A 54,238-nucleotide genomic window follows, 5' to 3' on the forward strand; every position below is an offset into this window, starting at 1 on the left:
GTTGCAAAGCCACCAAACGAACCGGCTTTACATGCTGCTGTTGCCGCCGCTCGCCGTGCTGGCGACGTTCGCCTTGCCGACGCTCAAACGTGGAGCCATCAACGCGATCGACTGGTTCGCGCTGCTCAGCTTCACGATTCTCGGCACGTTCGTCTGGCTGGTCTGGCTGGCGTCGCAAACGGGTTTCCCCGCCCCGCTCGCGCGCAACCTCGCGCGGCTCGTGCCGGGCTTCGTGCCGCATTTCGATGTGCTCTCTTTCGTCTGCGCCATCGGCGTCACCGCGTGCTGGCTTGCGCTCGCGCGCTGGCGTCTGGCACGACATCCGAACGTGCTCTGGCGCAGTGTGGTGCTCTCTAGCGCCGGCACGACGTTGATGTGGGTGCTGCTGATGACGCTGTGGCTGCCGATCGTCAACTACAGCCGGACCTATCGCGATGTCGCGATGCAGATCGCCGAGCATCTGCCCGACGACTACCGCTGCATTTCGCCGGTTCGCCTCGGCGACGCACAGCTCGCATCGTTCGCTTACTTTGGCGACATGCAATTCTCGTTCAGCGGGGACTGCGACGTGTTGCTGCGCCAGGATGCGCAAGACTTCATCGCGCCGAGCCCTATGCCGAGCTACGTTTGGAAGCTCGTATGGGAAGGCCGCCGCGCAGCGGACCGTGACGAACGCTTCCGCCTCTATGTGCGCGTCGATCGTCCGACGCCGCCCGCACCGCGGCGCAAGCATCCGATTCACCGGCGGTAGCCATGTTCGCGGACATCCGCAATATCGCGGGGCTCGCATGGCCCGTGCTCGTCGGGCAACTCGCCATCATCGCATTCGGAGTCATCGATACCGCCATGGTGGGCCGCTTCTCCGCGGTCGATCTTGCCGCGCTCGGACTCGGCTCGTCCATCTATGTGTCGGTCTACGTCGGTCTGACGGGCGTCGTGCTCGCGCTGCAGCCGATCGCCGGTCAGCTTTTCGGCGCGCGCCGTCACGCTGAAATCGGCGAGGAGGTTCGCCAGGCACTCTGGCTTGCGGCGGGGCTTGCCGTGCTCGGCTTCGCGGTCATGTACTTCCCCGCGCCGTTGCTCGCCATTGCGCGCGTTCCCGCGGCGCTCTACGAACGAACCGAGCTTTACCTGCGCATCGCCGCGTTCGGTCTGCCAGCCAGCCTCGCCTTTCGCGTCTATTCGGCACTCGCCAACGCGGTGGGCAAGCCACGGCTCGTCATGATGCTGCAAGTCGCAGCGCTCCTGGCGAAAGTCGCGTTGAACCTCTGGTTCATCTTCGGCGGCTTGGGGCTCCCGCCGTTGGGCGGCCCGGGCTGCGCACTCGCCAGCACACTGATCAACTTCGCGCTCGCGGGCATTGCTCTGACCTTGCTCGCCAGGCTGGAGCTTTTCACACCGTTCGGAATCTTCGCGCGCTTTTGCTGGCCCAGCGTCGAGCGGCTCGCGGCGCTCCTCAAGCTGGGGCTGCCCATGGGGCTCTCGTATCTGATCGAGGTCACCTCATACACGTTCATGGCGCTTTTTATCGCGCGCTTCGGCACGACAACCCTCGCCGGGCATCAGATCGTCGGCAACTTCGGCGCAGTGCTCTACATGACACCGATGTCGATCGGCATCGCCACCTCCACGCTCGTGGCCCATGCCCTCGGCGGCGGGCGCCACGATGCCGCGCGGGCGCTCGCACGGCACGGCATCGCCCTGGCCTGCGCGATCGGATGCGGCTACGCCGCTGTGTCCTGGCTGCTCCGCCCGCTGATTCTCGCGGGCTACACGCCCGACGCGGCCGTCATCGCTGCGGCCATGCCGCTTTTGCCGATCATGCTCGTCTACCACATCTTCGATACCTTTCAGACGGCCACGGCGTTCGTGCTGCGAGCCTATAAGGTTGCCGTCGTACCGACCGTGATCTACGCCGTGGCGCTTTGGGGCGTTGGACTCGGCGGCGGTTATCTGCTCGGCTTCGATATCGGCGGCGCCGTACCCGAATGGCTGAGAGGCGCGCGCGGATTCTGGGCGGCCAATGCCGCGAGTCTCGCGGCGGCCGGCGCGGGCCTCTTCGTCCATTGGCGCTCGGTCAGCGGGCGCCTCGCGCGTCACGCTCAGGCCACCTCAGGCGCATCGACCGGGTCCTGACGACGGCTCTCGAACACCTCACGGGCCGCGAAGAGCGCGTTGAGCGCCGCTGGAAAACCGGCATAGACGGCCATCTGCATGAAGACTTCGACGATCTCGGTCTGGGTCACGCCGACATTGAGCGCGCCTTCGATGTGTACTTTCAATTGCGCCGTCGCATTGCCGAGCGCCGCAAGCGCCGCGATGGTCGCGATCTCCCGCGACTTCAGATCGAGCCCCGGGCGGCTATAGATATCGCCGAACGGGAATTCGATCAAGACACGCGCGAAGTCAGGCGCGATCGGCGCCAGCGCGGCAATCACGCGCTCACCGGCTTCCCCGTCGATTTCCCTCAGCTTGTTCCATCCCCTCGCGTAGCGTTGTTCGGCGGCCGAGGCGTTCGTTTCGGTGTTTTGCATGGCAAGTCCTTTCGTAGTTGAGTCGTCATGGCCCGGCTGGCATCGTCGGCCGACCGGATCCGCGTCATGTCGTGCGCGAGTACCTCGTAGTGGCGAATCTTCTCGTCGATCGCCGTGAGGTTCGTCTGCAACTGTGCAAGCTGATCGAGCACGCTCTGGCGATGCTCGATCAGCAGCGCGAGCCGCTCTTGCGCCGTTTCGTCGCCGCGAGCACGCAATGCCGCAAAAGCCTGCATGCCGGCAATCGACATGCCGGTCGCCTTCAGTCGCATCACGAATCGCAGCCAGTCGATATCGGTGCGCGCATAAAGCCTGTGACCCGCGTCGGTACGCGAGACCGGCAACAGCAGGCCGGCCTGCTCGTAGTAGCGCAGCGTATGCGTCGATACGCCGAGCTCGGCGGCCATGCGTCCGATCGTGAGCGCTTCTGACATGACATCCTCAACGTTAAGACTTCGAGTGCACACGAAGTCAAGCACCCGATGCACCGAAACACAATAAAAAAAACGGCCGAGCATGATGAGCTCGGCCGCCGCTGCGCCGCATGATCTGCGGCGAATCAGTGAACGACACGCTCGAACACGAACTTGCCGTCATGCACATCCACAGGAATCACGTCCTTCGGTCCGAACCTGCCCGCGAGAATCAGCTTGGCGACCGGATTCTCGATCTCCTGCTGGATCGCGCGCTTCAATGGCCGCGCCCCGAAGAGCGGGTCGTATCCAACCTTCCCGATCTGCTCCAGCGCTTCATCGGAAACGACGAGCTGCATTTCGAGCTTCGCGAGCCGGTCGTGCAACCGCTCCAGCTGGATCTTCGCGATCGATTCGATGTTCTTGCGATCGAGCGCATGGAACACGACGACCTCGTCGATCCGATTCAGGAACTCGGGACGGAAGTGCTGCTTGACCTCGGTCCACACCGCATCCTTGATCGCTTCCTGCGGCTCGCCCGACATCGCTTGAATCATTTGCGAGCCGAGATTCGACGTCATGACGATCACCGTATTCTTGAAGTCCACGGTACGTCCCTGACCGTCGGTCATGCGGCCGTCGTCGAGCACCTGCAACAGTACATTGAAGACGTCGGGGTGCGCCTTTTCGATTTCATCGAGCAAAATGACACTGTACGGCTTGCGACGCACGGCCTCGGTCAGATAGCCGCCCTCTTCATAGCCGATATAGCCGGGCGGCGCGCCGATGAGACGGGCGACGCTGTGCTTTTCCATGAACTCGCTCATATCGATGCGAATGAGGTGCTCCTCCGAATCGAACAAGAACGACGCGAGCGCCTTGCACAGTTCGGTCTTGCCGACCCCCGTCGGGCCCAGGAACAGGAACGAGCCGTATGGCCGGTTCGGATCCGCGAGCCCCGCGCGCGAGCGGCGAATCGCGTCCGCCACGGCGCTGATCGCCTCGTCCTGACCCACGACACGCTCGTGCAGCTTGCCCTCGATCTGCAACAGTTTTTCCCGCTCGCCTTGCATCATGCGCGACACCGGAATGCCCGTTGCACGCGATACCACTTCGGCGATTTCCTCGGCGCCCACTTGCGTGCGCAACAGACGCGGGCGCTCGGGATTGTGCTGCTCCTTCGCCTCGGCCTGCGTGACTTGCTTCAAGCGCGCCTCGAGCTCCGGCAGCTTGCCGTATTGCAGCTCCGCGACCTTTTCGAGCTTGCCCTCGCGCTGCAGGCGCGTGATTTCGGCGCGCGTTTTCTCGATCTCTTCCTTCAACTGCGCGCTACCTTGAACGGCCGCCTTTTCGGCCGTCCAGATCTGCTCGAGGTCCGAGTACTCGCGGTTGAGCCGCTCGATCTCCTCCTCGATCAATTGCAGCCGCTTTTGCGATGCCTCGTCCTTTTCCTTTTTCACTGCCTCACGCTCGATCTTGAGCTGGATGAGCCGCCGATCGAGACGGTCCATTGCTTCGGGCTTCGAATCGATTTCCATCTTGATCTTCGAAGCGGCTTCGTCGATGAGGTCGATGGCCTTGTCAGGCAGGAAGCGATCGGTGATATAGCGGTGCGACAACTCGGCCGCGGCCACGATCGCGGGATCCGTGATCTCCACGCCGTGGTGGAGCTCGTAGCGTTCCTGCAGACCCCGCAATATCGCGATCGTCGCCTCGACGGAGGGTTCCTCGATGAGCACTTTCTGAAAGCGCCGCTCGAGCGCGGCATCTTTTTCGATGTACTTGCGATACTCGTCGAGCGTCGTCGCGCCGATGCAGTGCAACTCGCCTCGCGAGAGCGCCGGCTTGAGCATGTTGCCCGCGTCGATCGCACCTTCCGCCTTGCCGGCGCCCACCATCGTATGGATTTCGTCGATGAAGACGATCGTCTGCCCTTCATCGCGCGCGATATCGTGCAACACCGCCTTGAGGCGCTCCTCGAACTCGCCCCGGTATTTGGCACCGGCAAGCAGGCCGGCCATGTCGAGCGACAGAACGCGCTTGTTCTTGAGCGATTCCGGCACCTCGCCGTTGACGATGCGCTGCGCAAGGCCTTCCACGATCGCGGTCTTCCCGACGCCGGGCTCGCCGATCAGTACCGGGTTGTTCTTGGTGCGGCGCTGAAGAATCTGGATGGAACGGCGAATTTCGTCGTCGCGCCCGATCACCGGGTCGAGCTTGCCGGCGCGCGCGCGCTCGGTCAGGTCGATCGTGTACTTTTTGAGCGCCTCGCGCTGGCTCTCGGCCTCGGCGCTATGCACCTGGGCTCCACCGCGCACAGCGGCGATCGCCGTCTCGAGCGCGCGGCGCGTCAGACCATGCTCGCGCAGCAGCTTGCCGGCCTCGCCCTTGTCGTCGGCCACGGCAAGCAGGAACATCTCGCTCGCGATGAACGTATCGCTCAGTTGCTGCGCTTCCTTGTCGGCCTGGTTCAAAAGACCGTTGAGCTCGCGGCTCAGTTGAATGTTGCCATCGGTTCCCTGCACCTGCGGCAGGCGCGCAATCGCTTCGTTGACAGCCGTTTGCAAAGCCTGGATATGCACGCCGGCGCGGGAGAGCAGCGAGCGCGAGGAGCCATCTTCCTGCGCGATTAGGGCCGCCAGGACGTGTACGGGCTCCAGATACTGGTTACCCCGGCCGACGGCAATGCTTTGCGCGTCGGCCAGCGCTTCCTGAAATTTGGTGGTGAACTTGTCGATTCTCATGAAGAGACCTCCAATTTTGACTACCACCAACATGAGGGGCGAGCCGCCCGTTTCAAGCGTGCCCGATCAAATCAGGTGTCGCCGCCATCGGCGACAGCGATCGGTACGATCGTCCGTGCGCCGACATCGGGCGCCGCGACGAGCGGCACGCCGAGCAGCGCGGCAAGCGGCGCCGCCTGTCCGACGAGATCGGCGAGCGTGTGCCGGTCCAGCTCCGCAAGGAATGCGCCACGCGCGGCCTCGAAAATGTGTCTGAGCCGGCATTGCGGCTCGATGACGCACTGCCGGGCCTCGCCGCCGCCGCGTTCGAAACAACCGACGAGCGCAAAATCGGTCTCGGTCGCCCGGACCACCTCGCCGATCGTCAGCGCAAGCGAACGGTCATTGAGCCGCAGGCCGCCATGGCGGCCCCTTATCGTGTCGATCCACCCGCGCTCGCCGAGCTGCTGCACGACCTTCATCAAATGGTTCTTCGAGATTCCATAGGCATCCGAGATGTCCTGAATCGTCGACAGGCCGTCGCGGCGGACGGCCAGATACAGCATCACGCGCAACGCGTAGTCGGTGTAGTCGGTCAATCTCATGGCTTGGTTCGCATCGGCATTTGGGGGTACGAGCGCCCGGACGGGCAAAAACCGTGTCCGGCGAAGGGTTGTCTACACGGCGTGTTGACCATAACATGCGTTGCCGGGATGGGTTCACGCAGTGCGGCATCGGAATTGCCCATCTCGATAAGGAATGAAGTATGGCGCGCCGTTTCGCCGCATGCCAGCGCGCTCCCTCGGAAATTGCGATGACTACCCCACCCCGTCCCGGCGGACAGACGCCCGGCGCCTGCCCCGCAGCCCCGGCTCGCGAGAGCGCGCCGACAGAAGCGAACATCCGCGAGCTCGTCTACGCGTTTTACGACCGCGTCCGGGCCGACGCGCTGCTCGGGCCGGTTTTCGATGCCGTACTGCACGGCCGCTGGGACGAGCACCTGCCGAAGATGTGCCTCTTCTGGGGCGCGCTGGTGCTTGGCGACAAGCGCTACCGCGGCAACGTCCAGTCGGCGCACCAACCGATCGAGGGGCTCGAACCCCGGCATTTCAGCCGCTGGCTGCACCTTTTTCTCGATACCGTCTGCGATCGCTATGAGCCCGCGGCGGCCGTCCGATTCATGGAGCCCGCGCTGCGCATTGCGCAAAGCTTGCAGCTCTCGCGCTTCGGTTGGGACTACAAGGTCCCGCCAGAGCAGCAGGCGCTGCTCGAGCGCATATCGCCCAGGCGGCCCACCGACGATATATCGGCGGTTTCGCCCAGCGGCAGACCGCGCGCGCCGGCGGAGCCATTTCCAGCCAAAATCATCGGCCGCGGCAACGACGAGGTTTCTTAGCGGCCTCCCGGCTCCGTGCCTGCGTCGCTCGGCGCATTGGCTGGGTTCGTGGCATGGGTGGCATTGGTGGCCTCGATACCCCAGCGCGCCAGTGCGGCGTCGTCGGTCACGCGCGCATCCACCCAACGTGAACCGGCCGGCGTCGTCTCCTTCTTCCAGAATGGCGCCTGAGTCTTGAGGTAGTCCATCACGAACTCGCACGCCGAGAACGCGTCGCCGCGGTGAGCCGCCGTGGCGGCCGCCAGTACGATCTGGTCGAGCGGATACAGCTTGCCCACGCGGTGCACGATGAGCACGTCCGAGCCGGGCCAACGCCGCCGGGCTTCCTCGACGATCGACTCCAGCGCTTTTTCGGTCATGCCCGGGTAATGCTCGAGCTCCATGGCGACGACGTCGTCGCCGTCGTTCATATCGCGTACCGTTCCGACGAAGCACGCCACCGCGCCCACTTTGGGGTTATGCGCACGCAGCGCAGCCACCTCGGTGCTCAAATCGAAGTCGGCGGTCTGAACACGCACAGTCATAAGCCCCTCCTCGTTCGCGGCTCGCGCTCACCCGCCCGTCACAGGCGGAAAAAACGCGACTTCGCAGCCTTCGGTCAGCCGCGCGGCCACATCGGTCATCGTCTGATTGCAGGCCATGCGCAAGGCGCGCCCCTCGGCGAGCGCCTCGCTCCAGGCGCCGCCGCGCGCGCGCAGCCACGCTCGCAGGTCGCCGATGGTGCTGATGCCCTCGGGCAATTCGACCGACTCGTGCGCGAGGCCCAGCGATTCCCGCACGCTTGCGAAATACCTCAGTTCGATTTTCATTCGATGCCAATTCGCCGTTCAGTACCGCCCGTCAGCCGAGCAGCTCCGAAAAAGGAAGAAAACGTACGGTCTCCCCCGCGCTGATCGCGTGATTGGGCGGATTGTCGATGAGGCCATCCCCCCATACGGTCGAGGTCAGCACGGCCGAACTCTGATTCGGGAAGAGCTCGAGCCCGCCTGCCGCATTGATGCGCGCGCGCAGGAACTCGTTGCGACGATCGGCCTTTGCTTGCGTAAAGTCCGCGCGCAGCGATATGGCGCGCGGCGCCACGTCGTGAGCGCCCCCGAGCCGCAGCAGGAACGGACGGACGAACAGCAAAAAGGTCACGAAGCTGGAAACCGGGTTGCCGGGCAGGCCGACGAAAAAGGTCTCAGCCTCCATCGCGGACGAACCTTCGCTCGGAGCGGCCGCCTGAGCGCCGCTCGCCGCCTGCCTGCGCACCGCACCGAACGCGAGCGGCTTGCCGGGCTTCATCGCGATCTGCCAGAGCGAAAGGCGGCCCAGCGCTTCGAGCGCAGGTCTGATGTGATCTTCTTCGCCGACGGATACGCCGCCGGACGTCAGAATCAAATCATGCTCCCGCGCGGCCGTGGCCAGCGCCTCGCGGGTGGCGTCGAGCCGATCCGGTACGATGCCGTAGTCGGTGACGGTGCAACCGAGCCGCTCCAGCAGCCCGCGCAACGTGAACCGGTTCGAGTTGTAGATTCGCCCGGGCGCGAGCGGCTCGCCCGGCATCGTCAACTCGTCGCCCGTGAAAAACACCGCGACCTTCACCCGGCGCGTCACCGTCAGCGCGGCGCACCCGATGGAGGCGGCGAGGCCCAGCGCCTGCGGTGTCAAGCGGGTGCCGGCCGGCAATATCACCGCACCGCGCCGGAGATCGGCGCCCTGCATCGTGATCCACTCGCCCGGCCGCGGGGTATGCAGAATTTGCACGGTTTCGCCCGACGCCTCGGTCTGCTCCTGCATAACCACCGCATCGGCGCCCGGCGGCACCGGGGCGCCCGTGAAAATGCGCGCCGCGGTCCCGGCCGCAAGCGGAGCGGCCTGTTGACCGGCGGCAATCCGCTGCGAAACCGGCAGCGCCCGTTCTCCATGGAGCAACTCCGCGCTGCGAACGGCGTAGCCGTCCATTGCGCTCGTGTTCATGGGCGGAACGTCGATGGCGGACATCACATCGGCGGCCAGGACGCGCCCGAGCGCCTCGACGGTCGACACTGTTTCGGTGCCGGAGACGGGCCGTGCGGCCGCGAGCAGCGCGGCGAGCGCGTCGGCCGTCGACATGAGCGGTGGGCGGGTTGATGTTGCGCTTGGCGTGGACATCGGTCTGACGGGCGAGTCTGAAGGCGAGACTCTCATTGTAGCGACGTGCGCTGCGGACGGTGCGCTGCCGTTGCCGACAGCTCGCCGGGACGCCGGCCTCAAAGCCCGGTATGGGTCGCGATGAACTCCTTCACGCGGCCCGCATCGGCCGGCAGCACCTCGAAGCGCTGCGGCAGCGACTCGAGCCCCTCGAACCCGGCCGGCCGTTCGGGGTCGCGTCCGAGCGCCTCGCGAATCGTTTCGCCGAACTTGATGGGCTGCGCCGTCTCCAGCACGACCATCGGCACGCCGGGCTCGAGATGCTCCCGGGCCACCTTGACGCCGTCGGCGGTATGCGTGTCGATCATCGTGCCGTAGCGGGAGAAGACATCGCGGATCGTCGCGACACGGTCCGCATGCGTGCTGCGTCCCGAAACGAAGCCGAATTCGCGCACGCGGGCAAAATCGCCGCTCGCGGCCAGATCGAAGCCGCCCTTTTCCTCGACGTCGCGAAAGAGCTGCAGTACACGCGACGGATCGCGGCCCAGCAGATCGAAGACGAAACGCTCGAAATTCGACGCCTTCGAGATGTCCATGCTCGGGCTGCTCGTATGGAACGTCTGAGCCGCGCCGCGCACGCGATAGACGCCGGTGCGGAAGAATTCGTCGAGTACGTCGTTTTCGTTGGTGGCGACGACGAGTTTGGCGATCGGCAACCCCATCATGCGTGCGATGTGCCCCGCGCAGACATTGCCGAAGTTGCCGGAGGGCACCGTGAACGACACGCGCTCGTCGTTCGAGCGTGTCGCCGCGAAATAACCCTTGAAGTAATAGACGACCTGAGCCACCACGCGCGCCCAGTTGATCGAATTGACCGTGCCGATATGCTGCCGCGATTTGAACGCGTGATCGTTCGACACCGCCTTCACGATGTCCTGACAGTCGTCGAAGACGCCTTCGACGGCAATGTTGAAGATGTTCGGCTCTTGCAGGCTGTACATCTGCGCCGTCTGGAACGCACTCATCTTGCGATGAGGCGAAAGCATGAAAACGCGCACGCCGGCCTTGCCACGCATCGCGTACTCAGCCGCGCTGCCCGTGTCGCCCGATGTGGCGCCGAGGATGTTCAGCGTCTGCCCATGCTTCGCGAGCGCATACTCGAACAGATTGCCGAGCAGTTGCATCGCCATGTCCTTGAACGCAAGCGTCGGACCGTTCGACAGCTCGACGAGTGCGAGCGGCGCGCCGTTCTCCACCCCGAGCTGCCTCACTGGCGTGATCGCCTGGGCATCGTCGCCCGAGCGCGCGTTGCAATAGACGTCGGCGCGGTAGGTGCGCCGCGTCAGCGCGCGCAGATCGTCGGCCGGGATGTCGTCGGTGAACTTCGACAGGACTTCGAAGGCGAGGTCGGCATAAGGCAGAGCGCGCCAGCGCGCGAGTTCCTCGGTCGAGACACGAGGGTATTCAGCCGGCAGGTACAGACCGCCGTCCTTCGCGAGACCACCCAGCAAGATGTCGGAGAACGTATGGCGCTCGCCGATGCCGGCGCCACGCGTCGAAATGTAGTTCATAAGGAATCTCTCTTCGGCTCAGGCAAGCGCTTCGATACGCAGTTTCGTGACGTTCGAGACGACGGTCGCGAGCGCCTCGATCCGAGCGATGGCCGCATTGACGTTTTTCTCGAGCGTCTCGTGCGTGATGATGACGACGTCCGTCTGCCCGTCCCCGGCGACCTGCTCCGCTTCGCGTTGCAGCATGGCATCGATGGAAATGCCCGCGTCGGCAAGCAGGCGCGTGACATCGGCGAGCACGCCTGTCACATCCGCCACGCGCAGGCGCAGGTAATAGCCGCTCGTGACCTCTTCGATCGGCAGCACCGGCGTGTCCGACAGGCTTTGCGGCTGGAACGCGAGGTGCGGCACGCGATGCTCGGGATCCGCCGTATGCAGGCGGGTCACATCGACGAGATCGGCGACGACGGCCGATGCCGTCGGTTCCGCGCCCGCGCCCTTGCCGTAGTAAAGCGTCGCGCCGACAGCATCGCCATGCACTTCGACCGCGTTCATGGCGCCTTCGACGCTCGCGATGAGGCGCTTGGCCGGAATGAGCGTAGGGTGCACGCGCAACTCGATGCCGCGCGCCGTGCGCCGCGTGATGCCAAGCAGCTTGATGCGATAACCGAGGTCTTCGGCGTACTTGAGATCGGTGGCATCGAGCTTCGAGATGCCTTCGACGTAGGCGCGATCGAATTGCATCGGCACGCCGAACGCGATGGCGCTCATGATCGTGAGTTTATGCGCGGCGTCGATGCCTTCCACATCGAAGGTCGGGTCCGCTTCGGCATAACCGAGTGCCTGCGCGCCCGCAAGCGCTGTCGCGAAGTCGACCCCGCGTTCGCGCATCTCCGAAAGAATGTAATTCGTCGTTCCGTTGATGATGCCCGCGATGTACTGAATGCGATTGGCCGTCAGGCCTTCGCGCAGTGCCTTGATGATCGGAATGCCGCCCGCCACGGCCGCCTCGAACGCCACCATCACGCCTTTCTCGCGCGCCGCCGCGAAAATCTCGGTGCCATGCACGGCCAGGAGCGCCTTGTTCGCGGTGACGACATGCTTGCCGTTGGCGATGGCGCGCAGCACGAGTTCGCGCGCGATACCGCTGCCGCCGATCATCTCGGCCACGATGCCGATCGCCGGATCGTCCACGACGGCGTTGAAATCGGCACCGACTTGCACATCGCTCGCGGCCTCGCCCAGGGCGGCAAGCGCCTTGGCCGGGTTGCGCACGGCGATGCGAGCGATTTCGATGCCGCGTCCGGCGCGGCGTTTGATTTCTTCCTGATTGCGCCGCAGCACCGTGAAGGTGCCGCTTCCTACCGTGCCGAAGCCCAACAGGCCAACTTTGATCGGTTCCATGCAGCGTCTGAGTCGATTGGATAATGCGTTGATGAGTGTGTCCTGCGCCCGCGCCTCGCGTAGCGTCACATGCTGTGACGTTTGCGGTAGCCCTCGAGAAACCGCGCGATGCGGTTGATCGAATCGGTCAGATCGTCGGCGTTCGGCAGGAATACGACCCGGAAGTGATCGGGACTCGGCCAGTTGAAACCCGTGCCTTGCACGAGCAACACACGCTCTTCGAGCAGCAGATCGAGCACGAACTGCTGATCGTCCTGGATCGGATAGACCTTCGGGTCGAGCCGCGGAAACATGTACAGCGCGGCCTCGGGCTTCACGCAGCTGACGCCCGGGATCGCATTGAGCATCTCGTAGGCAATCTGGCGCTGCTTGTGCAGCCGCCCGCCCGGCATGATGAGATCGTCGATGCTCTGATAGCCGCCCAGCGCGGTCTGAATGGCGTACTGTCCCGGCACATTGGGGCAAAGGCGCATCGAGGCGAGGATGCCGAGCCCCTCGAAGTAGTCTTTTGCACGCCGGCGGTTCTCGCCTGTCAACCCCGAGACGTACATCCAGCCGGCGCGGTAGCCGCACGAACGGTAGCTCTTCGAGAGGCTGTTGAAGGTGACCGTCAGCACGTCCTCGGACAATGCGGCGACCGACGTGTGCTTCTTGCCGTCGTAGACGATCTTGTCGTAGACCTCGTCGGCGAAAATGACAAGGCCGTGCTGGCGCGCGATCTCGAGCAAACCGAGCAGCAATTCGTCCGAGTAGAGCGCACCCGTCGGATTGTTCGGGTTGATGATGATGAGCGCACGCGTGTTCGGCGTGATTTTCGCGCGCACATCGTCGAGATCGGGCATCCAGCCATTCGATTCGTCGCACAGATAGTGCACGGGCGTGCCGCCGGACAGACTCACAGCGGCCGTCCACAGCGGATAATCGGGCGCCGGCAGCAGGACTTCATCGCCGTCGTTGAGCAAGCCCTGCATGGCCATCACGATCAGTTCGGACGCGCCGTTGCCGATGTAAATGTCGTCGAGCTCGACCCCTGCCACGCCCTTTTGCTGCGTGTAGTGCATGATCGCCTTGCGCGCCGCGAACACGCCCTTCGAATCCGAATAACCCGACGAAGCGGGCAGATTGCGGATCATGTCCTGGACGATTTCCTCGGGCGCATCGAAGCCGAACGGGGCGAGGTTGCCGATGTTGAGCTTGATGATCTTGTGACCTTCGTCCTCGAGGCGCTTGGCATGCTCGAGCACGGGCCCGCGGATGTCGTAGCAGACATTCAACAGCTTGTTCGATTTGAGAATCGGTTTCACGGCGACACTGTTCCTCGGGAAAGGCCTGAAGGGGCGAAAGCGCTGGCAGCCGAGGCGCCGGACGCGCCAGGACGGTGCCGGGCGCGGCGGCGAATTCACCGGGTGGGGGAGCACGCGAGGCGGGCCAACGCGTCAGCGCTTTTGGCGCTCGTTGCCAGACTCCCCGCACGGCAATCGCGATGCAAAGGGCGCCGCCAGGCGGCTAAAAAGTTATAATTTAGCGGATTTCGGCCAACTTTCGCAATGCACAATCGCTAGGAGCCGAAAGCCAGCCGGGAAACTACGGAAAAAACGGATTTGAAATTACACCAGGATTCGAGCGGCGCCCTGAACACGGTCACCGGTTACGGCGCCCACTATGTGGAGATCAATCTCCAGCGCCACGAAAGCAGCGTCGTCGTGGTGCCGGACGCGCCCGTCGTCGACTGGCCCGTCTCGTCGTTCGACATGCTGAGCGTGGAACACTTCGAGATCGTGCTGGCCACCGAGCCCGAGGTGGTCGTCTTCGGCACGGGCGCACGCCTGCGGTTTGCGCATCCGCGTCTGACGGCCGCGCTCACGGCGCGACGCATTGGCGTCGAATCGATGGATTTCATGGCCGCCTGCAGGACTTACAACATTCTGATGGCCGAAGGCCGCCGGGTCGCCGCGGCGCTGCTCATCGAGCGATGACGGTTCGCCGCGCGTGCCGTGCCGCGTCCGGGGGTGCAGTCGTAGCAGCGGCGCTCTCAGCGGTGCGAGGAGCCGGCCGTGCGCCGGCGGCGCGCCGTACCGTCCATACCCATTGGCCGCTGCCGCGGCTTCGCTAAACGGATTCCGACTCATGCCGCTTCAACGTTACTCCCGCGCCGCCGGCGCCAGTCCGGCAGACGGCCACGCCCCGTACGGCGCGGGCCTCGCGCAGCAGTTGCCGGCGGGCCGCGTCGCCATCGCCTTGCTCGTCCTCGCGCTGGCCATCATCTGGTTCGTGCCGCTCGGCTTGCGGCACCTCGTGCCGAGCGACGAAGGCCGCTACGCAGAGATGGCCCGCGAGATGCTGGTCACGGGCGACTGGATCACGCCGCGCTACAACGGCTACAAATACTTCGAAAAGCCGCCGCTGCAGACCTGGGCCAACGCCCTGACGTTCGCCTGGTTCGGCATCGGCGAGTGGCAAGCCCGGCTCTACACGGCATTGACAGGCTTCGCCGGCGTATTGCTCGCGGGCTTCACGGCCCGGCGGCTCGTGAGCCCCGCCGCGGGTTTCGCCACGGCGCTGGTGCTGGCGAGCGCGCCCTACTGGAACCTGATGGGGCACTTCGACACGCTCGACATGGGCCTCTCGTTCTGGATGGAATGCGCGCTGTGCACGTTGCTGCTCGCCCAGCGCGCCGACGCCGCCACGCGCGAGCGCCGCGCCTGGATGTGGGCATGCTGGGCGGCCATGGCGCTGGCGGTACTCTCGAAAGGGCTCGTCGGGCTCATCCTGCCCGGTGCCACGCTCGTCTTTTACACGCTGATCGAGCGCGACTGGGCCATCTGGAAGCGCCTTCATCTCGCGAGCGGGCTCGTCGTCTTTTTCGCCATCGCGGCGCCCTGGTTCGTGCTCGTTCAGCTGCGCAACCCGGAATTCTTCAATTTTTTCTTCGTCGTCCAGCAATTCGAGCGCTACCTCACGCCCGACCAGCACCGCCCTGGGCCAATCCATTATTTCGTCTGGGTCGTCCTCGTCGGTTTCCTGCCGTGGCTGTCGATCGCGGCGCAAAGCCTGCGTCACGCGGCACGCGCGCCGCGCGAGGCCAACGGCTTCAGGCCCGCGATGCTGCTGTTCGTCTGGACGGCCTTCATCTTCGTCTTTTTCAGCGTATCGCATTCGAAGCTCGTTTCGTACGTGCTGCCGATCGCCCCTGCGCTGGCCCTCGTCATCGGCGCCTATTTGCCGCATGTTTCGCGCGATGCGTGGCGCCGCCATCTGCTCGGCTATCTCGCCCTGCTGGCGATCGTCGCCGTCGGGGCCATCTTCATCGGCCGCTTCGGCGATGCCCGCACGCCGAACGCGCTTTATCTGGAATTTCGCAACTGGGTGTTCGCGGCGGTGGGCGTCGCCGCCGCGCTCACGCTGGTGGCGCTCTGGATCAACCGGCGCGCGCAGGCTTCGGTGCTGCCTTCGGCAACCGCATTCGCCGCGGCGTGGCTGATGCTGGCGACCATCGCGGGCACGGGCCACGAAGCATTCGGCCGGTATAGTTCCGGTGCGCTCCTCGCACCGGCCGTCAAAGCGGCACTTGCGCGGCTGCCGGCCGACGCACCGTTCTATTCCGTCGGCCTGCTCGATCACACGTTGCCGTTTTACGTCGGCCATACGACGATCATGGTCCAGGACGCGAACGAACTGACGTTCGGCGTCCACCAGGAACCGCAAAAATGGGTCCCGACCATCGCCGAATGGATCGAGCGCTGGAAGGCCGCGCCGTACGGGCTGGCGGTCATGACCCTCTCGCGCTACGACGAACTGGCGGCCGCCCATGTGCCGATGCGCGTGATTGCACGCGACACGCGCCGCGTGGTCGTTGAGAAACCCGGCGCCCCATGAAGCTGCATCTGAATCCGAATCCGAACCTGTCGGCGCCGCGCGTGCGGCGCCTCCGCGATTTCCAATGAACCCAATTTCGCTATTTTGCATTCTGGCGGGCGTGACACTGAACGCCGGCGCGCAGTTGCTGCTCAAGGCCGGCGTGAACGTCGTTGGACACTTCGAATTCACCCGTGCGAACATTGTGCCCATTGGCCTGAAACTCGCCACCCAGGTGCCGATCGTCGGCGGTCTGGCCTGCTACGTCGTCAGCGTGGCTGTCTGGGTCGTCGGGCTGTCGCGCGTCGACGTGTCGGTTGCCTATCCGATGCTTTCGCTCGGCTACGTCGTCAACGCATTTGCAGCCTGGTATTTGTTCGGCGAAGCGCTGTCGGTACACCGGCTGGCAGGCATTGCCATTATTCTGGTCGGCGTCGTGGTCCTCGCGCGCAGCTAAGCCTCACCGGCTGCCCCGTTCTTTTTATCCATGCACAGCATTCATCATTCATGACCCAGCAAGCCCTCCCCTTTTTGCCGTTCGTGCGGCCCGAGATCGACGAGGACACGATTCAGGGCGTAGCCGACGTGCTGCGCTCCGGCTGGATCACCACCGGCCCTCGGAACACGGCTTTCGAGAAACAATTGTCCGAGTTCTGTGGGGGCCGTCCCGTGCGCACGTTCAATTCGGGCACGGCCACGCTCGAAATCGGCTTGCGCATCGCGGGGATCGGCCCCGGCGACGAGGTCATCACGTCGCCCATTTCATGGGTCGCGACAGCGAACGTCATCCTCGAGGTCGGGGCAACACCGGTTTTCGTCGATATCGATCCGCTCACCCGCAATCTCGATCTGAATCTCATCGAACAGGCCATCACGCCGCGCACGAAGGCGATCATTCCGGTCTATCTTGCAGGGCTGCCCGTCGATATGGACCGGCTCTACGAGATTGCGCGCGCCTACAAGCTGCGTGTCGTCGAAGACGCAGCGCAGGCGATCGGCGCCACCTGGGGCGGCGAGCGCATCGGCAAGCTCGGTGACCTCGTCTCGTTCAGCTTTCACGCGAACAAGAATCTGACCTCCATCGAAGGGGGTGCGCTCGTGCTCAACGACGAACACGAAGCCGAACTCGCGCGCAAGTACCGGTTGCAAGGCGTTACCCGCACGGGCTACGACGGCATGGACTGCGATCTGCTTGGCGGCAAGTACAACCTGACCGACGTGGCGGCGCGCGTGGGGCTCGGGCAATTGGCGCGGCTCGAGCGCTTCGTCGCGCAACGCAAGACGCTGGCGCGGGCGTATTTCGAGGGGTTCGAAAACGGCGCCGCGAGCGCGCTCGGTATCGGGCTGCCCGTGCGCGACTTCGAAAACGGCAACTGGCACATGTTCCAGATCGCCCTACCGCTCGCGCGGCTCACGATCGATCGCGCCGGCTTCATGCAGAAGATGCATGACACATATGGCATTGGCACAGGCGTGCATTACCCCGCCATCCATCTGTTCACGCTTTATCGCGCGCGCGGCTTCGCACCGGGCATGTTCCCGCACGCCGAGCGCTACGGCGCATCTACGCTCACGCTGCCGCTTTTCACGCAAATGACCGAAGCCGATGTGGCTCGCGTCACCGCCGCCGTCAATGAAATCTGCGAACATCACGGGAAATAAGCGGACATGACTCATACGGAATATCGTTCGACGCATCCTGAAGTGTCGGTGATCATCCCGGTCTACAACGAAGAAGCCGGCCTCAAAGCGCTTTTCGCGCGTCTGTATCCCGCGCTCGACGCGCTGCGCACGACCTATGAAATCATCTTCGTCAATGACGGCAGCCGCGACAAATCGGCGGCAATGCTCGCCGAGCAGTTTCGCGCGCGCCCCGATACCACGCGCGTCGTTCTGTTGAACGGCAATTACGGGCAGCACATGGCGATTCTCGCGGGTTTCGAGCAATCGCGCGGGGCGATCGTGCTGACGCTCGATGCCGATTTGCAAAACCCGCCCGAGGAGATCGGCAAGCTCGTGGAGAAGATGCGCGAGGGCTATGACTACGTCGGCTCGATCCGGCGCGAGCGGCAAGATACGCTCTGGCGGCGCAAGGCTTCTCGTGCGATGAACCGCCTGCGCGAACGGATCACGCACATCCGCATGACCGACCAAGGCTGCATGCTGCGCGCCTACAGCCGGCAGATCATCGATACGATCAACCGCTGCGGCGAGGTCAACACGTTCATTCCCGCGCTTGCCTATACATTCGCGCAAAACCCGATCGAAATCGAAGTCGCTCACGAGGAACGCTTTGCGGGCGAATCGAAGTATTCGTTTTACAGCCTCATCCGGCTGAATTTCGATCTTGTAACGGGCTTTTCGGTCGTCCCGCTGCAGTGGCTGTCGTTCATCGGTGTGATCCTTTCGATGGGTTCGGCCGGGCTGTTCCTGCTGCTCGTCATTCGCCGCTTCGTCATCGGTGCGGAAGTCCAGGGCGTGTTCACGCTGTTCGCCATCACGTTCTTCATGCTCGGCGTCATCATCTTCGCGCTCGGACTGCTCGGCGAGTATATCGGCCGGATCTACCAGCAGGTGCGCGACCGCCCACGCTATCTGATCCAGACCGTGCTCGAGGCACGAGAGGCACTGCCTACGCCCTTCGCAGCGGTCACGACGCCCGCTCCCTCGGGCGAACACATCGCGCAGGGAGACTCGCATCGATGAAACCGCGCGCCGTCGTTTTCGCCTACCACAACGTCGGTGCCCGCTGCCTGCGGGTGCTGCTGGCGCGCGGGGTCGATGTCGCACTCGTCGTGACGCACGAGGACAACCCGCTCGAGAACATCTGGTTCGAAAGCGTGGCGGCCGTGGCCGCCGAGTATGGAATCGAGACGATCACGCCGCGCGAGCCGGCCGGCGACATCTTGCGCGACGCGGTACGCCGCGCTCAGCCTGAGTTCATTTTCTCGTTCTACTACCGGCACATGCTGCCGATCGATGTGCTCGCGCTCGCGCCGCGCGGCGCCTACAACATGCACGGATCGCTGCTGCCCAAATATCGCGGGCGCGTGCCGACGAACTGGGCGGTGCTGAACGGGGAGACGGAAACCGGCGCAACGCTGCACGAAATGAGCGTCAAGCCCGATGCAGGCGCCATCGTCGGCCAGACGAGCGTGCCGATCTTGCCCGACGACACGGCGCAGCAGGTGTTCGACAAGGTGACGGTCGCAGCCGAGCAGACGCTTTGGCGCGTGCTTCCCGCGCTGCTTGCGGGCGAGGCCCCGCATCTGCCGAACGACATCGCAAACGGCAGCTACTACGGCGGGCGCAAGCCCGAAGACGGCCGCATCGATTGGTCGTGGCCGGCCGAGCGTGTCTACAACCTCGTGCGCGCCGTCGCGCCGCCCTACCCGGGCGCATTCACCGATATCGGTGACGAACGCTTCATCGTGGCCCGGGCCCGGCTCGCGCCGATCGGGGACGCACGTGTTGCCGCCCTCGCGAATTTGCCCCCGGGTCTGCACGTAAGCGATAATGCGCTTTTCGGCCTGTGCGGCAATGCACGCGCCATCGCCATCTCGGAGTTGTGGCACGCGCACGACGGGAAAACGGTCGTGGTCACCCCTGCCCAATTCACCCAGCTCACCGAGCTCACTCACCGCATCCGTCATTCATGAAAACCGAAGGTTCCGCTAAAAAAGTCCTGATTCTCGGCGTCAATGGCTTCATCGGCCATCACCTGTCCAAGCGAATCCTCGAAACGACCGACTGGGAAGTCTTCGGCATGGATATGCAGACGGACCGGCTCGGCGAGCTCGCGAACCATGAGAGGATGCACTTCTTCGAAGGCGACATCACGATCAACAAGGAGTGGGTCGAGTATCACGTCAAAAAGTGCGACGTGATCCTGCCGCTCGTTGCGATCGCCACGCCGGCCACCTACGTGCAGCAGCCGCTGCGCGTGTTCGAGCTCGACTTCGAAGCGAATCTTCCGATCGTCCGCTCGGCGGTGAAGTACCGCAAGCACCTCGTTTTCCCGTCGACGTCCGAGGTCTACGGCATGTGCGCCGATGAAGAGTTCGATCCGGCAGCCTCGCCGCTCACCTATGGCCCGATCAACAAGCCGCGCTGGATCTACGCCTGCTCGAAGCAGTTGATGGATCGCGTGATCTGGGGTTACGGCATGCAGGAGGGGCTCGATTTCACGCTCTTCAGGCCGTTCAACTGGATCGGGCCGGGCCTCGATTCGATCTACACGCCGAAGGAAGGCAGCTCGCGCGTGGTCACTCAGTTCCTCGGGCACATCGTGCGTGGCGAGAATATCAGCCTCGTCGATGGAGGCTCGCAAAAGCGGGCCTTCACCGATATCGACGACGGCATCAGCGCCCTCATGAAAATCATCGATAATCCGGCCGGCATCGCATCGGGCAAGATCTACAACATCGGCAACCCGAAGAACAACTTCTCGGTGCGCGAATTGGCGCACAAGATGCTCGCACTGGCGGCGGAGTACCCGGAGTACGCCGAATCGGCAAAAGCGGTGAAGCTCGTCGAGACTTCGTCGGGCGCCTACTACGGCGAGGGCTACCAGGACGTTCAGAACCGTGTGCCCAAGATCGAGAACACGATGGCCGATCTCGGCTGGGCACCGCTGGCCACGTTCGACGACGCCTTGCGCAAGATCTTCGAAGCCTATCGCGGCCATGTCGAGCTGGCACGCGCGCTCGTCGAACAGCAATAACGCGCGGGCGCCCCGTTGGCTCGCATCGTCCTCAAGATCGACGTCGATACGCTGCGCGGCACGCGTGAGGGCGTGCCGAATCTCGCGCGCCTGTTCGATCGCTACAAGGCCCGCGCGACCTTTCTCTTCAGCCTCGGTCCCGATCACACGGGCTGGGCATTGCGGCGCGTCTTCCGCCCCGGGTTTCTGAAAAAGGTGTCGCGCACCTCGGTGGTCGAGCACTACGGCGTGCGGCAACTCATGTATGGCGTGCTGCTGCCCGGGCCGGACATCGGCTTGCGGGCGGCGGCCGAGATGCGGGCCATTCATGAGTCCGGCTTCGAATGCGGCATCCATACCTGGGACCACGTGTACTGGCAGGACAACGTCCGCAACCAGTCGCGCGAGTGGACGCTGCGGGAAATGAACAAGTGCCACGAACGATTCGTGACGATCTTCGGCGCGGCGCCCGCCACGCACGGCGCCGCAGGCTGGCAGATGAACGAGCATGCGTTCGAACAGATCGATGCCTGGGGCATGCCGTATGCATCCGACGGGCGTGGCCACGGGCCGTATCGCCCGGTCGTTGGCGGGCGCGCCCTCGCCCATGTCCAGCTGCCGACGACGCTTTCGACGCTCGACGAATTGATCGGCGTCGATGGGCTCGACGAAACCAGCGTCGCCGCGCGGCTGCTCGCTTCGACCGAGCATAATCCCCACGATCAGGTCTTTACGCTGCATGCGGAACTGGAAGGGCAAAAGCTCGCGCCGGTATTCGAGCAACTGCTCGCGGGGTGGCGCGCACAGGGTCACACGTTTGCGACAATGGGCGACTACCATGCGACGCTGGACCGCGAATCGCTGCCATCGTACCCTGTCACGTGGGGTGAAATTCCGGGGCGCTCGGGCGAGTTGATCGTCCAGCCCGACTGAGGCGCGCGTGCGGTGCAGCGCGCCTTCAGGCAAGCGCGCCTCGTTGTCGATGCCCGATAGAAGAATGAGAATGCCTTGCGCAGTAAGAAAGGAGAACCAGGTGCCCATTGCAGTCGACCAACCCGTCCCTGATTTCACGGCCGCCGCGACCGGCGGCGACTTCGCGCTGTCCGCGCTGAGGGGCAAGAAGCTGGTCTTGTATTTCTATCCCAAGGACAACACCCCGGGTTGCACGACCGAGGGTCTGCAGTTCCGCGATCTGTATCCCAAATTCAAGAAAGCCGGCGCGGAGATCGTCGGCGTTTCGCGCGATAGCCTGCGCTCGCATGACAACTTCAAGGCGAAGCTGGAATTGCCGTTTCCGCTGATCTCGGACGCTGACGAAACGCTTTGCAAGCTCTTTGACGTCATCAAGATGAAAAAGATGTACGGCAAAGAGGTGCGCGGCATCGAACGCTCGACCTTTCTCATCGATGCCGAGGGCGTGCTACGGCGCGAATGGCGTGGCGTCAAGGTACCGGGGCATGTCGACGAAATCCTCGAAGCTGTACAAGGACTTTGACGCGCGTTATATTGCGTTGCAATGAGTCCGCATTCACCCAGTTTCCGCCGTTGCCGCGCTGGCGTTGTCGAACGCCGCAGAGGTTTCACTCGCAAGGCGCCGCACGACGCTCGAAGTCGAGCCGCTTGCTCCGTTTCAGCCGGGGCGGCGGCTTTTTTATTTTGCTCTGAAGGAGTCGATCGAAATCTAGGCGAACCGGCGTTTCGAAACTGACAGCGCGCTACCCCGCCGCGGCTCGAATGGCCCCCATTTGCAGCCCGATCGAGCCGCGGCGGGGCAGCGTACGATATGCGACCCGATTCATTGAGGGAAACCATGCCTTTGCCTACCCCGCCCAGCAAACTCGGCAATCTGTTGCCGCCGGATGAATTCAAGGCCAAAGCCCGGCCTGCAAAAAACGCGAAGAAACAGGGCATTGCAGGGGAGCAAGCAGAAGCGGCCGAATTCGACACGATCAGTGGCTCGACGGACGTCGCCGAGCCGCTGGCGCGCGCGGCCAACTCGGCCACCACGCTGCGACCCGTACAAACGCCCGTGGCCGCTTCGTCCAACGACGATGCCGGCGCACCGGCTGGGCGTACCCGAAAATCGAAGCAGACGGCAGCTTTACTGCAGCCCGTGCCCCAGCCGCAACCTGTCGCCCGGCAAGAGGAACCCGCCAGCGATGCGCGCTCGGCCGCCAATATTGCGCGCGGCGCCAACGCCAAGCCTAGCCCGACACGTTCTCGCAAGAGCGATGCGGAAACGGAAGTGCGAAAGCTCTTCGTGCTCGACACGAACGTGCTGATGCACGACCCGACCTGCCTCTTCCGGTTCGAGGAACACGACGTCTATCTGCCGATGATGACGCTCGAGGAGCTCGACAACCACAAGAAGGGGATGTCGGAGGTCGCGCGCAACGCACGCCAGGTCAGCCGTACGCTCGACGCGCTCGTCGCGAATGCCGGGCCGATCGCGGAAGGACTGCCGCTCGCAAGGCTAGGCAGCCGCGAGGCGCTGGGCCAACTCTACTTCCAGACGACGCTCAACGATATCGCGCCCGTGGAAGGGCTCCCGCAGGGCAAGGCCGACAACCAGATTCTCGGCGTGGTTCGCGCGCTTCAGCGCGATCGCCCGGATCGGCAAGTCGTCCTGGTGTCGAAAGACATCAACATGCGGATCAAGGCGCACGCCCTGGGTTTGCCCGCCGAAGATTACTTCAACGATCAAGTCCTCGAAGACAAGGACCTGCTCTTCTCCGGCATTCGTTCGCTCCCGCAGGATTTCTGGACGAAGCATGCCAAGGGCATGGAAAGCTGGCAGGACAACAAGACCGGCACGACCTACTACCGCGTGACCGGCCCGGCCTGTTCCTCGTTGCTCGTCAACGAATTCGTCTATCTGGAACCCACCAACGGGGAGCCGACATTCCACGCCATCGTGCGCGAGATCAACGGCAAGACGGCGCTTTTGCAGACCTTGCGCGACTACAGCCACCACAAGAACAACGTGTGGGGCATCACGGCGCGCAACCGCGAGCAGAACTTCGCGCTCAATCTGCTGATGAATCCCGATATCGACTTCGTGACGCTGCTTGGCCAGGCCGGTACCGGCAAGACGCTCGTCGCGCTGGCAGCGGGGCTCGCACAGGTGCTGGACGAGAAGCGCTACAACGAGATCATCGTCACGCGCGCCACGGTGCCCGTCGGCGAGGACATCGGCTTTCTGCCCGGTACCGAGGAAGAGAAGATGCAGCCGTGGATGGGCGCTTTCGACGATAACCTCGAAGTCCTGCAAAAAACGGACGACAACGCGGGAGAATGGGGACGCGCCGCGACGCAAGAGCTGATCCGCTCGCGGCTGAAAGTGAAAAGTATGAATTTCATGCGTGGGCGCACCTTCGTCGACAAGTACCTGATCATCGACGAAGCGCAGAACCTGACGCCGAAACAGATGAAGACGCTGGTCACGCGCGCGGGCCCCGGCACGAAGATCGTCTGCCTCGGTAACATCGCGCAGATCGATACGCCCTATCTGACCGAAGGCAGCTCAGGCCTCACCTATGTGGTCGACCGCTTCAAGGGCTGGGCTCACAGCGGCCACGTCACGCTCGCGCGCGGCGAACGTTCGCGGCTCGCCGACTACGCGTCCGACATTCTCTGACAGGCGCGCGACACGCGAGCGCTCGCGGCAGACATCGCGTCAAAGCCCGGCCCCGGCCGGGCTTTTTTTTCGGGCTGCCCCGACCGGGCCGTCACTGGCTGCACCGCCTACGAAAATCCGTGGATCGAAGCGAAAACGTCCATCGATTGCAACGCTTCTCATCCAAACTTCAAGTGATTTCTCAGGAAATCTTGCCGCACGCCCGTCCAACGGGCTACTATCGGTCGCACCAGTCCATTCCTCTGCCTTGCGTCCGAGAAATCGACGCCGCTTAGCCGCTGCGCCATGCGACGACTTGCCCTTCTCGCTTCCGTCTCACTGCTTCTGGCCGCGTGTTCGAGCGTCCCGACGAATACCGCGCGCTCCAACGCGCCTGGAGAGGCGTGGCGCACGAAGCCGCGCGGCTTGCCGAATTTCGTCGATCATTCGATCGGCCGCGAGGAAATTTCCGTCCAGGCGATGAGCCTCGTAGGCGTGCCCTATCGCTGGGCCGGCAATACGCCGGCGAGCGGGTTCGACTGCAGCGGGCTCGTGCAATATGTGTTCGGCCGTGCCGCGGACATCAAACTGCCGCGCACGACAGCGGCGATGAGCGAGCGCGGCCAGCCGATCGACCCCGACGAAATCGCAGCCGGCGATCTGGTTTTTTTCAATACGTCGGGCAGGCCCCACTCGCACGTGGGCATCTATGTCGGCAAGCTGCGTTTCGTCAATGCCCCTTCGACGGGCGGCACGGTGCGGATCGATTATTTGACGAATCCCTACTGGGCGAAGCGCTTCGACGGCATCCGGCGCATGGCGCCGCCGGTTGGTCAGCCGGCTCCCTTCGACGCGCCGACTTATCTTGCCGCGCCCCGGCAGCCGACGGCTCCCGTTTCCACCGCCCGAACCGAAGCCGGACCCGCGGAGGACGTCGAGACGCCGGCGCAGGCACTGGCAAGGATGCAGCATTACAAGCCGCTTTCCGAACGCGACGATCCATGGGCCGATACTGGCGCGCCCGCCGCCGCAGATGCGGACGCGGCCTCGGCCTCGGCCTCGGCGAACGACGACCCTATCGCCCGTTTCGCGACCAGCAAGTAACCTGCGCCGACGCGCCGCAGTCTAGAGCAGACGCTGCCCGACCCACCAGGCCGCCGCAGCCAGGACCGCTGAGGCCGGAATCGTCAGCACCCATGCCCACACGATATTGCCCGCCACGCCCCATCGCACGGCCGAAAGCTTTTGCGTCGCGCCCACACCGACGATTGCGCCCGTGATCGTATGCGTCGTCGAAACGGGCACGCCGAGCGCCGAGGCGGTGAACAGCGTAATCGCACCGCCTGCTTCGGCACAGAAGCCTCCGACCGGCTTGAGCTTGGTGATCTTTTGTCCCATCGTGCGCACGATCCGCCAGCCTCCGAAAAGCGTACCGAGGCCCATCGACAGGTAGCACAGGCCGATCACCCAGACCGGTGGCGCATCGGCTGTGGCCGAGGCAAAGCCGGTCGCGATCAGCAGCATCCAGATGATGCCGATCGTTTTCTGCGCGTCGTTGCCGCCGTGGCCCAGGCTGTAGAGTCCCGCGGAAATGAATTGCAGGCGCCGGAAACGACGGTCCACCTTGCTCGGCGGGGTGCGAAAGTAGATCCACGAAACCGCGAGCATGAAAAACGAGCCGAGCACGAAGCCGAGCAGCGGCGAAATGAAAATGAAGGCGACCGTCTTGATGAGCCCGTTGAGGTTCAGCGCCCACCACCCCGACTTCGCCAGCGCCGCACCGACGAGGCCGCCGATCAATGCATGCGACGAACTCGAAGGAATGCCGAAACGCCAGGTCAAAATGTTCCAGATGATGGCGCCGACGAGAGCGCCGAAGACGACGTAATGGTCGACGATCTGTGGATCGATCGTTCCTTTACCGACTGTTTGGGCGACCTTCAGGTGGAAGATGAAATAGGCGATGACATTGCAGGCCGCCGCGAATGCCACCGCTTGTTGAGGCTTCAGCACCCCGGTCGACACGACGGTGGCGATCGAGTTCGCCGCATCGTGAAAGCCGTTCATGAAATCGAAAACAAGGGCAACGGCGATCAGCATCGCAAGCGCCCACAGCGCAATCTGTATCGAATGCATCGGTCAGGTCCGGTCGGCTCGTTCAGGCGTTTTCCAGCACGATGCCTTCGATGATGTTCGCGACGTCCTCGCACTTGTCGGTGACCGCTTCGAGCAGTTCGTAGACCGCCTTCACCTTGATCAGCGTCTTGACGTCGTCCTCCTCGCGAAAGAGCTTCGACATAGCCGAGCGCAGAACCCTGTCAGCCTCCGACTCCAGACGATCGATCTCTTCGCAAGCCGTCAGAATGGCACGCGCCTGACTCATGTCCGACAGCATGTTGACAGCCTGCTGTACATGTTTGGACGTGCCCGTGCAGATGTGCGCGAGTTCACGCGCCTCGGAGCTCAACGCCTGGACATCGTAGAGCGAGATGGCCGTGGCGACGTCCTCCATGAGATCGAGGATGTCATCCATCGTCGTGATCAACTTATGGATTTCGTCGCGATCGAGCGGCGTAATGAAGGTCTTGTGCAGCAGGTCGATGGTTTCGTGCGTGAGCTTGTCCGCCGCTTTTTCGTTGACCTGTACGCGCTGCTTGTGCACTTCGGCTTCGCCGAGGTTGTCGATCAGGCGTTCGAGCTCTTCGCTCGCAGCAACGATGCACTTCGCGTGCTCATTGAAGATTTCAAAGAATTTGCCCTCGGTGGGCATGAAACGACCGAACATGGCTATCCCGGGAGAGAGACGTCTGTGACTGACACAAAATCGCAACATTGTACCGGGTAGCGCCGCTTCCCCCAATGGTTGCAACCGTTTATGACAGGCAATTCGTCGTCGGGCCGCACTTTGCTGCGCTCACTCGCCGCCGTGGAAAGTCTGTGCGCCGGCGAAGTTGTCGAACTTCGTGTATTGGCCCAGGAATGTCAGTCTGACGGGCCCGATCGGGCCGTTACGCTGCTTGCCGATGATGACCTCGGCCGTGCCTTTGTCGGGACTGTCGGGGTTGTAAACTTCGTCCCGGTAAATGAACAGAATGACGTCCGCGTCTTGTTCGATTGCACCGGATTCGCGCAGATCGGACATCACGGGCCGTTTGTTCGGCCGCTGTTCGAGGCTTCGGTTCAACTGCGACAGCGCAATCACCGGTACATCGAGTTCCTTCGCCAGGCCCTTGAGCGAACGCGATATTTCGGAGATTTCGGTCGCACGGTTTTCGCCGGGCGAACTGCCCGACATCAGTTGCAGATAATCGACGATGATGAGCCCGAGCTTGCCGCATTGACGCGCGAGCCGCCGCGCGCGCGAGCGCAGCTCCATCGGATTGAGGCCGCCCGTCTCATCGATGAACAGTTGCGCCTCGCTCATCTTTTGCACGGCATGCGTGAGCTTGGGCCAATCTTCGTCGGTAAGCCGCCCCGTGCGCATGCGGTGCTGATCGAGCCGCCCGACCGACCCCAGCATCCGCATGACGAGCTGCGTGCCCGGCATTTCCATCGAAAAGACCGCTACCGGCAAACCATATTCCACCGCCACGTACTCGCCGATGTTCATCGAGAGCGCGGTCTTACCCATCGACGGTCTGCCTGCGACGATGATCAACTCGCCGCCATGCATGCCCGATGTCATGCGATCGAGATCGACGAAGCCCGTCGGTGTGCCCGTGACGTCGCTCGGATTGGCCGTGTGATAGAGCGTGTCGATACGCTCGACGACCTGCGTCAGCAGCGGCCCGATTTCGAGGAAGCCCTGTGTGCCGCGCGCGCCGTCTTCCGCAATCGAAAAAACTTTCGATTCGGCTTCGTCGAGCAGCTGCCGAACTTCCTTGCCCTGTGGATTGAAGGCGTCCGCCGAAATTTCATCCGCCACCGAGACGAGGCGGCGCAGCACGGCGCGGTCTCGCACGATCTCGGCGTAGCGGCGAATATTCGCCGCGCTCGGCGTGTTCTGCGCCAGTGCGTTCAGATAGGACAGCCCGCCAACCTCGTCCGCTTTGCCCGCACTCGTCAGCGCTTCGTAGACGGTCACGACGTCGGCGGGACGCGTGGACGCGATGAGCCGGCCGATGTGCTCGTAAATGAGGCGGTGGTCGTAGCGGTAAAAATCGCTCTGGGACAGGAAATCCGCGATGCGGTCCCACGCCGCGTTGTCGAGCAGCAACCCGCCCAATACGGACTGCTCGGCCTCGATCGAATGCGGCGGGACTTTGAGCGACTCGAGCTGGGGGTCTTTGGACGGTGCGTTCATGGGGAGGAATTATCGCGAAATGGCGAGCCGTCCGCCACAGAAACGAAAAAGGGCAGTAGCCGAAAACCGGCTCCTGCCCTCGTTCGCTTGGCGCCGCAGCATGTGCGGCGTTCAAGCATGCGTCAGGCGTGCTCGCCGAGCACCGAGACGTTGACGTCGACTACGACGTCCGTATGCAGCGAAACCTGCACCGGGTGGTCGCCCACCATCTTCAGCGGCCCCGTCGGCATGCGCACTTGCGCCTTCTCGACAGCGAAGCCTTGCTTCGTCAGCGTTGCGGCGATGTCCGCGTTCGTGACCGAACCGAACAGGCGACCGTCTACGCCGGCCTTCTGTGCGATCTGGACCGTCAGGCCCGACATCTTTTCACCGAGCGTTTGCGCGGCGGCAAGCTTTTCACCGGCGATTTTTTCGAGTTCGGCGCGACGGACTTCGAACTCGGCGATCGCGTCCTTCGTGGCACGGCGGGCCAGTTTCTGCGGGATCAGGAAGTTACGGGCGTAACCGTCCTTCACCTTGACGATGTCGCCGAGGTTGCCCACGTTGACGACTTTTTCCAAAAGAATGATTTGCATTCGAATTCTCCTTGTGCCGTCGTCCGCTTAGGCCTTGTGCAGATCGGTGTACGGCAGCAGCGCGAGAAAGCGCGCGCGCTTGATTGCCGTATCGAGCTGGCGTTGATAGTGGGCCTTCGTACCCGTCAGACGAGCCGGCGTGATCTTGCCGTTTTCGCCGATGAAGTCCTTCAGCGTTTCGATGTCTTTGTAGTCGATGTACTCGACGCCAGCAGCCGTGAAGCGGCAGAACTTCTTGCGCTTGAAGAGCGGGTTTTGTTGCTGACGGCGCTTGTCGAACTTCTTACCAGTAGGGCGGGGCATGTTCAGTCCTTTCCAATGTCCTGCAATTCTGTGATGTGAAACACCAAGGTTCTCGCGTTACGGCTTTTCTTGGCCAGAAAGCCCGTGAAGAGCGCTTCTACGCCCATCTCGCAGCTTTCGAGCTGTCCGCTCGCGGCGCCTGCGGCCACCGCGGGCATCGTCAATTCGACTTGCCGGGCGATACCGGCTTCGACGACTTCCGCGCGGTGCTGCAATGTGCAGCTTGCGATCGGCACGCCAGCCGGCGTGTAGCGCAGCGGTTCGCGCTCGATCACACTGGCCGTGAGTTGCAGCCTGTTCACGAAAGCGGTAAAGAGCCTGAAAAACCTTGGCGGCTTCTAACGTGAATCCGTTAAGCCTGCGCTTCGGACGGCTGCGACGAGACGGCCGCCTTCTTGGCTTCTTCGCGCTGCACTTCCTTCATCATCGGCGACGGGCCGGTTTCGGCCTTCTTCATCTTGACGATGAGGTGGCGCAGCACGGCGTCGTTGAACTTGAATGCGTGCTCGAGCTCTTCGAGCGTTGCCTGATCGCATTCGATGTTCATGCAGACGTAGTGAGCCTTCGCGAGTTTCTCGATCATGTAGGCCAGTTGGCGACGGCCCCAGTCTTCGATGCGGTGGATCTGACCGCCACGCGTGGTGATCGTGGACTTGTACCGCTCGATCATGGCGGGCACCTGCTCGCTCTGATCGGGGTGCACGACGAATACGATTTCGTAATGACGCATACACACTCCTTGTGGATTGAAGCCACCCGGGCGTCGATGGTAAAAAACCCAACCGGTGTGGCAAGTGAGAAGCCAGAAAGTGTAACTCAATTGTGTGGGAGACGCAATTGCATTCGCCCTTCGGCCGGAGATTGCCGTGATATTTCAATGACTTGGCGCTCGGCCTATCCGGTCATCACCTGCGCGGTCATCACCTGCGCCGCCCATCCAGTAGCCGGGCCGTGCGTAGACGGCCTTCAGGTAATCGATGAAGTACCGGACCTTCGCCGGCACGTATCGCTGCTGCGGGTAGACCGCCAGGATGTCGTAATCCGGTAGCGCAAACTCGTCGAGGACGGTTTCGAGCTCGCCGCGTTCGAGGTCTTCCGCGATCTCCCACGTCGAACGCCAGCCGAGCCCGAGCCCCTCGCGCGCCCAACGGTGCAGCAGTTCGCCGTCGTTGCAGTCGAGCGTGCCGGTGACGCGCATCGTCACGAGCTTGCCGGCGCGCCGAAAGTTCCAGCCGCGGTTTTGCCCCCCTTGAAGGTTGAACGCCAGGCAATTGTGCTGAAGCAGGTCCTCGAGCGTCTTCGGCCGGCCATGTTTCTCGAAATAGGCGGGCGTGCCGCAGACCACGCGGCGATTCGAGGCGAGCTTGACGGCCACGAAAGACGGATCGACCGCCCCGCCGATCCGGATCGACAAGTCGTAGCCCTCGCGCACGAGATCGACGACTCTGTCGGTCAGGTTGAAGGAAATTCTCAGCTCGGGCTTGTCCGCGAGGAACGCCGGCGCGAGCGGCGCGACATGCTTGCGCCCGAAAGCCGCCGGCGCGGAGACGATCAGATGGCCGCCGACGGCGCGCAGCCCCGCGGCCAGCTCGTTCTCGGCCTGCTCCCATTCCGTCAGGAGCCCTCTGCACCGTTCGAGGAACGATGCCCCCTCCTCGCTCACGACGAGCCGGCGCGTGGAACGGTACATCAGCTTCACGCCGAGCCGTTTTTCGAGCGCATCGATGCGTCGGCCGAGAATGACGGGCGATACGCCCTCTTCCAGCGCCGCCGCCGCGAGGCTGCCCGCGTCGGCCACGCGCACGAACGTCTCGATCTGCTTGAAGCGATCCATTTTCAGTCTCCCTGTCACGCCGGGCAGGCCGAGCAGCCAGCCAGCGATCCCCCACCTTGATTCAATACTTTTTGTATCGGATCAATCGACACGAAGCGATCTTATCAAACCTTTCTCGGCCACTTACAGTGATCGCAACGAAGTACTCAACTATCAGGAACAGGAACCAGGAGACACTCATGCCGAAAATGAGAGCTATCGATGCCGCCGTGCTCGTGCTGGAGAAAGAAGGCATCGATACCGCCTTCGGGGTGCCCGGCGCCGCGATCAATCCGCTTTATTCGGCACTGAAAAAGGCCGGCGGCATCAGTCATGTGCTGGCGCGTCACGTCGAAGGCGCTTCGCACATGGCCGAGGGGTATACGCGCGCCGCGCCGGGCAACATCGGCGTGTGCATCGGCACCTCGGGGCCGGCCGGCACGGACATGATCACTGGGCTCTACTCCGCGTCGGCCGATTCGATTCCGATTCTCGCCATCACGGGCCAGGCGCCGCGTTCGCGGCTTTACAAGGAAGACTTCCAGGCCGTCGATATCGAATCGATCGCCAAGCCCGTCACGAAGTGGGCCGTGACCGTTCGCGAGCCGGCGCTCGTGCCGCGCGTGTTTCAGCAGGCGTTTCACCTCATGCGCTCGGGCCGCCCGGGCCCCGTGCTCGTCGATTTGCCGATCGACGTGCAACTGGCCGAAATCGAATTCGACATCGCGACCTACGAGCCGCTGCCGATCTACAAGCCGCGGGCCACACGCGGCCAGATCGAGGCCGCGCTCACCATGCTCAATGACGCCGAGCGACCGCTCATCGTGTCCGGCGGCGGCGTCATCAACGCGGCAGCCGAGGCCTTGCTCGTCGAATTCGCCGAGACGCTCGGCGTGCCGGTCATCCCGACGCTGATGTCGTGGGGCGCGATCGCCGACGACCATCCGCTCATGGCCGGCATGGTGGGTCTGCAAACGTCGCACCGCTATGGCAATGCCACCCTGCTCGCCTCGGATTTCGTGCTCGGGATCGGCAACCGGTGGGCCAATCGGCATACCGGCAGTGTGGAGGTCTATACGAAGGGCCGCAAGTTCGTGCACGTGGACATCGAGCCCACGCAAATCGGGCGCGTGTTCGGCCCGGATCTGGGCATCGTGTCGGACGCCAAAGCCGCGCTCGAACTGTTCGTGGAAGTGGCGCGCGAGTGGCGTGCCGAAGGCCGCCTGAAGGATCGCGCCGAATGGGCCGAGGCCTGCCGCGAACGCAAGCGCACGCTGCACCGCAAGACGCATTTCGATAACGTGCCGATCAAGCCGCAGCGCGTCTACGAGGAGATGAACAAGGCGTTCGGCCGCGACACCTGCTACGTCAGCACGATCGGACTCTCGCAGATCGCCGCCGCGCAATTCCTCCATGTCTACCAGGCTCGCAACTGGATCAACTGCGGCCAGGCCGGACCGCTCGGCTGGACGATTCCCGCGGCGCTCGGCGTGCGCGCGGCGGACCCGCAGCGTCCGATCGTCGCGCTCTCGGGCGACTACGACTTCCAGTTCATGATCGAGGAGCTCGCCGTCGGCGCGCAGTTCAACCTGCCCTATGTGCACGTGGTGGTCAACAACTCGTATCTGGGCCTGATCCGGCAAGCGCAGCGCGCTTTCGACATGGACTACTGCGTGCAGCTCGCTTTCGAGAACATCAATGCTCCGGAGCTCAACGGATATGGCGTCGATCATGTCGCCGTGGCTGAAGGCCTCGGCTGCAAGGCACTGCGCGTATTCAAACCCGAGGACATCCAGCCCGCGCTGAAAAAGGCGCAGGCGATGCTCTCGGAGTTCAAGGTGCCGGTCGTCGTGGAAGTGATTCTCGAGCGGGTGACGAATATCGCCATGGGCGCGGAGATCGATGCGGTCAACGAATTCGAACCGCTCGCCGAAACGCTCGAAGACGCGCCGACGGCCATCGCCGCGTTCGAATGACACCGGTTTTCGCATCCTGACCTGAGTTACCTGACTGACTGACTGACCGACCGACGAGTCACCACCATGCCGAAATTCGCAGCCAACCTGACCATGCTGTTCAACGAAGTGCCCTTTCTCGAGCGCTTCGCGGCAGCCGCGAAGGCGGGTTTCACCGCCGTCGAATTCCTGTTCCCGTATCCGTATCCCGCCGCCGAACTGGCTGAGCGGCTGGCCTCCAACCAGCTACGGCTGGTGCTGCATAACCTGCCGGCCGGCAACTGGGATGCGGGCGAGCGCGGCATCGCCTGCCTGCCCGAGCGCGTCTCAGAGTTCCAGGACGGTGTCCGGCGTGCGATCGACTACGCCAAAGCGCTCGGCGTGCCGCAGTTGAACTGCCTCGTCGGCATCCGGCCGCAGCAGGTGGACGCCCGGCGCAGCTTCGACACCCTCGTCGAAAACCTACGATTCGCCGCAGCGGCGCTCAAGCGCGAAGGCATCCGGCTGCTCGTCGAGCCCTGCAACGCGTTCGACATCCCCGGGTTCGCGCTCAACCGCTCGAAGGAAGCGCTCGATGTCATTGCGGCGGTCGATTCCGACAACCTCTACCTGCAGTACGACATCTATCATATGCAGCGGATGGAGGGCGAGCTCGCGGCCACCATCGAACGCAATTTGCCGCGCATCGCGCACATCCAGCTTGCCGACAACCCGGGCCGGCATGAACCGGGCACGGGCGAGATCAACTACCCGTTCCTGTTCGCGTGGCTCGACAAACTGGGCTACGACGGCTACATCGGCTGCGAGTACAAGCCGCTCACGACGACGCAAGCCGGGCTCGGCTGGCTCGACCGCGCGATACGCGAGTAGGCCGGCTGCAGGCCGGCACGCACTGCCAATCGACGGCAACGGCTCGGGAAACGGCATACCCCATCCGCCCCGCAACATCAGATCAACGGAACTACGGAAATGGCAAAGATCGGTTTCATCGGACTCGGCATCATGGGCGCGCACATGGCGCGCAACCTGCTCAAGGGCGGGCATACGCTCGTCGTCAACGGCAAGTACCCGGTACCTGAGGATCTACGCGGCAACACGACCGTGGTCGAGGATTCCACCGCGGTCGCCCGCGCATCGGACATCGTCATCTCGATGGTCCCGGACACGCCCGACGTCGACAATGTGCTCTTCGCCGATGACGGCGTCGCAGCCGGCCTGGCCCCCGGCAAGCTCGTCATCGACATGAGCTCCATTTCGCCGCTCGACACGCAAGCCTTCGCCAAACGCATCAACGCACTCGGCTGCGACTATCTCGACGCGCCCGTCTCGGGCGGCGAGGTCGGAGCCCGCGACGCCACGCTGACGATCATGGTCGGCGGCCCCGACGCCGCTTTCGAGCGCGCCAAGCCGTTGTTCGAGCTGATGGGCAAGAACATTTCGCTCATCGGGGACAACGGTGCCGGGCAGACTTGCAAGGTCGCGAACCAGATCATCGTGGCGCTCAATATCGAAGCGGTGGCCGAAGCGCTGCTGTTCGCCGCACGCTCGGGTGCCGATCCCGAGCGCGTGCGCCGTGCACTGATGGGCGGCTTCGCCTCGTCGCGCATTCTCGAAGTGCATGGCGAGCGGATGACGAAACGCACGTTCAAGCCGGGTTTTCGCATCGAACTCCATCGCAAGGATCTGAACCTCGCGCTCGACGGCGCGCGCAAGCTCGGCATTTCGCTGCCGCATACGGCCAGCGCGCAACAGCTGTTCAGCGTGTGCGCGGCGCACGGCGGCAATGCCTGGGACCACTCCGCGCTGCTGCGCGCGCTCGAGATCATGGCGGGCTTCGAGATCGCCCAGGCCGACGACGGCACCGCGCGCGCGGCCTGAAAACGGGAGACGCACGCCAAGACACGCCGCGTGCGGCCTTCGCGCCGCCCGGACGCTGCGCAAGTCACGGCAAAGCGGGATATCGGCCGCGCCTCGCGTGCGGGGGCGGCCGGCTTGTGGGGCGCTACGCCCGGCGTTTGCGTTCGTCGTGCCGTTTGCGGCCGGCGTCGCGCGCCGTGGCGGGCAAAACGCCGCTTTCGGGCTGAGAGCGGCGAGCGGGGTCCGTCAGCGGCACCCGGCGACGTCGGGGAAGCCTTGGTCGGTCAGACGTCGTCGTCGGGTGTCCGCCTGCCGGATGTCGAGCGTACGGCGCAACGCCGGCGTCCGACCGGCGCGTGGCCCCCGATTCAGTAAGTATCGAAGGCGAGCTGCAGCACTGTGCGCTCCTTCATACCCGCTGCCAGCGCGAGCATCAGCAGCACGCGCGCCTTGTACGGGTTGAGCGACCCGGCGCTCACGAATCCCAGCGCATCGTCGGGTGCCGCGCCGTTGCGCATGACATGGCCGGAGCCGACCCGCGACGCGCGCACGACCGCGACGCCCTGCTCCGCGGCTTGCGCGAGCGCCGCTTGCAACGTGGCGTGGATCGAACCGTTGCCGGTCCCGGCCACGACGATGCCGCGCACCCCGGCGGCAACCAACGCGTCGACGGCCGTACGCGACGCGCCGGCGTAGCTTGCGACGATCTCGACGGCGGGCCACCCGTTCGCTGCGTCGAACGGTGTCGCCGCCGTATGCGGCCGCACGACGGTGCGCTGAAACTCGACGCGCGCATCCTGTACCCATCCGAGCACGCCAACTTCATGCGATTGGAACGCATCGACGGCGTAAGTGCTCGTCTTGACGATATCGCGCGCGCTGTGAATCCGGTTGTTGAATGCGACGAGCACCCCTTGGCCATGGGCGGCACGCGCGGCCGCCACCGTCACCGCACCCAGCAGATTCAGCGGCCCATCGGCGGAAAGCGACGAGGACGGCCGCATCGCGGCCGTGAGCACGACGGGCTTGGCCGTTTTGACGGTCAGATGCAGCAGATAGGCGGTTTCTTCGAGCGTATCCGTGCCGTGCGTAATGACGATACCGTCGATGTCTTCGCGTGCGGCGAGCGTGTGAATGCGCTCGAGCAGCGTATTCCAGAGCGGAAAATCGAGATCCTTGCTGTCGATGCTGGCGACCTGTTCGGCCTGGACGGCTGCGACGCCGGCGAGCGCGGGCACGGCGGCCAGCAGCTTGTCGACGCCGACGACGCCGGCCTGATAGCCGGCCGTTTGCGCCGCGTCGGGCGCGGAGCCGGCAATCGTGCCGCCCGTCGCCAGCACGGCGACACGGGGCAACGGCAAGGAGGATGCGGAGGTAGCGGTCGTGTTCATGGCCGCCATTCTATACGCGCGAAAGCCGCTCGCCGAGCCCGTTGCCGCTGCGGCGGGCGGGTGCTTCGCAATCCGTGAGCGCGGGGCGCCGCGACTTGCGGCTCAGGCCGCTTCACGCAGCTTGCCGGTGATGTCCGTGCCGGCGAGCTCAGGGGCGAACATTTCGATGAGCCGATACGCATAGGCCCGCAAAATGGCGCCCTTGCGGACCCCGACGCGCGTCGTGCTCGCCGCGAACAGATGCTGCGAATCGAGTGCAACGAGGCCGGTGTCGCGCTTGGCGTCGTACGCCATCGCCGCCACGATGCCGACGCCCATGCCAAGCTCGACGTAGGTCTTGATCACGTCCGCGTCGATGGCCGTCAGCACGACATCGGGCAATTGGCCCGTTTTCTCGAATGCTTCATCGATATGCGAGCGGCCGGTGATATCGCGCTCATACGTAATGATCGGGAAATCGGCAACCTCCTCGAGCGTCACGTTGGTCCGCGTGGCCAGCGGATGGTCTTTCGGCACCACGATCACGTGATGCCACGTGTAGCACGGGAACGTGAGGATGTCGGCATAGCTGTCGAGGCCTTCCGTCGCAATCGCGATATCGGCCTCGCCGTCGACGAGCATCTGCCCGATCTGACGCGGACTGCCCTGGCGCAAGGCGAGATGGACCTTCGGAAACGCCTCTTTGAACTGGCGAATGACGGGCGGCAGCGCATAGCGCGCCTGCGTATGCGTCGTGGCCACGACGAGATGGCCCGTGTCCTCGTCCGCGTACTGGCGCGCGACGCGGCGCAGGTTCTCGGCATCGAGCAGCATTCGCTCGATCAGGCGATGCACCGCCTTGCCCGGCTCCGTCAGGCCGGTGAGGCGTTTGCCGCGCCGCACGAAGATGTCGACGCCGAGCTCGTCCTCGAGATCCTTGATCTGCTTGGAGACGCCCGATTGCGAGGCGAACAGCACATTCGCGACCTCGGTGAGGTTCAGATTGCGGCGCACCGCTTCGCGTACGTATCGCAGTTGTTGGAAGTTCATGCAAGTCTCGCTGGTTCGGGAGTACGGCGGTCGATTCGGTAAGGCGCGATGCACTCAGGATGCGGCGACATCGAGAAACTCCCTGACGAACGGTGTGCCCGGACGCTCATAGACTTCCTCCGGGGTGCCCTGCTGCTCGATGCGCCCATGATTGAGCACGACGATACGATCCGCCACATCGCGCGCCTCCTCCTGATCATGCGTGACGAAGAGCGTCGTGATCGCAAGCTCGTCATGCAGCCGCCGCAGCCAATTGCGTAGCTCTTTACGCACCTTGGCGTCGAGCGCGCCGAACGGCTCGTCGAGCAACAGCACGGACGGGTCGACCGCCAACGCGCGCGCCAGTGCCACGCGCTGCCGCTGGCCGCCCGAGAGTTCGGCGGGATAGCGCTGGCCGAGCTGCGGGAGCTGCACGCGTTCGAGCAGCTCCCGCACTTTGGCGTCGATCGCCGCGGCCGCGGATCGCTCGCGACGCGGCTTGACGCGCAGTCCGAACGCAACGTTCTCGAAGACCGTCATATGACGAAAGAGCGCGTAATGCTGGAACACGAACCCGACACGCCGATCGCGCGCGTCGAGGGCGGTGACGTCGCGGCCATTCAACACGATTTCGCCGGCATCGGCCGACTCGAGCCCGGCCACCACGCGCAAAAGAGTCGTCTTGCCGCAGCCCGACGGTCCGATCAAGGCCGCCAGCTCGCCGCGGCCGAACTCGAGCGATACGTCGTCGAGCGCCTTGAAGTCGCCGAAATGTTTTTCCAGATTGCGAACGGTGATGCTCATGACGATCCTTTCATCGATGATGCGTGCGGCCCATGCCGGCGGCGGCCATCCGGCGCTCCGCGACGAGCTTCGCCACCAGCGTCGCGAGCGCGATCAACGCGAGCAGCGACGCGACTGCGAAGGCGGCCGCGAAGTTGTAGTCGTTGTAGAGAATCTCGACATGCAGCGGCATGGTGTCGGTCAGGCCGCGGATATGGCCCGAGACCACCGATACCGCACCGAACTCGCCCATTGCCCGCGCGTTGCAGAGAATCACGCCGTAGAGCAAGCCCCACTTCACGTTCGGCAGCGTGACCCGGCGCCAGATTTGCCAGCCCGACGCGCCGAGCACCCGCGCCGCTTCCTCCTGCTCCTTACCCTGCGCCTGCATGAGCGGAATCAGCTCGCGCGCGACGAACGGAAACGTCACGAATAGCGTCGCGAGCACGATGCCCGGCACCGCGAACACGATCTGAAGTCCGTGCCGCTCGAGCCACGGACCGAGCCAGCCTTGGGCGCCGAACAGCAGCACGTATATGACGCCCGAAATCACGGGGGACACCGAGAACGGCAGATCGATCAGCGTCGTGAGCAGTGCGCGGCCTCGAAACTCGAACTTCGCGATCGCCCACGAAGCGGCGAGCCCGAACACGAGATTGAGCGGCACGGCAATCGCGGCGACACCGAGCGTCAGCGCGATCGCCGCGCGTGCATCGGGCTCGACGAGCGACTCGAAATAAAAGCGCACACCTTTGCTGAACGCCTCGGTGAAGACGGCGGCCAACGGCACGACGAGAAACAGCGAGAGAAAAACGAGCGCGATGCCGATGAGCGTCCAGCGCGGCACCCACTGGGCCGCAGGCGCGAACCGGCGCGCCGATGCGGCCGGTCGGCGGATGCCGGCGGTCTGAGCACGCTCCCGATTTTCATGCGTATCGGCTCGTGCCCGCACGCCATCCGCTGCCGGCGAGCGAGCCGAACGGGCGGTCGCAGCAAGTTGGTTCATGTGAGCGCTCCCGAGATCGTCGTACCGCTCGTCAGAGCCGACCGGCGGCGCCCACGCGGACTCGTGCGCCGCTGCCAATGCCATTGCAGCGCGTTGATCGCGAAAAGCATCAGGAACGAAGCGACGAGCATCGCGGTGGCGAGCGCAGTGGCGCCGGCATAGTCGTACTGTTCCAGTTTGGTGATGATGATGAGCGAGGTGACTTCGGACTTCATCGGAATGTTGCCGGCGATGAAGATGACCGAACCGTATTCGCCGAGTGCGCGCGCGAACGCGAGCGCGACCCCCGTGGACCAGGCGGGCACGAGCGCGGGCAGCACGACGCGCATGAACGTCTGGGCGCGCGAGGCGCCAAGGCAGGCGGCGGCTTCTTCCTGCGCGCGCTCGAAATCGGCAAGGACCGGCTCCACTGTTCGCACGACGAACGGCAGGCCGATGAACGTCAACGCGACCAGCACGCCAAGCGGCGTAAATGCCACTTTGAGGCCGAGCGGCGCGAGCCACCGGCCGATCCATCCGTGCTCGGAGTAGACCGTCGCGAGTGCGATACCGGCCACCGCGGTCGGCAGCGCGAACGGCAGATCGACGATGGCATCGACGAACCGTTTGCCGGGAAACCGATAGCGCACGAGCACCCACGCGACGAGCAGGCCGAACGCGCCGTTGATGAGTGCCCCAACCGCCGCGGCGCCGATCGTCAAACGATACGAGGCAACAACGCGCGGCGAAGCGACAGCCGCGAAGAACGGCGCGGGTCCGAGCGTCGCCGCCTTCAAAAAGGCCATGGCGAGCGGTATGAGCACGACGAGACCCAGGTAGGTCAGCGTGAGACCGAGTGTCAGACCGAAGCCGGGCAAGGCGCCGGGTTTGCGAAAAGCGAATTTCGTCATGCTGTCGACCGATAGGCGGGCACCGCTCAATGCGGCTGATAAATCGAATCGAACACTCCACCGTCGGCAAAGTGCGTCTTTTGCGCGTTGGTCCAGCCGCCGAATGTGGCATCGACCGTGTAGAGCTTGAGCTTGGGGAACTGCGCGGTCAGATCGGCCGGCAAATTGGTGGCGCGCGGCCGATAGTAGTTGCGCGCCGCGATCCGCTGTCCTTCGTCGGTATAGAGAAACCGCAGATACGCTTCGGCGAGCTTGCGCGTGCCTCGCCGCTCGACGACGCGGTCCACGACCGCCACCGGGGGCTCCGCCAGGATGCTGGCCGACGGCACCACGATCTCGAACTTGTCCGCGCCGAATTCCTTGCGTGCGAGAAACGCCTCGTTCTCCCACGCGATCAGCACATCGCCGAGACTGCGTTGCACGAAGCTCGTCGTCGCGCCGCGCGCTCCCGAATCGAGCACGCCCGCATTGCGATAGAGCGCAGTGACGAACGCGCGGGCCTTGACGGCGTCGCCGCCCGGCCGGTTGAGCGCATAGGCCCAGGCCGCCAGGTAATTCCAGCGCGCCCCGCCCGAAGTCTTGGGGTTCGGGGTCACGATCGAAACCCCCGGTTTCACCAGATCGTCCCAATCCTTGATGTGCTTGGGGTTGCCGCTGCGCACGAGGAACACGATCGTCGACGTATAGGGCGAGGCGTTGTCCGGCAACCGCTTTTGCCAGTCCTGCGCCACGAGGCCACGGTCGGCCAGCGCCTGGATGTCGTAGGCCAGCGCGAGTGTCACGACGTCGGCCTGCAGGCCGTCGAGCACCGAGCGCGCCTGCGCACCGGAGCCGCCGTGCGACTGACGGATCGAAAGCGTCTCGCCCGTTTGGGCTTTCCATTGCGCGGCGAAAGCCTTGTCGACGTCTTGATAGAGCTCGCGCGTCGGGTCGTAGGAAACATTGAGCAGCGTCGTTTGCGCAAATGCGCTCGGCGACCCCAGGATCAGCGCCGCCGTGCCGGCGGCCATCCCCGCCAACCAGCGTCTGCGCGCGCCGGAACGCGCCGTTCCCCGTGTGCTCATGCGTTTCCCCTCTGCCTGCCGGCGTTTGTATGAAGTCGGGCCAGTCTAGACGGTCGCCCTTATGAGCGGAACGAATGGATTTTCATTTTTTTATACGAAAAGCTGCTAAAGGCGGCCCTGCGAGTTTTCGCAGCGGGGTCGCAACGTTTTGCTTGAAATCCGCTCGATACTGTATAAAAATACAGCAACCTGTTCATACATACAGTGGCCCTATGACCAAACTCACCGCACGGCAGCAGCAGGTATTCGATCTGATCCGGCAATCGATCGAGCACAGTGGTTTTCCGCCCACCCGCGCCGAAATCGCCGCGGCGCTGGGTTTCAGCTCGGCAAACTCCGCTGAAGAGCACTTGCGCGCGCTGGCGCGAAAGGGTGTCATCGAACTGGCCGCGGGTGCATCGCGCGGCATCCGGCTGCTCGGTCTGGACGATGCGCCGCGTCAGCTTTCGCTGCCGCATGCGGCGCTCATGCAATTGTCGCTGCCGCTGGTCGGACGAGTCGCAGCGGGCAGCCCCATCCTGGCGCAGGAGCATATCTCGCAGCATTACGCCTGTGACCCGGCGCTCTTTTCGAGCAAACCGGATTACCTGCTCAAGGTGCGGGGCCTGTCGATGCGCGACGCCGGCATTCTCGATGGCGACCTGCTGGCGGTGCAAAAGCGCACTGAAGCGAATGACGGTCAAATCATCGTCGCGCGTCTTGGGGACGACGTCACGGTCAAGCGCTTGAAGCGCCGCCCCGACGGTCTCGAACTGATCGCCGAGAACCCCGATTACGAAAACATCTTCGTGCACGCCGGCAGCGCGGAGTTCGCGCTCGAGGGGATTGCCGTCGGCTTGATTCGTCCCACCGAATTCTGAATTACGAACATCACGGAGACGCCATGGACCGCCTTGCCCGCCTTATTCCGTTTCGCGCCTTCGGCCGCCTGCGTCGTTTGCGCGGCCTCATTCCCTGCCCGCCGCTCGAGGCAACTCCGTTGCGCACCGCGGGGCGCGAATCGACGTTTGCGTCGTCGTCTTCCGGCCTCCAGCCGTCGACACAGCCCGCGTTTGCCCGTGTGTCACTCAACAGCGGCCTGCACGCGGAGCCGGCACGCCGCGCTCCTGTCCGGGTTTATCACGGCGCGTCGCGCGTAATCCTTGTCGGCACGATCGACGCGGTGTGCCGCATGATCGATCGGTGCATCGACGAGGAGCGCGCCGGGCTGCGCTCAGCCAGTTTGGGTTGAATGCGAGGGGACAACGCCGGGGCGCATGGGTCCCATTGCCCGCTGAAACAGGTTGTTACCGCTAGTGATGACGGCCGGGATCGTTTCGCGTCGGAAGCAGTCCATCTGAATTCCATCCGAATGAGCTGACTATCGAATGATGAACGATCAAAGGAGTCTCGGCCGCCGGCATCGGCTCGTCACCGCTGTCGCCGTCCTCATTGCCGTTATCGTCCTCGGGGTGGCCGCCTTGGCGTACGCCTCGCCGTATCTTGTGCTGGATCGGCTCAAGCGCGCGGCGGACGCTCGGAATGCCGAAATCGTCAATCGCTACGTCGACTATCCGGCGCTGCGCACGAGCCTGAAGCAGCAGGTGACCGAGATGCTGGCTCGCCGCATCGATGAGCAAAAACGGGAGCATCCGTTCGCGGCACTCGGTGCGCTGGTCGGTATGGCGCTGATTGGCCCGCTCGTTGACGCTTATGCCACGCCGGACGGCGTCGCGGCGCTATTGAACGGCTTGCCCCCCGCGGCGAACCGGGCGAAACGCCGCCGCAGCCGGGCGCACAACCCGACGAGGACTCTGCCGCGTCGGGCCAGGGGCAATCCAACGCGCCCGCGCCTGCGCCTGCTCCTACTGAACCGCCGCGAGCGAGCGCGGGATATGACGGCATCGATCAATTCGTCGTCACCTATCGGCGCGATGCGCAAAGCCGGCCCTACAGCGTGCTGCTGCGGCGCGACGGCTGGTTCTCGTGGAAGCTCTTCGCGGTCAACCTGAATCAGTAGCGTGCGCGCGCTGCCTGTCGGCGCTCAGGTTTCCGTTCCCGCGCCAGCCTTGGCGGGCGCTGCAGTCACGGGCTCTTGCTCATGCGCCGTCGACACGGCCACGAGAATGCTGCACGACACGCGATCGAGCAATAGCGTGTTACCGGCCCCCATCCACCAGCGGGACAAACCGCTCCGTGCGCGATGCCCGACCACGACGAGGTCCACTTTCAGATCGGCGGCGAGCCGGGCGATTTCATCGATCGGATGACCGAACGCGAAATGCCCCTGTGATTTGACACCCCGCTCTGTGAGCCAATCGACGCCTTCCTGCAGGATTTCCCGGGCGGCGTCCTCGAAGCGGCCGCACGCGACGTCGGTCAATAGCCCAGCGCTTTGGGCGATGCTCGTGCGCATGTCGACAACCGACAATAGATGCGTTTCCGCCTTCAGGTCGAGCGCGAGATCGGCGCCGCAGCGCAATGCTTTGCGGCCTTCGCGCGTGCCGTCGTAACAGAGCAGAATTTTGTTGTAGCTTGCCATCGTGGCCTCCCTTCCTGCGTTAACCGCAGACGTTTGGTTCAATCATGGTGCGGGGCACCCGCGCTTGCAAGAGATGGAAAACGCCTAGTTCGCTGCCGCCCACGCGTCCTTTTGTGCTCCCTTGCACGACGCTTTCAGACGATGCAATAGAATGGAGCGCCGACGGACCTATTTTCGTACCAGCCCCATTCGACTCCCGATGCCGCAAAACGCGATCGAATTTTCTGACGTGCAAAAACACTACGGCGATAAGACGGTCGTCGACGGACTGAGTTTTCATGTCCGCACTGGTGAATGCTTTGGACTGCTAGGGCCGAACGGGGCCGGCAAGACCACGACATTGAAGATGCTGCTCGGCATTGCGAACCCCGACGCGGGGACGATCATGCTTGCCGGCGAATCCATCCCAGCACGCTCGCGCATCGCCCGGCAGCGCGTCGGCGTAGTCCCCCAATTCGACAATCTCGATCCCGATTTCACCGTGCGCGAAAACCTGCTCATATTCGGGCGTTACTTCGGCCTGTCTGCGAGCAAGACCCGGGCCATGGTGGATCCGCTATTGGAATTCGCGCGCCTTGAAAACAAGGCCGATGCACGCGTGGCCGAGCTCTCGGGCGGCATGAAGCGACGTTTGACGCTTGCACGGGCACTGATCAACGACCCGGACGTGCTGGTCATGGACGAGCCCACAACCGGGCTCGATCCGCAAGCGAGGCACCTGATTTGGGAACGGTTGCGCTCGTTGTTGTCTCGCGGCAAGACCATCATGCTCACGACACACTTCATGGAGGAAGCGGAGCGGCTCTGCGATAGGCTCTGCATCATCGAGGAAGGCCGCAAGATCGCGGAAGGCGCGCCGCGCGCATTGATCGCCAAGGAGATCGGCTGCGATGTCATTGAAGTCTATGGCGCGGCGCCCGAAGCCCTGCGCGAGGAATTGTCGCCTTTTGCGGTGCGCACCGAAATCAGCGGCGAAACGCTTTTTTGCTATGTCGACGATCCGGGGCCCGTCAATGCTCGTCTCGCAGGCCGTCAGGGATTGCGCTACCTTCACCGACCGGCGAACCTCGAGGACGTCTTCCTGCGCCTGACCGGGCGAGAAATGCAGGAATGAGCCACGGGCAACGTCAACCGGAAAAGCTTTGATGGATACGTCTTCTTCCCATCGCACCGAAACTGGGCAGCGCCGCACGCGCGAGCGGCATGCCGTGCGCGTGCGATTCGCGTGGCCGTCCAACGCAACGCACTGGATTGCCGTATGGCGGCGCAATTACCTGGTCTGGCGCAAGCTGGCGTTGGCGTCGATGTTCGGCAATCTGGCCGACCCGATGATCTATCTCTTCGGACTGGGCTTCGGGCTCGGGCTGATGGTGGGACACGTCGCCGGTGTCCCGTATATCGACTTTCTGGCGGCGGGTACGGTTGCGTCGAGCGTCATGATGTCCGCCACATTCGAAGCGATGTACTCTGGATTTTCCCGGATGCACGTGCAGCGTACGTGGGAGGCGATCATGCACACGCCGCTCACGCTCGGCGACATTGTCGTAGGCGAAATCGCGTGGGCGGCCAGCAAGGCAGTGTTGTCGGGCGCCGCGATCATGCTCGTGGCCGGCGCGCTGGGCTATGCGCACTTCCCATCGATGCTGCTCGCCCTGCCCGTCGTTGCGCTGGCCGGGCTCGCTTTCGCGAGCCTCGCGATGATCGTGACGGCGATGGCGCCGTCATACGACTTCTTCATGTTCTACCAGACGCTGGTGATCACGCCGATGCTGCTGCTTTCCGGTGTGTTCTTTCCGCTCGGTCAGCTTCCGCCTGCCGTGCAGCACGCCGCGCTCGCGCTGCCGCTTGCGCACGCGGTGGAGCTGATCCGGCCCGCCATGCTCGGGCGCCCGATGGCCGATGCGCCGCTGCACGTGGCCGTGCTCGCGGCGTATGCCGTTACATCGTTTCTGGTCTGCTCGGCGCTATTTTCCCGCCGCATGATGCGTTAGGGCGACCCAAACAGCCATCACTGTTCATCATCGTCCCAGGGGATTTCGACATCAGTGATGAACGCGACCATCGAAAACGGTTGCGCCTCGTGCCGCCCCATCTTGCCATCGGCTCGATGCCATTCGACGCGGAATCTGACCTCAGGCGTGTCCGCGAGCAGCCGTACGGTGCGCAGTTCTTCGGGATCCGACGTCTCGACGGGGCCGTCGAGCGAAACGAGCAGCTTTTGAGGCCACACGCCGTTGACGGGATCGTAGACGCGGTCGCCGTCGGGAATGGAGGTATGCGCCTCGACGCCGATCGTCGCGCAGGCGTCCACCACCATCTTCGCCAGGGCTCGAAGTACGGCCGTTGCGCGCGCCGAGTTCGCTTGACGAATAGCGAGGTCGCCGCGAGTCAATGCTTGTTCGAGTTTCGGATCGGTCTTCTTTTGCTTGCTCATTTCGTCTTCCAATGAATTCGATACACGACGACCGCCACCGCCGTGCGGGGCATGCGTGGCCGTCGAACGCATCGTACCACCGGTGGGCATGCATCCGGCCCCAACGCATATTCGCCGTGCACCTCGATGTCGCGCAAGCGGCATTCCCGTTTCAAACGCGCTCATCGAGGCCGCGCGACGATCCCGTAAATTCTGATTCGTCTGCAATACGGGACCTACAGGTTTCGGATGACGGCCGATAAAGCCGTGCTTCTATACTGGCCTTGTGGCCGCGTAACCAGACGTAACCGAAAAACGGAAAGCGGCTCGCGTGCTCCCTGTAAAAAAAACGACTCAATATATTGGCCAATAAACGGGACGCTTTCATCGAGGGATAAATTGAAACTGCTCGCCCGCCTTGCATTCGTTTCGGTTCGCGCAATGCTACGTCCCAACCTTGCGGCGCTCGATGCCTCGGAATGTCATTTCCGCGTGCTGCCGACCGACCTGGACGTCCAGCTGCATATGAACAACGGCCGTTTCCTGCAGATCATGGACCTGGGCCGCATCGATCTGCTGCTTCGCAATGGGGTACTGCAGAACGCCATGTCGAAAGGTTGGCGAATGTTGCTGAGCGGCGTCATGATTCGGTATGTTCACGAGCTTCGTCCATTCGAGCGCTATGCGTTGCGCACCCGCATACTAGGATGGGACCGGCGCTTTTTCTATATCGAACATCGCTTTGAAAACAGCAAGGGCCGGCTCGTTGCGCTCGGAACCGCAAGAGCGGCGATTGCCGACCGGGCGAGCAGATCGCTCGTTCCGGCGGACCACGTCGCGGCGGATCATGGCCACGCCAAGTCGCCGGCCCTGCCATTTTTCGTGCGGACGTGGAATGAATCGGACAGCCAGATGCGCAAGGAGGCGAGCGCGATTGAACGACAGCAGGATGCGGCTCAGCGTTCCGACGAACTCGACTGGCGGCGCTGGGGTATGCACCCGGCGATGAACGAACGGGTGCCGATGCCGGAAGAGGCGCCGTCGCTGCATGAGGAAATTGGGAATGTGCCGGTGCCGCTCAATTCATTCGAAGGCACCGCATCGACATAGACGCAAGCGCGCCACGACTCGATGGGCCGGTTCCGGCGTCAGCTCGAGCGCTGCGGCTCATCGACTGCAAAAAAGGGAGACTCGACAATCTGGATGGGGTGGCTGATGGGACTCGAACCCACGACGACAGGAATCACAATCCTGGACTCTACCAACTGAGCTACAGAATGATGTGCGTCAGCGCGCCGTAATCACCGCCTGCTCGCTTGCGCACCGAATAGACAGTCGGACGCTCGCGCGGAAAATCTTGCGCGCCCGGCATCCGAATGCCCATGCGCTTGCGCATCAGCGCCTCGAGTGCGTCAGCCGTGATGACCACGGTACCGTCAGCGCGACGCACGACCTCGACGCCGAAATTAGCTTTGAACTAATTGGCCTGTGCAGACGATCGCTTTTTGCCCGTGATCTCTTCGAGATCTTGTGCTAATAGCAGTTTGAAGGGCGTGCATTGACACTTTGTTATTTGCGCATGTGGCGTTCGGGCAGCGCGGGCCAGAACTTTTTTCCGTCCTTTGCCATCGTCCACGGATTCGAATGCTCGCGATGGCTGCGCGCGACGTACTCGGTACCCGAGGTGCGTAAGCGCGTACGTTCTTCGCGACGGTGCCGTCGATGCCACCTTGCCTTTTCCGTAGCCTCCGATATAGCCGTCGTGATGGCCGTAATCGGCGTCTTTCTCTTGCTCCGACTCATTTCGCACCTCGTTTCGTACCCCGAACGTGCGAAAGCCCGCTCGCGGCGGGCTCGTGTGCAACAGCGGCAGTGGGAGACGCGATTCTACTGCATCAGCCGCCCGGAGGGAACCCGCAAGCAGATGTGAAAACGCCCGAGCGGAGCTGGCCTTTCCTTATTCTTTCTGGCCTTTCTTGAGGAACTCATCGAGAGGAACCGCTAGCGTCGAAAAGATGTTTGCAACGTCTAGATAATCCAGCCGCCCTTTTGCAACGTCTACCATAATTTCTTCGAGAGCGGGACTTCGGGCCACCATGAAGTTTTCCAGCAGCAGATAGGTCAGCGCCGAAACGAGTGCCGTTCGTTTATTCGCATCAGAGAACGCGTGTCCACGCGCTATCGCCTCTGCGTACATCCCGGCGATCTCGAAAACATCCTCCAGGTTGTCGTAGTGAACCTTATGTTCAATGCGACCAAGGGCGCCTTCTAAAGCGCCCCTGTTCGTGCCCTGTACGCCGGGCTCATTTTCAAGAATGAAATTGTGGACGATCTCGACCAGATCGGCACTTAGCATCATCGCTTAGCTAGCGCCTGGATCACGGCATGATGCTGCTCGTACACACGTTTCGCTGCATTGACGATCTGCTTACGACCATCCAGGGAGCTTGCATTGACCTTTGTTGTGGGGAGCTGTACGCCTGCCCTGGCCTTGACTTCGACTCCGTGGATGTTCCCAGTCTTACCCTTCATGACCATGGGAGCTCCTTCGGGGTTGGGGTTGAGAGGGTTCTACAACCACTGTTAACGGCGATTCTACACAAAAAGTTTACTAGCAACGTGTTGCCATATGACTCCGACTGTCACAGCACACAGCCGCCAGTACTTCGAGCCGTTTGGCATGATCTCAAAGTACATGCCCTGGCTATCAGCCAGCTTGTAGGAGCGCTCCCGAGGTTTGGCAGAGCGAATAGCAACATCGGTAAGCGGCATGGGGGCATCGAGGGGGCAGAAACGCCCTCAGATGTGTGAAATATGCCACCTACGATGCCCCCGGGATTGACCGGTGCAATGGTAAAGCTTGGGCAACGTTGGCAATGAGAATCTCCGCAAGTGCTTGACTGGCGGGGGTTTTCCGTGGGCGATGGGAAACGTTGGGACGTTCTTTGGGGTGGCTGATGGGACTCGAACCCACGACGACAGGAATCACAATCCTGGACTCTACCAACTGAGCTACAGCCACCACTGGGATCTGCAGTTCGGTGCGTCAAGACCAGCCGCACCGACGAAGAAGCGAGATTATACAAATACCATCGCGACTTGCCTAGCCCCTCAATCGACAATTTCTACCGCGGATTCGAGGGGCTCACGCAATTGCGCGCGCGCTTCGTTGAATATCGACAGATCGGCGGCGGCGAGCCGCTTGTTGTCAGACAGCACCCGCCGCCAGCCGCGCGCGCCCGCCATACCGCGATACAAGCCCAACGCGTGACGCGTGATTGCGCCGAGGAACGTCCCGCGCGCCAGCTCGGTACGGCAGTATTCGATGAGACCCGCCTCGATCTGCTCGCGACTCCGCACCGGTGCCTCCGCACCGTAGAATCGCGTGTCGACTTCCACGAGCAGGTAGGGGTTGTGATAGGCCTCGCGCCCCAGCATCACCCCGTCCACATGAGCGAGATGCGACTCGACTTCGTCCAGCGTCTTGACACCGCCGTTGAGGATGATTTCCAGCGCCGGAAAATCGCGCTTGAGGCGATAGGCGTAGTCGTATTTGAGCGGCGGTATCTCGCGATTCTCCTTCGGCGACAAGCCCTTGAGGACGGCATTGCGCGCATGGACGATGAAGACTTCGCAGCCGGCATCGGCCACCGTGCCAACGAAATCGCGCACGAAGGAATAATCCTCGACGGCGTCGACGCCGATCCGATGCTTGACCGTCACCGGTATGCCCACCGCGTCGCGCATCGCCTTCACGCACTCGGCCACGAGTGCCGGCTCGTTCATCAGGCACGCGCCGAACGCGCCGCGCTGCACGCGCTCGGAAGGACAGCCGCAGTTGAGGTTGATTTCGTCGTAGCCCCACTGCTCGCCCAGTTTGGCCGCTCGTGCCAGATCGCCGGGCTCGCTGCCGCCCAGTTGCAACGCGACCGGCGCCTCTTGCGCCGTGAATGCAAGATGTCGAGCGACATCGCCGAACAGCAACGCGCCCGTCGTCACCATTTCCGTGTACAGCCACGTATCGCGCGAAATGAGCCGATGGAAGTACCGGCAGTGACGATCGGTCCAATCCATCATGGGAGCGACACTGACACGGCGCGGGCGGGAAAGGGAAACAGCAGAAGACGACATAGAAAGGCCAACGACAGAATAGACCGCGATTTTACCGCAGCGGGCAGGCGAAAGCCCCGTCGAAGCGCCCGCAAAGCAGCAATCGGTCTCGCCCGAGGCAGCCGACCCGCTAGAATGTAGCCCGCGCGTCGCGGCACGGCCGGCTTTCGCGCGCCCAACCCGATTCGAAGGAGCGTTGATCGATGAGCGGCGGATTCTACCGTCATGGCGTGAGCCGGTGCATCCTGGTCTGGGTGCTGCTGACGATGCTCGCTGGATGCAGCGCGCTGTTCGGCCCCAAACCGCCGCCCGTTACTGAACAGCCGGCGCCCGAGCCGCAACCCGAACCGGAGCCTCCGGCGCCGCCGGAACCGGAAGCCTCGGCGCCCGCGCCGGCGTCCGCCCCCGCAGTTCCCGAGGTCAAACGGGCACCGCCAAAACCGGTCCATCGGCACCCCCCGCCGCATCGCGCCGCGCCGCCCGAAACGCCGCCAGCGCCGGCGCCCGTCGTGCCGGCGCCGATCATCAGCACGCGGCTGCTGTCGTCCAACGATACCCGCGGCCTGCTGGATGCCCGCGTACAGCGGCCCGACGGCAAGGCGCTGGGACGTGCCATCGACATGTTCGTGGACAAGGACGGCAGGCCGCAGGAAATGCTCGTCAATCTGTCGGGCTTCCTCGGCATCGGCGACCGCAAGGTCCGCTTCCCCTGGAATGCGTTCACTTTCAATATGAACGCGAAAAAAGCCGCTATCACGCTGGCGGTCAAGGAAGGTCAGCCGCCTGCCGCGCAGGCGTTGCAGAAAAAGGGGGCTCGTCCCGCCGGCATCGCATCCAAACCCGAACTCACGCGCATGATCGATGCGACGGTCGAGCGCGGCGATGGCGCGCGAGTGGGGCGCGTCGTCGATGTACTCATCGATAATCATGCCGCGCCCCAAGCCGCGGTGGTCGACGTCAGCCGACTCATGCAGGATCGGCGCAGCATCGCGGTCGACTGGTCGGCGCTGCGCTTCGTCCACAAAGACGATGCCCTCCGGGTCGAGTCGGATCTGACCGATGCGCAAGTCGACGCTGCGCCGAATTACGAGCCCGATCGCCCGGTGCGCGCCGTGTCGCCCGCACCCAAGCCCCCCGTCGCCGCTCAGCCGGCCCCAGCGGGGGCCAAGCCTGCGGCCTCCGGCAACAACGCTTCACGGTGACGAACGCGCAGATGGCAAACCTACGCAGTCTCCGCGCGCTCGATTGGCTCAACTTCTTCCTCGCCAACGTCCAGACGGGTTTTGGCCCGTTCATCGCGTCGTACCTGACGTCGCATAAGTGGACACAGGGCGAGATCGGCATTGCGCTCAGCGTCGGCACGGCAACCGCCATGCTGAGCCAGGTGCCCGCCGGCGCGTTGATCGACGCGCTGCGCAACAAGAAAGGCGCCGCCGCGCTCGCGATCGTCGCCATCGCGGCATGTGCGCTCTTGCTCGCCGCCAGTCCGACGACCGTCCCGGTGCTCGCCGCCGAGGTGTTTCACGGTTTCGCGAGCTGCATGCTGACGCCTGCCATCGCGGCCATTTCGTTCGCGCTGGTCGGCCGCCATGCCCTCGGCGACCGGCTCGGGCGCAACGCACGCTTCGCATCGATCGGTAGTGCCGTCGCCGCCGCGCTCATGGGTGCGTTCGGCGAGTATTCGTCGGCGCGGGCTGTCTTCTGGTTGACCGCGGCACTGAACGTTCCCGCGCTCATCGCCCTTTCGATGATCGAGCATACGGGGCGCGCCGCGGCGAAGGCCGCGGGCGCGGCCACGGTTGCTCCGCCCGCCCCGCCGGTCGCCACGCATCGCCGCGCGGGCATGAGCGAGTTGCTGCGCGATCGGCGGGTACTCGTATTCGCCGCGTGCATCGCGCTTTTCCATTTGTCGAACGCGGCCATGCTCAATCTGGCCGCCGGCGAAGTCACCACGCATATGAGCGATAACGTGCAGCTCGTGATCGCGGCGTGCATCATCGTGCCGCAAATGGTGGTCGCGGCGCTCTCGCCATGGGTGGGACGATCGGCCGAACGTTGGGGCCGGCGTCCGCTCCTCTTGTTCGGCTTTGCCGCGCTGCCCGTGCGCGCGCTGCTCTTCGCGGGCGTGTCGAGCCCTTATCTGCTCGTCCCTGTGCAATTGTTCGACGGCATCAGCGCGGCAGTCTTCGGCGTGATGTTGCCGCTCATCGCGGCGGACGTGGCCGGAGACAAAGGACATTACAACCTCTGTATCGGCCTGTTCGGACTCACGGCAGGTATCGGCGCAACGCTATCGACGCTGCTCGCGGGGTTTATCGCCGATCATTTCGGCAATACGGTCAGCTTTTTCGGTCTCGCCGCGGCGGGCGTGCTGGCCGTGCTGCTCGTTTGGATGGCGCTGCCCGAGACACGCGATGCGGTCGATGCACCGGCCGAAGACGGGCAAGGCCCCACACCGGCTGCGCATTGAAACCGGCAGCCCCGCGCCCGCGGGGCGAACGATCAACCGTCAAGCCGGTCATCGACGATCGCTCGCGCCGCGTCGAGCGCGGCGCGAGCCGCCTGCCGTTCGGTCGGCCACAGCTTGTCGACATGAACGAGCTGCCAGTCCTGCACCACCATGCCGTCCTTCAACACGCGAAAGTGCGATTTCACGCCCGTCATCACCTGTTCCACGGCGACTTCCAGTGCAAAGCCGCGGTAAGGCTCCTCGTAATCGCCCATGTCGATGCCAGTCGGTTTCATCGCACTCCCCCAACGATCATTGCAGGTAGGCCTACAACCGGGACCGCAGCGCTCGACTAATCGCAATCGCCCGACAAATACTTCCGGCCCTCACAGGTGATCTCGATCGCGCCATCGGTATTCTCGTCGACAAGCCCGGCGCCAAGCAGCTCGGCGGCGACCGACATCGAGACGAGCGGCGGCGCCTGGCCGATTCCCACGTCGTTCAGGCGCCTCAGCGCCTCTATCGCCTCGGGGCTCAAGGGTTTGGACATGGCCGGCTCCTTGTCTGTGATAGCGCTTGCGCGCCGATGTCGACTCCGATCGACTCCGGTGCCATGCAACGCTCGCGTGAGCATCGTCAATCCATCCTAGCACTTCCTCCGCGCGAAGCAGATGCGCAAATACGCGTGCGCCGGGAGACGGCCTCGCCTCTATAATGACGCTCGTTCCGTTAGACGAACGGGCGCATCGCGTCATGCCCGCGCCGCCCGCGCACTACATGCAAAAAATCATCCTGCCTCTGGTGTCGGGCTTTCTCGCCGCGCTCTTTTTCCATGAAGCGACGCTCGCGCTCCTCCATACCGCGGGGCTCATCGACATGACGGGCTTTTCCACGACCCCGTTCGCGCCGCTCGACATCCCCGAGTTCGTCGCCAACGCGCTCTGGGGCGCCGTGTGGGCCGTACTGATGGCCTGGCTGCTGCGCGTTTCGCCCGAGCGCGTAGCGCCGTGGGTTCAGGCGTTGGTATTCGGAGGTATCGTTCTCACGGCGGCACGAATCTTCGTCGTCGATCCCATACGCGGCATTTGGCCGAGCGGCAACATGCTGCCGCGCCTTGCCATCGGTTTCGCTGCCAACGCCATGTGGGGCTGGGGCGCTCTCGTCTTCATGCGCGCTTTCATGGCTGAAAGCGCCGAAGAATCGGCCTGAAGTCTCTCCCGAAGCAGCGCCGGATAATGCGCGATGCGGCGCCGACTCAGCCGTGAAGCGCGCGCAGCGGGTGCTCGTCCGGGCGCCACGGGCTCATGAACATGCGCTCGACATCTTGCGCCGTCACGTCCCCGATGCGCCCGATTCGCCAGACAGGGTGATTGTCCTTGTCGATGATCCGCGCACGCACCCCTTCGAGGACATCGCCAAACGCGAACATCGTATGAGTGAGATCGAGGTCACGGCGCAGGCATTCTGCCATCGTGCTGTCGCCGCGCGCCACGACCTCCAGCGAGACGGCCATCGATAGCGGCGAACGTTC

At 63.7% G+C, this 54,238-nt stretch carries 56 protein-coding genes, 1 tRNA gene and 4 pseudogenes (2 of these 61 only partly in view); 26 read left to right on the forward strand and 35 right to left on the reverse strand.

Going from position 1 to position 54,238, the window contains the following annotated elements; all coding sequences use genetic code 11:
• Positions 1-751, forward strand: the 3' portion of a protein-coding gene (locus ACR9ZC_RS17730) for an ArnT family glycosyltransferase (RefSeq protein WP_481581289.1). It extends 1,004 nt beyond the left edge of the window; the window shows 751 of its 1,755 coding nt (coding positions 1,005-1,755); its start codon lies off the left edge, out of view; its stop codon occupies positions 749-751.
• Between the two features lie 2 nt (positions 752-753).
• Positions 754-2,136 carry an MATE family efflux transporter gene (locus ACR9ZC_RS17735; protein ID WP_481581290.1) on the forward strand — a complete coding sequence of 461 codons (1,383 nt, stop codon included), beginning with the start codon at positions 754-756 and terminating at the stop codon, positions 2,134-2,136.
• Here ACR9ZC_RS17735 and ACR9ZC_RS17740 read toward each other — a convergent pair.
• The 4 genes from ACR9ZC_RS17740 to ACR9ZC_RS17755 all read right to left on the reverse strand — a co-directional run bounded on the left by ACR9ZC_RS17740 (position 2,103) and on the right by ACR9ZC_RS17755 (position 6,275).
• Positions 2,103-2,534: a carboxymuconolactone decarboxylase family protein gene (locus ACR9ZC_RS17740; RefSeq protein ID WP_481581291.1), complete on the reverse strand. Its 432-nt coding sequence runs from the start codon at positions 2,532-2,534 to the stop codon at positions 2,103-2,105. The two genes, ACR9ZC_RS17735 and ACR9ZC_RS17740, sit on opposite strands and share 34 nt — an antisense overlap.
• Entirely contained in the window at positions 2,468-2,968 is a 501-nt protein-coding gene (locus ACR9ZC_RS17745; RefSeq protein WP_481581292.1) for a MerR family transcriptional regulator, read from the reverse strand. Before ACR9ZC_RS17745 ends, ACR9ZC_RS17740 begins: the two co-directional genes overlap by 67 nt.
• Before the next feature lie 125 nt (positions 2,969-3,093).
• A complete protein-coding gene (gene clpB / locus ACR9ZC_RS17750) occupies positions 3,094-5,691 on the reverse strand; it encodes an ATP-dependent chaperone ClpB (protein WP_481581293.1) in 2,598 nt (865 codons plus the stop codon).
• Positions 5,692-5,762: 71 nt separating this feature from the next.
• Positions 5,763-6,275 carry an Rrf2 family transcriptional regulator gene (locus ACR9ZC_RS17755; RefSeq protein ID WP_481581294.1) on the reverse strand — a complete coding sequence of 171 codons (513 nt, stop codon included), beginning with the start codon at positions 6,273-6,275 and terminating at the stop codon, positions 5,763-5,765.
• A 209-nt stretch (positions 6,276-6,484) separates the two neighbouring features.
• Between ACR9ZC_RS17755 and ACR9ZC_RS17760 the strand changes: the two genes are divergently transcribed.
• Positions 6,485-7,066 carry a group III truncated hemoglobin gene (locus tag ACR9ZC_RS17760; RefSeq protein ID WP_481581295.1) on the forward strand — a complete coding sequence of 194 codons (582 nt, stop codon included), beginning with the start codon at positions 6,485-6,487 and terminating at the stop codon, positions 7,064-7,066.
• Here ACR9ZC_RS17760 and moaE read toward each other — a convergent pair.
• The 6 genes from moaE to ACR9ZC_RS17790 all read right to left on the reverse strand — a co-directional run bounded on the left by moaE (position 7,063) and on the right by ACR9ZC_RS17790 (position 13,397).
• Positions 7,063-7,590: a molybdopterin synthase catalytic subunit MoaE gene (gene moaE, locus ACR9ZC_RS17765; protein WP_481581296.1), complete on the reverse strand. Its 528-nt coding sequence runs from the start codon at positions 7,588-7,590 to the stop codon at positions 7,063-7,065. The two genes, ACR9ZC_RS17760 and moaE, sit on opposite strands and share 4 nt — an antisense overlap.
• Before the next feature lie 27 nt (positions 7,591-7,617).
• Complete coding sequence (gene moaD, locus ACR9ZC_RS17770) at positions 7,618-7,875, reverse strand: molybdopterin converting factor subunit 1 (RefSeq protein ID WP_481581297.1); 258 nt, start codon at positions 7,873-7,875, stop codon at positions 7,618-7,620.
• 31 nt (positions 7,876-7,906) lie between these two features.
• Entirely contained in the window at positions 7,907-9,199 is a 1,293-nt protein-coding gene (locus tag ACR9ZC_RS17775) for a molybdopterin molybdotransferase MoeA (protein ID WP_481581298.1), read from the reverse strand.
• A 98-nt stretch (positions 9,200-9,297) separates the two neighbouring features.
• Positions 9,298-10,749: a threonine synthase gene (gene thrC, locus ACR9ZC_RS17780; RefSeq protein WP_481581299.1), complete on the reverse strand. Its 1,452-nt coding sequence runs from the start codon at positions 10,747-10,749 to the stop codon at positions 9,298-9,300.
• 18 nt (positions 10,750-10,767) lie between these two features.
• Positions 10,768-12,093, reverse strand: coding sequence for a homoserine dehydrogenase (locus tag ACR9ZC_RS17785; RefSeq protein WP_331569851.1), 1,326 nt, complete (start codon positions 12,091-12,093; stop codon positions 10,768-10,770).
• Between the two features lie 65 nt (positions 12,094-12,158).
• A complete protein-coding gene (locus ACR9ZC_RS17790; protein ID WP_481581300.1) occupies positions 12,159-13,397 on the reverse strand; it encodes a pyridoxal phosphate-dependent aminotransferase in 1,239 nt (412 codons plus the stop codon).
• A 297-nt stretch (positions 13,398-13,694) separates the two neighbouring features.
• On the opposite strand from ACR9ZC_RS17790, the gene ACR9ZC_RS17795 reads away from it, so the two are divergent.
• From ACR9ZC_RS17795 to ACR9ZC_RS17845, 11 genes are all read left to right on the forward strand, one after another.
• Positions 13,695-14,069, forward strand: a complete 375-nt coding sequence (locus ACR9ZC_RS17795; protein ID WP_331569855.1) for an Mth938-like domain-containing protein — start codon at positions 13,695-13,697, stop codon at positions 14,067-14,069.
• Between the two features lie 151 nt (positions 14,070-14,220).
• A complete protein-coding gene (locus ACR9ZC_RS17800; RefSeq protein ID WP_481581301.1) occupies positions 14,221-15,969 on the forward strand; it encodes a phospholipid carrier-dependent glycosyltransferase in 1,749 nt (582 codons plus the stop codon).
• 64 nt (positions 15,970-16,033) lie between these two features.
• Positions 16,034-16,405, forward strand: a complete 372-nt coding sequence (locus ACR9ZC_RS17805) for an SMR family transporter (protein ID WP_481581302.1) — start codon at positions 16,034-16,036, stop codon at positions 16,403-16,405.
• 50 nt (positions 16,406-16,455) lie between these two features.
• Complete coding sequence (locus ACR9ZC_RS17810) at positions 16,456-17,610, forward strand: DegT/DnrJ/EryC1/StrS family aminotransferase (protein ID WP_481581303.1); 1,155 nt, start codon at positions 16,456-16,458, stop codon at positions 17,608-17,610.
• Positions 17,611-17,616: 6 nt separating this feature from the next.
• On the forward strand, positions 17,617-18,654 hold the full coding sequence (locus tag ACR9ZC_RS17815) for a glycosyltransferase (RefSeq protein WP_481581304.1): 1,038 nt from the start codon (positions 17,617-17,619) through the stop codon (positions 18,652-18,654).
• The gene (locus tag ACR9ZC_RS17820) at positions 18,651-19,607 is read left to right on the forward strand and encodes a formyltransferase (protein WP_481581305.1); all 957 of its coding nucleotides are present in this window, start codon (positions 18,651-18,653) and stop codon (positions 19,605-19,607) included. Before ACR9ZC_RS17815 ends, ACR9ZC_RS17820 begins: the two co-directional genes overlap by 4 nt.
• Entirely contained in the window at positions 19,604-20,671 is a 1,068-nt protein-coding gene (locus tag ACR9ZC_RS17825; RefSeq protein ID WP_440562362.1) for a bifunctional UDP-4-keto-pentose/UDP-xylose synthase, read from the forward strand. Before ACR9ZC_RS17820 ends, ACR9ZC_RS17825 begins: the two co-directional genes overlap by 4 nt.
• 15 nt (positions 20,672-20,686) lie before the next feature.
• Entirely contained in the window at positions 20,687-21,583 is an 897-nt protein-coding gene (locus ACR9ZC_RS17830) for a polysaccharide deacetylase family protein (RefSeq protein ID WP_481581306.1), read from the forward strand.
• Positions 21,584-21,653: 70 nt separating this feature from the next.
• Positions 21,654-22,145 (forward strand): peroxiredoxin, encoded by a 492-nt coding sequence (locus tag ACR9ZC_RS17835; RefSeq protein WP_440562363.1) that lies wholly within the window; start codon positions 21,654-21,656, stop codon positions 22,143-22,145.
• Positions 22,146-22,460: 315 nt separating this feature from the next.
• A complete protein-coding gene (locus tag ACR9ZC_RS17840; protein ID WP_481581307.1) occupies positions 22,461-24,287 on the forward strand; it encodes a PhoH family protein in 1,827 nt (608 codons plus the stop codon).
• A gap of 285 nt (positions 24,288-24,572) precedes the next feature.
• Positions 24,573-25,370, forward strand: a complete 798-nt coding sequence (locus tag ACR9ZC_RS17845; RefSeq protein ID WP_481581308.1) for a C40 family peptidase — start codon at positions 24,573-24,575, stop codon at positions 25,368-25,370.
• Between the two features lie 21 nt (positions 25,371-25,391).
• Here ACR9ZC_RS17845 and ACR9ZC_RS17850 read toward each other — a convergent pair whose 3' ends face one another.
• The 8 genes from ACR9ZC_RS17850 to ACR9ZC_RS17885 form a co-directional block, all read right to left on the reverse strand.
• Positions 25,392-26,402 carry an inorganic phosphate transporter gene (locus ACR9ZC_RS17850; RefSeq protein ID WP_481581309.1) on the reverse strand — a complete coding sequence of 337 codons (1,011 nt, stop codon included), beginning with the start codon at positions 26,400-26,402 and terminating at the stop codon, positions 25,392-25,394.
• A 22-nt stretch (positions 26,403-26,424) separates the two neighbouring features.
• Positions 26,425-27,051 carry a DUF47 domain-containing protein gene (locus tag ACR9ZC_RS17855; RefSeq protein WP_331569878.1) on the reverse strand — a complete coding sequence of 209 codons (627 nt, stop codon included), beginning with the start codon at positions 27,049-27,051 and terminating at the stop codon, positions 26,425-26,427.
• A 129-nt stretch (positions 27,052-27,180) separates the two neighbouring features.
• Positions 27,181-28,569: a replicative DNA helicase gene (locus ACR9ZC_RS17860; RefSeq protein ID WP_440562367.1), complete on the reverse strand. Its 1,389-nt coding sequence runs from the start codon at positions 28,567-28,569 to the stop codon at positions 27,181-27,183.
• A gap of 122 nt (positions 28,570-28,691) precedes the next feature.
• Positions 28,692-29,144 carry a 50S ribosomal protein L9 gene (gene rplI / locus ACR9ZC_RS17865; protein ID WP_481581310.1) on the reverse strand — a complete coding sequence of 151 codons (453 nt, stop codon included), beginning with the start codon at positions 29,142-29,144 and terminating at the stop codon, positions 28,692-28,694.
• A 27-nt stretch (positions 29,145-29,171) separates the two neighbouring features.
• On the reverse strand, positions 29,172-29,447 hold the full coding sequence (rpsR, locus tag ACR9ZC_RS17870; protein WP_018442035.1) for a 30S ribosomal protein S18: 276 nt from the start codon (positions 29,445-29,447) through the stop codon (positions 29,172-29,174).
• Between the two features lie 2 nt (positions 29,448-29,449).
• A complete protein-coding gene (gene priB / locus ACR9ZC_RS17875; RefSeq protein ID WP_173256133.1) occupies positions 29,450-29,749 on the reverse strand; it encodes a primosomal replication protein N in 300 nt (99 codons plus the stop codon).
• Positions 29,750-29,799: 50 nt separating this feature from the next.
• Positions 29,800-30,177 carry a 30S ribosomal protein S6 gene (rpsF, locus tag ACR9ZC_RS17880; RefSeq protein ID WP_173256132.1) on the reverse strand — a complete coding sequence of 126 codons (378 nt, stop codon included), beginning with the start codon at positions 30,175-30,177 and terminating at the stop codon, positions 29,800-29,802.
• A gap of 144 nt (positions 30,178-30,321) precedes the next feature.
• Positions 30,322-31,281, reverse strand: coding sequence for a LysR family transcriptional regulator (locus ACR9ZC_RS17885; RefSeq protein WP_481581311.1), 960 nt, complete (start codon positions 31,279-31,281; stop codon positions 30,322-30,324).
• Between the two features lie 179 nt (positions 31,282-31,460).
• Here ACR9ZC_RS17885 and gcl point away from each other — a divergent pair, with 179 nt between their 5' ends.
• The 3 genes and pseudogenes from gcl to ACR9ZC_RS17900 form a co-directional block, all read left to right on the forward strand.
• Entirely contained in the window at positions 31,461-33,236 is a 1,776-nt protein-coding gene (gene gcl, locus ACR9ZC_RS17890; RefSeq protein ID WP_481581312.1) for a glyoxylate carboligase, read from the forward strand.
• A gap of 66 nt (positions 33,237-33,302) precedes the next feature.
• On the forward strand, positions 33,303-34,085 hold the full coding sequence (hyi, locus tag ACR9ZC_RS17895) for a hydroxypyruvate isomerase (protein WP_481581313.1): 783 nt from the start codon (positions 33,303-33,305) through the stop codon (positions 34,083-34,085).
• Positions 34,086-34,103: 18 nt separating this feature from the next.
• A pseudogene (locus ACR9ZC_RS17900) lies at positions 34,104-35,093 on the forward strand (2-hydroxy-3-oxopropionate reductase); the annotation flags it as partial.
• A gap of 347 nt (positions 35,094-35,440) precedes the next feature.
• Here the strand turns inward: ACR9ZC_RS17900 and ACR9ZC_RS17905 are convergent.
• From ACR9ZC_RS17905 to ACR9ZC_RS17930, 6 genes and pseudogenes are all read right to left on the reverse strand, one after another.
• Complete coding sequence (locus ACR9ZC_RS17905) at positions 35,441-36,472, reverse strand: asparaginase (RefSeq protein ID WP_481581314.1); 1,032 nt, start codon at positions 36,470-36,472, stop codon at positions 35,441-35,443.
• Between the two features lie 93 nt (positions 36,473-36,565).
• Complete coding sequence (locus tag ACR9ZC_RS17910; RefSeq protein ID WP_481581315.1) at positions 36,566-37,492, reverse strand: CysB family HTH-type transcriptional regulator; 927 nt, start codon at positions 37,490-37,492, stop codon at positions 36,566-36,568.
• 63 nt (positions 37,493-37,555) lie between these two features.
• Positions 37,556-38,275 (reverse strand): annotated as a pseudogene (locus ACR9ZC_RS17915) (sulfate/molybdate ABC transporter ATP-binding protein); the annotation flags it as partial.
• Between the two features lie 10 nt (positions 38,276-38,285).
• Positions 38,286-39,260: a sulfate ABC transporter permease subunit CysW gene (gene cysW / locus ACR9ZC_RS17920; protein ID WP_481581316.1), complete on the reverse strand. Its 975-nt coding sequence runs from the start codon at positions 39,258-39,260 to the stop codon at positions 38,286-38,288.
• Positions 39,257-40,150: a sulfate ABC transporter permease subunit CysT gene (cysT, locus tag ACR9ZC_RS17925; protein WP_481581317.1), complete on the reverse strand. Its 894-nt coding sequence runs from the start codon at positions 40,148-40,150 to the stop codon at positions 39,257-39,259. The genes cysW and cysT overlap by 4 nt, the downstream gene beginning before the upstream one ends.
• Positions 40,151-40,176: 26 nt before the next feature.
• Positions 40,177-41,214, reverse strand: coding sequence for a sulfate ABC transporter substrate-binding protein (locus tag ACR9ZC_RS17930; protein ID WP_481581318.1), 1,038 nt, complete (start codon positions 41,212-41,214; stop codon positions 40,177-40,179).
• A gap of 212 nt (positions 41,215-41,426) precedes the next feature.
• On the opposite strand from ACR9ZC_RS17930, the gene lexA reads away from it, so the two are divergent.
• From lexA to ACR9ZC_RS17945, 3 genes and pseudogenes are all read left to right on the forward strand, one after another.
• Positions 41,427-42,074: a transcriptional repressor LexA gene (lexA, locus tag ACR9ZC_RS17935; protein ID WP_173256122.1), complete on the forward strand. Its 648-nt coding sequence runs from the start codon at positions 41,427-41,429 to the stop codon at positions 42,072-42,074.
• 23 nt (positions 42,075-42,097) lie between these two features.
• Positions 42,098-42,445 carry a hypothetical protein gene (locus ACR9ZC_RS17940; protein WP_481581319.1) on the forward strand — a complete coding sequence of 116 codons (348 nt, stop codon included), beginning with the start codon at positions 42,098-42,100 and terminating at the stop codon, positions 42,443-42,445.
• Between the two features lie 139 nt (positions 42,446-42,584).
• Positions 42,585-43,213, forward strand: a pseudogene (locus tag ACR9ZC_RS17945) (DUF2939 domain-containing protein).
• A 24-nt stretch (positions 43,214-43,237) separates the two neighbouring features.
• Here ACR9ZC_RS17945 and ACR9ZC_RS17950 read toward each other — a convergent pair.
• Positions 43,238-43,735, reverse strand: coding sequence for a universal stress protein (locus ACR9ZC_RS17950; protein ID WP_440560360.1), 498 nt, complete (start codon positions 43,733-43,735; stop codon positions 43,238-43,240).
• Between the two features lie 199 nt (positions 43,736-43,934).
• Between ACR9ZC_RS17950 and nodI the strand changes: the two genes are divergently transcribed.
• Together nodI and ACR9ZC_RS17960 are read left to right on the forward strand one after the other, a co-directional pair.
• Entirely contained in the window at positions 43,935-44,849 is a 915-nt protein-coding gene (gene nodI / locus ACR9ZC_RS17955; RefSeq protein WP_481581320.1) for a nodulation factor ABC transporter ATP-binding protein NodI, read from the forward strand.
• A 31-nt stretch (positions 44,850-44,880) separates the two neighbouring features.
• Positions 44,881-45,726: an ABC transporter permease gene (locus ACR9ZC_RS17960; protein ID WP_481581321.1), complete on the forward strand. Its 846-nt coding sequence runs from the start codon at positions 44,881-44,883 to the stop codon at positions 45,724-45,726.
• A 17-nt stretch (positions 45,727-45,743) separates the two neighbouring features.
• On the opposite strand, the gene ACR9ZC_RS17965 is transcribed toward ACR9ZC_RS17960, so the two are convergent.
• Entirely contained in the window at positions 45,744-46,169 is a 426-nt protein-coding gene (locus tag ACR9ZC_RS17965; RefSeq protein WP_173256117.1) for a hypothetical protein, read from the reverse strand.
• Positions 46,170-46,397: 228 nt separating this feature from the next.
• Here ACR9ZC_RS17965 and ACR9ZC_RS17970 point away from each other — a divergent pair, with 228 nt between their 5' ends.
• Positions 46,398-47,258 (forward strand): thioesterase family protein, encoded by an 861-nt coding sequence (locus ACR9ZC_RS17970; RefSeq protein WP_481581322.1) that lies wholly within the window; start codon positions 46,398-46,400, stop codon positions 47,256-47,258.
• Positions 47,259-47,418: 160 nt separating this feature from the next.
• Here ACR9ZC_RS17970 and ACR9ZC_RS17975 read toward each other — a convergent pair whose 3' ends face one another.
• The 6 genes and pseudogenes from ACR9ZC_RS17975 to dusA all read right to left on the reverse strand — a co-directional run bounded on the left by ACR9ZC_RS17975 (position 47,419) and on the right by dusA (position 50,279).
• Complete coding sequence (locus ACR9ZC_RS17975; RefSeq protein WP_481581323.1) at positions 47,419-47,598, reverse strand: hypothetical protein; 180 nt, start codon at positions 47,596-47,598, stop codon at positions 47,419-47,421.
• Positions 47,599-48,105: 507 nt separating this feature from the next.
• Positions 48,106-48,507 (reverse strand): type II toxin-antitoxin system death-on-curing family toxin, encoded by a 402-nt coding sequence (locus ACR9ZC_RS17980; protein ID WP_481581324.1) that lies wholly within the window; start codon positions 48,505-48,507, stop codon positions 48,106-48,108.
• Positions 48,504-48,680, reverse strand: coding sequence for a hypothetical protein (locus ACR9ZC_RS17985; RefSeq protein ID WP_481581325.1), 177 nt, complete (start codon positions 48,678-48,680; stop codon positions 48,504-48,506). Before ACR9ZC_RS17985 ends, ACR9ZC_RS17980 begins: the two co-directional genes overlap by 4 nt.
• Positions 48,681-48,800: 120 nt before the next feature.
• A pseudogene (locus tag ACR9ZC_RS17990) lies at positions 48,801-48,920 on the reverse strand (Arm DNA-binding domain-containing protein); the annotation flags it as partial.
• 174 nt (positions 48,921-49,094) lie between these two features.
• A tRNA-His gene (locus tag ACR9ZC_RS17995) sits at positions 49,095-49,170 on the reverse strand.
• Positions 49,171-49,259: 89 nt separating this feature from the next.
• On the reverse strand, positions 49,260-50,279 hold the full coding sequence (dusA, locus tag ACR9ZC_RS18000; protein WP_481581326.1) for a tRNA dihydrouridine(20/20a) synthase DusA: 1,020 nt from the start codon (positions 50,277-50,279) through the stop codon (positions 49,260-49,262).
• 182 nt (positions 50,280-50,461) lie between these two features.
• Here dusA and ACR9ZC_RS18005 point away from each other — a divergent pair, with 182 nt between their 5' ends.
• Together ACR9ZC_RS18005 and ACR9ZC_RS18010 are read left to right on the forward strand one after the other, a co-directional pair.
• Positions 50,462-51,460 (forward strand): PRC-barrel domain containing protein, encoded by a 999-nt coding sequence (locus ACR9ZC_RS18005; protein ID WP_481581327.1) that lies wholly within the window; start codon positions 50,462-50,464, stop codon positions 51,458-51,460.
• 11 nt (positions 51,461-51,471) lie between these two features.
• On the forward strand, positions 51,472-52,728 hold the full coding sequence (locus ACR9ZC_RS18010) for an MFS transporter (RefSeq protein ID WP_481581328.1): 1,257 nt from the start codon (positions 51,472-51,474) through the stop codon (positions 52,726-52,728).
• A gap of 32 nt (positions 52,729-52,760) precedes the next feature.
• On the opposite strand, the gene ACR9ZC_RS18015 is transcribed toward ACR9ZC_RS18010, so the two are convergent.
• Both ACR9ZC_RS18015 and ACR9ZC_RS18020 read right to left on the reverse strand, forming a co-directional pair.
• Positions 52,761-53,003, reverse strand: coding sequence for a DUF6566 family protein (locus tag ACR9ZC_RS18015; RefSeq protein ID WP_331567770.1), 243 nt, complete (start codon positions 53,001-53,003; stop codon positions 52,761-52,763).
• Positions 53,004-53,059: 56 nt separating this feature from the next.
• Positions 53,060-53,257 (reverse strand): hypothetical protein, encoded by a 198-nt coding sequence (locus ACR9ZC_RS18020; RefSeq protein ID WP_481581329.1) that lies wholly within the window; start codon positions 53,255-53,257, stop codon positions 53,060-53,062.
• Between the two features lie 227 nt (positions 53,258-53,484).
• On the opposite strand from ACR9ZC_RS18020, the gene ACR9ZC_RS18025 reads away from it, so the two are divergent.
• Positions 53,485-53,916, forward strand: a complete 432-nt coding sequence (locus ACR9ZC_RS18025) for a hypothetical protein (protein ID WP_331567774.1) — start codon at positions 53,485-53,487, stop codon at positions 53,914-53,916.
• A 46-nt stretch (positions 53,917-53,962) separates the two neighbouring features.
• On the opposite strand, the gene ACR9ZC_RS18030 is transcribed toward ACR9ZC_RS18025, so the two are convergent.
• On the reverse strand, positions 53,963-54,238 hold the end of the coding sequence (locus ACR9ZC_RS18030; protein ID WP_481581330.1) for an enoyl-CoA hydratase/isomerase family protein. 870 nt of this gene lie beyond the right edge of the window; 276 of the gene's 1,146 nt are visible here — the last part of the coding sequence; its start codon lies off the right edge, out of view — the gene reads right to left on this strand; its stop codon occupies positions 53,963-53,965.

The sequence above is a fragment of the Trinickia sp. HAY1-2D genome (assembly GCF_056754935.1).

What these genes read in the sequence shown, in the direction of transcription:
- ACR9ZC_RS17735 (WP_481581290.1), top strand. Translation starts at nt 754, where the DNA reads ATGTTCGCGGACATCCGCAATATCGCGGGGCTCGCATGGCCCGTGCTC.
- ACR9ZC_RS17740 (WP_481581291.1), bottom strand. Translation starts at nt 2,534, where the DNA reads ATGCAAAACACCGAAACGAACGCCTCGGCCGCCGAACAACGCTACGCG.
- ACR9ZC_RS17745 (WP_481581292.1), bottom strand. Translation starts at nt 2,968, where the DNA reads ATGTCAGAAGCGCTCACGATCGGACGCATGGCCGCCGAGCTCGGCGTA.
- clpB (WP_481581293.1), bottom strand. Translation starts at nt 5,691, where the DNA reads ATGAGAATCGACAAGTTCACCACCAAATTTCAGGAAGCGCTGGCCGAC.
- ACR9ZC_RS17755 (WP_481581294.1), bottom strand. Translation starts at nt 6,275, where the DNA reads ATGAGATTGACCGACTACACCGACTACGCGTTGCGCGTGATGCTGTAT.
- ACR9ZC_RS17760 (WP_481581295.1), top strand. Translation starts at nt 6,485, where the DNA reads ATGACTACCCCACCCCGTCCCGGCGGACAGACGCCCGGCGCCTGCCCC.
- moaE (WP_481581296.1), bottom strand. Translation starts at nt 7,590, where the DNA reads ATGACTGTGCGTGTTCAGACCGCCGACTTCGATTTGAGCACCGAGGTG.
- moaD (WP_481581297.1), bottom strand. Translation starts at nt 7,875, where the DNA reads ATGAAAATCGAACTGAGGTATTTCGCAAGCGTGCGGGAATCGCTGGGC.
- ACR9ZC_RS17775 (WP_481581298.1), bottom strand. Translation starts at nt 9,199, where the DNA reads ATGTCCACGCCAAGCGCAACATCAACCCGCCCACCGCTCATGTCGACG.
- thrC (WP_481581299.1), bottom strand. Translation starts at nt 10,749, where the DNA reads ATGAACTACATTTCGACGCGTGGCGCCGGCATCGGCGAGCGCCATACG.
- ACR9ZC_RS17785 (WP_331569851.1), bottom strand. Translation starts at nt 12,093, where the DNA reads ATGGAACCGATCAAAGTTGGCCTGTTGGGCTTCGGCACGGTAGGAAGC.
- ACR9ZC_RS17800 (WP_481581301.1), top strand. Translation starts at nt 14,221, where the DNA reads ATGCCGCTTCAACGTTACTCCCGCGCCGCCGGCGCCAGTCCGGCAGAC.
- ACR9ZC_RS17805 (WP_481581302.1), top strand. Translation starts at nt 16,034, where the DNA reads ATGAACCCAATTTCGCTATTTTGCATTCTGGCGGGCGTGACACTGAAC.
- ACR9ZC_RS17810 (WP_481581303.1), top strand. Translation starts at nt 16,456, where the DNA reads ATGACCCAGCAAGCCCTCCCCTTTTTGCCGTTCGTGCGGCCCGAGATC.
- ACR9ZC_RS17815 (WP_481581304.1), top strand. Translation starts at nt 17,617, where the DNA reads ATGACTCATACGGAATATCGTTCGACGCATCCTGAAGTGTCGGTGATC.
- ACR9ZC_RS17820 (WP_481581305.1), top strand. Translation starts at nt 18,651, where the DNA reads ATGAAACCGCGCGCCGTCGTTTTCGCCTACCACAACGTCGGTGCCCGC.
- ACR9ZC_RS17825 (WP_440562362.1), top strand. Translation starts at nt 19,604, where the DNA reads ATGAAAACCGAAGGTTCCGCTAAAAAAGTCCTGATTCTCGGCGTCAAT.
- ACR9ZC_RS17835 (WP_440562363.1), top strand. Translation starts at nt 21,654, where the DNA reads ATGCCTTGCGCAGTAAGAAAGGAGAACCAGGTGCCCATTGCAGTCGAC.
- ACR9ZC_RS17840 (WP_481581307.1), top strand. Translation starts at nt 22,461, where the DNA reads ATGCCTTTGCCTACCCCGCCCAGCAAACTCGGCAATCTGTTGCCGCCG.
- ACR9ZC_RS17845 (WP_481581308.1), top strand. Translation starts at nt 24,573, where the DNA reads ATGCGACGACTTGCCCTTCTCGCTTCCGTCTCACTGCTTCTGGCCGCG.
- ACR9ZC_RS17850 (WP_481581309.1), bottom strand. Translation starts at nt 26,402, where the DNA reads ATGCATTCGATACAGATTGCGCTGTGGGCGCTTGCGATGCTGATCGCC.
- ACR9ZC_RS17855 (WP_331569878.1), bottom strand. Translation starts at nt 27,051, where the DNA reads ATGTTCGGTCGTTTCATGCCCACCGAGGGCAAATTCTTTGAAATCTTC.
- ACR9ZC_RS17860 (WP_440562367.1), bottom strand. Translation starts at nt 28,569, where the DNA reads ATGAACGCACCGTCCAAAGACCCCCAGCTCGAGTCGCTCAAAGTCCCG.
- rplI (WP_481581310.1), bottom strand. Translation starts at nt 29,144, where the DNA reads ATGCAAATCATTCTTTTGGAAAAAGTCGTCAACGTGGGCAACCTCGGC.
- rpsR (WP_018442035.1), bottom strand. Translation starts at nt 29,447, where the DNA reads ATGCCCCGCCCTACTGGTAAGAAGTTCGACAAGCGCCGTCAGCAACAA.
- rpsF (WP_173256132.1), bottom strand. Translation starts at nt 30,177, where the DNA reads ATGCGTCATTACGAAATCGTATTCGTCGTGCACCCCGATCAGAGCGAG.
- ACR9ZC_RS17885 (WP_481581311.1), bottom strand. Translation starts at nt 31,281, where the DNA reads ATGGATCGCTTCAAGCAGATCGAGACGTTCGTGCGCGTGGCCGACGCG.
- gcl (WP_481581312.1), top strand. Translation starts at nt 31,461, where the DNA reads ATGCCGAAAATGAGAGCTATCGATGCCGCCGTGCTCGTGCTGGAGAAA.
- hyi (WP_481581313.1), top strand. Translation starts at nt 33,303, where the DNA reads ATGCCGAAATTCGCAGCCAACCTGACCATGCTGTTCAACGAAGTGCCC.
- ACR9ZC_RS17905 (WP_481581314.1), bottom strand. Translation starts at nt 36,472, where the DNA reads ATGGCGGCCATGAACACGACCGCTACCTCCGCATCCTCCTTGCCGTTG.
- ACR9ZC_RS17910 (WP_481581315.1), bottom strand. Translation starts at nt 37,492, where the DNA reads ATGAACTTCCAACAACTGCGATACGTACGCGAAGCGGTGCGCCGCAAT.
- cysW (WP_481581316.1), bottom strand. Translation starts at nt 39,260, where the DNA reads ATGAACCAACTTGCTGCGACCGCCCGTTCGGCTCGCTCGCCGGCAGCG.
- cysT (WP_481581317.1), bottom strand. Translation starts at nt 40,150, where the DNA reads ATGACGAAATTCGCTTTTCGCAAACCCGGCGCCTTGCCCGGCTTCGGT.
- ACR9ZC_RS17930 (WP_481581318.1), bottom strand. Translation starts at nt 41,214, where the DNA reads ATGAGCACACGGGGAACGGCGCGTTCCGGCGCGCGCAGACGCTGGTTG.
- lexA (WP_173256122.1), top strand. Translation starts at nt 41,427, where the DNA reads ATGACCAAACTCACCGCACGGCAGCAGCAGGTATTCGATCTGATCCGG.
- ACR9ZC_RS17940 (WP_481581319.1), top strand. Translation starts at nt 42,098, where the DNA reads ATGGACCGCCTTGCCCGCCTTATTCCGTTTCGCGCCTTCGGCCGCCTG.
- ACR9ZC_RS17950 (WP_440560360.1), bottom strand. Translation starts at nt 43,735, where the DNA reads ATGGCAAGCTACAACAAAATTCTGCTCTGTTACGACGGCACGCGCGAA.
- nodI (WP_481581320.1), top strand. Translation starts at nt 43,935, where the DNA reads ATGCCGCAAAACGCGATCGAATTTTCTGACGTGCAAAAACACTACGGC.
- ACR9ZC_RS17960 (WP_481581321.1), top strand. Translation starts at nt 44,881, where the DNA reads ATGGATACGTCTTCTTCCCATCGCACCGAAACTGGGCAGCGCCGCACG.
- ACR9ZC_RS17965 (WP_173256117.1), bottom strand. Translation starts at nt 46,169, where the DNA reads ATGAGCAAGCAAAAGAAGACCGATCCGAAACTCGAACAAGCATTGACT.
- ACR9ZC_RS17970 (WP_481581322.1), top strand. Translation starts at nt 46,398, where the DNA reads ATGACGGCCGATAAAGCCGTGCTTCTATACTGGCCTTGTGGCCGCGTA.
- ACR9ZC_RS17980 (WP_481581324.1), bottom strand. Translation starts at nt 48,507, where the DNA reads ATGATGCTAAGTGCCGATCTGGTCGAGATCGTCCACAATTTCATTCTT.
- ACR9ZC_RS17985 (WP_481581325.1), bottom strand. Translation starts at nt 48,680, where the DNA reads ATGAAGGGTAAGACTGGGAACATCCACGGAGTCGAAGTCAAGGCCAGG.
- dusA (WP_481581326.1), bottom strand. Translation starts at nt 50,279, where the DNA reads ATGTCGTCTTCTGCTGTTTCCCTTTCCCGCCCGCGCCGTGTCAGTGTC.
- ACR9ZC_RS18005 (WP_481581327.1), top strand. Translation starts at nt 50,462, where the DNA reads ATGAGCGGCGGATTCTACCGTCATGGCGTGAGCCGGTGCATCCTGGTC.
- ACR9ZC_RS18010 (WP_481581328.1), top strand. Translation starts at nt 51,472, where the DNA reads ATGGCAAACCTACGCAGTCTCCGCGCGCTCGATTGGCTCAACTTCTTC.
- ACR9ZC_RS18015 (WP_331567770.1), bottom strand. Translation starts at nt 53,003, where the DNA reads ATGAAACCGACTGGCATCGACATGGGCGATTACGAGGAGCCTTACCGC.
- ACR9ZC_RS18020 (WP_481581329.1), bottom strand. Translation starts at nt 53,257, where the DNA reads ATGTCCAAACCCTTGAGCCCCGAGGCGATAGAGGCGCTGAGGCGCCTG.
- ACR9ZC_RS18025 (WP_331567774.1), top strand. Translation starts at nt 53,485, where the DNA reads ATGCAAAAAATCATCCTGCCTCTGGTGTCGGGCTTTCTCGCCGCGCTC.